This window comes from Hyphomicrobium sp. 2TAF46, assembly GCF_052114865.1.
Lineage (GTDB): Bacteria > Pseudomonadota > Alphaproteobacteria > Rhizobiales > Hyphomicrobiaceae > Hyphomicrobium_B.
Genome location: NZ_JBFRFO010000007.1, coordinates 1 through 53,884, shown reverse-complemented (window position 1 = coordinate 53,884; position 53,884 = coordinate 1). Strand labels below are relative to the sequence as shown.

At 60.4% G+C, this 53,884-nt stretch carries 62 protein-coding genes and 1 tRNA gene (1 of these 63 cut by a window edge); 33 read left to right on the top strand and 30 right to left on the bottom strand.

Going from position 1 to position 53,884, the window contains the following annotated elements:
- Positions 1-245 carry the 5' portion of a SurA N-terminal domain-containing protein gene (locus tag AB4Z24_RS15305; RefSeq protein WP_441709581.1) on the bottom strand. It extends 1,645 nt beyond the left edge of the window, so only the first 245 of its 1,890 coding nucleotides appear in the window; its start codon is at positions 243-245; the stop codon falls past the left edge of the window.
- A 218-nt stretch (positions 246-463) separates the two neighbouring features.
- Here AB4Z24_RS15305 and tpiA point away from each other — a divergent pair, with 218 nt between their 5' ends.
- The 5 genes from tpiA (at position 464) to AB4Z24_RS15280 (ending at position 4,898) form a co-directional block, all read left to right on the top strand.
- A complete protein-coding gene (tpiA, locus tag AB4Z24_RS15300) occupies positions 464-1,240 on the top strand; it encodes a triose-phosphate isomerase (RefSeq protein WP_441709579.1) in 777 nt (258 codons plus the stop codon).
- Positions 1,240-1,911, top strand: coding sequence for a hypothetical protein (locus tag AB4Z24_RS15295; protein WP_441709578.1), 672 nt, complete (start codon positions 1,240-1,242; stop codon positions 1,909-1,911). Before tpiA ends, AB4Z24_RS15295 begins: the two co-directional genes overlap by 1 nt.
- 186 nt (positions 1,912-2,097) lie before the next feature.
- Positions 2,098-2,481, top strand: a complete 384-nt coding sequence (secG, locus tag AB4Z24_RS15290) for a preprotein translocase subunit SecG (protein ID WP_441709576.1) — start codon at positions 2,098-2,100, stop codon at positions 2,479-2,481.
- Positions 2,482-2,583: 102 nt separating this feature from the next.
- Positions 2,584-3,165, top strand: a complete 582-nt coding sequence (locus AB4Z24_RS15285; RefSeq protein ID WP_441709575.1) for a hypothetical protein — start codon at positions 2,584-2,586, stop codon at positions 3,163-3,165.
- 104 nt (positions 3,166-3,269) lie between these two features.
- Entirely contained in the window at positions 3,270-4,898 is a 1,629-nt protein-coding gene (locus AB4Z24_RS15280) for a CTP synthase (protein WP_441709573.1), read from the top strand.
- 22 nt (positions 4,899-4,920) lie between these two features.
- Here AB4Z24_RS15280 and AB4Z24_RS15275 read toward each other — a convergent pair whose 3' ends face one another.
- A complete protein-coding gene (locus AB4Z24_RS15275; protein ID WP_441709571.1) occupies positions 4,921-6,111 on the bottom strand; it encodes a hypothetical protein in 1,191 nt (396 codons plus the stop codon).
- A 126-nt stretch (positions 6,112-6,237) separates the two neighbouring features.
- Here AB4Z24_RS15275 and AB4Z24_RS15270 point away from each other — a divergent pair, with 126 nt between their 5' ends.
- Positions 6,238-6,729: a bactofilin family protein gene (locus tag AB4Z24_RS15270; protein ID WP_441709569.1), complete on the top strand. Its 492-nt coding sequence runs from the start codon at positions 6,238-6,240 to the stop codon at positions 6,727-6,729.
- 100 nt (positions 6,730-6,829) lie between these two features.
- Here AB4Z24_RS15270 and AB4Z24_RS15265 read toward each other — a convergent pair whose 3' ends face one another.
- Positions 6,830-7,093, bottom strand: coding sequence for a hypothetical protein (locus AB4Z24_RS15265; RefSeq protein ID WP_441709567.1), 264 nt, complete (start codon positions 7,091-7,093; stop codon positions 6,830-6,832).
- A 317-nt stretch (positions 7,094-7,410) separates the two neighbouring features.
- Here AB4Z24_RS15265 and pqqA (AB4Z24_RS15260) point away from each other — a divergent pair, with 317 nt between their 5' ends.
- Both pqqA (AB4Z24_RS15260) and kdsA read left to right on the top strand, forming a co-directional pair.
- The gene (gene pqqA, locus AB4Z24_RS15260; protein WP_015597947.1) at positions 7,411-7,500 is read left to right on the top strand and encodes a pyrroloquinoline quinone precursor peptide PqqA; all 90 of its coding nucleotides are present in this window, start codon (positions 7,411-7,413) and stop codon (positions 7,498-7,500) included.
- A gap of 110 nt (positions 7,501-7,610) precedes the next feature.
- Positions 7,611-8,477, top strand: coding sequence for a 3-deoxy-8-phosphooctulonate synthase (gene kdsA / locus AB4Z24_RS15255; RefSeq protein ID WP_290989674.1), 867 nt, complete (start codon positions 7,611-7,613; stop codon positions 8,475-8,477).
- A gap of 291 nt (positions 8,478-8,768) precedes the next feature.
- Here kdsA and AB4Z24_RS15250 read toward each other — a convergent pair whose 3' ends face one another.
- From AB4Z24_RS15250 to AB4Z24_RS15225, 6 genes are all read right to left on the bottom strand, one after another.
- On the bottom strand, positions 8,769-9,005 hold the full coding sequence (locus AB4Z24_RS15250) for a hypothetical protein (RefSeq protein ID WP_441709564.1): 237 nt from the start codon (positions 9,003-9,005) through the stop codon (positions 8,769-8,771).
- A 253-nt stretch (positions 9,006-9,258) separates the two neighbouring features.
- A complete protein-coding gene (locus AB4Z24_RS15245) occupies positions 9,259-9,945 on the bottom strand; it encodes a hypothetical protein (protein WP_441709562.1) in 687 nt (228 codons plus the stop codon).
- An 8-nt stretch (positions 9,946-9,953) separates the two neighbouring features.
- Positions 9,954-10,973 carry an ABC transporter permease gene (locus tag AB4Z24_RS15240; protein WP_441709560.1) on the bottom strand — a complete coding sequence of 340 codons (1,020 nt, stop codon included), beginning with the start codon at positions 10,971-10,973 and terminating at the stop codon, positions 9,954-9,956.
- A complete protein-coding gene (locus AB4Z24_RS15235; protein ID WP_441709559.1) occupies positions 10,973-11,752 on the bottom strand; it encodes an ABC transporter ATP-binding protein in 780 nt (259 codons plus the stop codon). The genes AB4Z24_RS15240 and AB4Z24_RS15235 overlap by 1 nt, the downstream gene beginning before the upstream one ends.
- A 36-nt stretch (positions 11,753-11,788) precedes the next feature.
- The gene (locus tag AB4Z24_RS15230) at positions 11,789-12,772 is read right to left on the bottom strand and encodes a YVTN family beta-propeller repeat protein (RefSeq protein WP_441709557.1); all 984 of its coding nucleotides are present in this window, start codon (positions 12,770-12,772) and stop codon (positions 11,789-11,791) included.
- A 71-nt stretch (positions 12,773-12,843) separates the two neighbouring features.
- Positions 12,844-14,130, bottom strand: coding sequence for an ABC transporter substrate-binding protein (locus AB4Z24_RS15225; RefSeq protein WP_441709555.1), 1,287 nt, complete (start codon positions 14,128-14,130; stop codon positions 12,844-12,846).
- A gap of 261 nt (positions 14,131-14,391) precedes the next feature.
- Here AB4Z24_RS15225 and AB4Z24_RS15220 point away from each other — a divergent pair, with 261 nt between their 5' ends.
- The 10 genes from AB4Z24_RS15220 (at position 14,392) to AB4Z24_RS15175 (ending at position 21,373) form a co-directional block, all read left to right on the top strand.
- Positions 14,392-14,907, top strand: coding sequence for a DUF3280 domain-containing protein (locus tag AB4Z24_RS15220; RefSeq protein ID WP_441709553.1), 516 nt, complete (start codon positions 14,392-14,394; stop codon positions 14,905-14,907).
- On the top strand, positions 14,904-15,884 hold the full coding sequence (locus AB4Z24_RS15215) for an ABC transporter substrate-binding protein (protein ID WP_441709551.1): 981 nt from the start codon (positions 14,904-14,906) through the stop codon (positions 15,882-15,884). The genes AB4Z24_RS15220 and AB4Z24_RS15215 overlap by 4 nt, the downstream gene beginning before the upstream one ends.
- On the top strand, positions 15,847-16,659 hold the full coding sequence (locus tag AB4Z24_RS15210) for an ABC transporter permease (RefSeq protein ID WP_441709549.1): 813 nt from the start codon (positions 15,847-15,849) through the stop codon (positions 16,657-16,659). The genes AB4Z24_RS15215 and AB4Z24_RS15210 overlap by 38 nt, the downstream gene beginning before the upstream one ends.
- A complete protein-coding gene (locus AB4Z24_RS15205) occupies positions 16,647-17,387 on the top strand; it encodes an ABC transporter ATP-binding protein (RefSeq protein WP_441709547.1) in 741 nt (246 codons plus the stop codon). Before AB4Z24_RS15210 ends, AB4Z24_RS15205 begins: the two co-directional genes overlap by 13 nt.
- A gap of 35 nt (positions 17,388-17,422) precedes the next feature.
- The gene (locus tag AB4Z24_RS15200; protein ID WP_441709545.1) at positions 17,423-18,160 is read left to right on the top strand and encodes a (5-formylfuran-3-yl)methyl phosphate synthase; all 738 of its coding nucleotides are present in this window, start codon (positions 17,423-17,425) and stop codon (positions 18,158-18,160) included.
- Positions 18,157-18,591 carry a dihydroneopterin aldolase gene (locus AB4Z24_RS15195; protein WP_441709543.1) on the top strand — a complete coding sequence of 145 codons (435 nt, stop codon included), beginning with the start codon at positions 18,157-18,159 and terminating at the stop codon, positions 18,589-18,591. The genes AB4Z24_RS15200 and AB4Z24_RS15195 overlap by 4 nt, the downstream gene beginning before the upstream one ends.
- Positions 18,584-19,198, top strand: a complete 615-nt coding sequence (locus tag AB4Z24_RS15190; RefSeq protein ID WP_441709541.1) for an amino acid kinase family protein — start codon at positions 18,584-18,586, stop codon at positions 19,196-19,198. Before AB4Z24_RS15195 ends, AB4Z24_RS15190 begins: the two co-directional genes overlap by 8 nt.
- The gene (locus AB4Z24_RS15185; RefSeq protein ID WP_441709539.1) at positions 19,198-19,779 is read left to right on the top strand and encodes a DUF447 domain-containing protein; all 582 of its coding nucleotides are present in this window, start codon (positions 19,198-19,200) and stop codon (positions 19,777-19,779) included. Before AB4Z24_RS15190 ends, AB4Z24_RS15185 begins: the two co-directional genes overlap by 1 nt.
- Positions 19,719-20,957 carry a class I SAM-dependent methyltransferase gene (locus AB4Z24_RS15180; RefSeq protein ID WP_441709537.1) on the top strand — a complete coding sequence of 413 codons (1,239 nt, stop codon included), beginning with the start codon at positions 19,719-19,721 and terminating at the stop codon, positions 20,955-20,957. Before AB4Z24_RS15185 ends, AB4Z24_RS15180 begins: the two co-directional genes overlap by 61 nt.
- Positions 20,958-21,091: 134 nt before the next feature.
- Entirely contained in the window at positions 21,092-21,373 is a 282-nt protein-coding gene (locus AB4Z24_RS15175; protein WP_441709535.1) for a PepSY domain-containing protein, read from the top strand.
- 53 nt (positions 21,374-21,426) lie between these two features.
- On the opposite strand, the gene AB4Z24_RS15170 is transcribed toward AB4Z24_RS15175, so the two are convergent.
- Complete coding sequence (locus AB4Z24_RS15170; RefSeq protein ID WP_441709534.1) at positions 21,427-22,437, bottom strand: hydantoinase/oxoprolinase family protein; 1,011 nt, start codon at positions 22,435-22,437, stop codon at positions 21,427-21,429.
- A 59-nt stretch (positions 22,438-22,496) separates the two neighbouring features.
- On the opposite strand from AB4Z24_RS15170, the gene AB4Z24_RS15165 reads away from it, so the two are divergent.
- A complete protein-coding gene (locus AB4Z24_RS15165) occupies positions 22,497-23,204 on the top strand; it encodes a HisA/HisF-related TIM barrel protein (protein ID WP_441709532.1) in 708 nt (235 codons plus the stop codon).
- 187 nt (positions 23,205-23,391) lie between these two features.
- On the opposite strand, the gene fae is transcribed toward AB4Z24_RS15165, so the two are convergent.
- The 7 genes from fae to AB4Z24_RS15130 form a co-directional block, all read right to left on the bottom strand.
- On the bottom strand, positions 23,392-23,904 hold the full coding sequence (fae, locus tag AB4Z24_RS15160) for a formaldehyde-activating enzyme (protein WP_441709531.1): 513 nt from the start codon (positions 23,902-23,904) through the stop codon (positions 23,392-23,394).
- A 228-nt stretch (positions 23,905-24,132) separates the two neighbouring features.
- The gene (locus AB4Z24_RS15155) at positions 24,133-24,996 is read right to left on the bottom strand and encodes a triphosphoribosyl-dephospho-CoA synthase (RefSeq protein WP_441709529.1); all 864 of its coding nucleotides are present in this window, start codon (positions 24,994-24,996) and stop codon (positions 24,133-24,135) included.
- Complete coding sequence (locus AB4Z24_RS15150; protein WP_441709527.1) at positions 24,993-25,964, bottom strand: ATP-grasp domain-containing protein; 972 nt, start codon at positions 25,962-25,964, stop codon at positions 24,993-24,995. Before AB4Z24_RS15150 ends, AB4Z24_RS15155 begins: the two co-directional genes overlap by 4 nt.
- Complete coding sequence (mch, locus tag AB4Z24_RS15145; RefSeq protein WP_441709525.1) at positions 25,948-26,907, bottom strand: methenyltetrahydromethanopterin cyclohydrolase; 960 nt, start codon at positions 26,905-26,907, stop codon at positions 25,948-25,950. The genes AB4Z24_RS15150 and mch overlap by 17 nt, the downstream gene beginning before the upstream one ends.
- A 13-nt stretch (positions 26,908-26,920) precedes the next feature.
- Positions 26,921-28,051, bottom strand: a complete 1,131-nt coding sequence (locus AB4Z24_RS15140) for an ATP-grasp domain-containing protein (RefSeq protein WP_441709523.1) — start codon at positions 28,049-28,051, stop codon at positions 26,921-26,923.
- 13 nt (positions 28,052-28,064) lie between these two features.
- Complete coding sequence (locus AB4Z24_RS15135; RefSeq protein ID WP_441709521.1) at positions 28,065-28,970, bottom strand: NAD(P)-dependent methylenetetrahydromethanopterin dehydrogenase; 906 nt, start codon at positions 28,968-28,970, stop codon at positions 28,065-28,067.
- A 5-nt stretch (positions 28,971-28,975) separates the two neighbouring features.
- Complete coding sequence (locus AB4Z24_RS15130; protein ID WP_441709519.1) at positions 28,976-29,968, bottom strand: beta-ribofuranosylaminobenzene 5'-phosphate synthase family protein; 993 nt, start codon at positions 29,966-29,968, stop codon at positions 28,976-28,978.
- Positions 29,969-30,081: 113 nt separating this feature from the next.
- Between AB4Z24_RS15130 and AB4Z24_RS15125 the strand changes: the two genes are divergently transcribed.
- Positions 30,082-30,459 carry a 4a-hydroxytetrahydrobiopterin dehydratase gene (locus AB4Z24_RS15125; RefSeq protein WP_290989622.1) on the top strand — a complete coding sequence of 126 codons (378 nt, stop codon included), beginning with the start codon at positions 30,082-30,084 and terminating at the stop codon, positions 30,457-30,459.
- 20 nt (positions 30,460-30,479) lie between these two features.
- On the top strand, positions 30,480-31,001 hold the full coding sequence (gene folK / locus AB4Z24_RS15120; protein WP_441709517.1) for a 2-amino-4-hydroxy-6-hydroxymethyldihydropteridine diphosphokinase: 522 nt from the start codon (positions 30,480-30,482) through the stop codon (positions 30,999-31,001).
- Between the two features lie 86 nt (positions 31,002-31,087).
- Here folK and AB4Z24_RS15115 read toward each other — a convergent pair whose 3' ends face one another.
- From AB4Z24_RS15115 to pqqA (AB4Z24_RS15090), 6 genes are all read right to left on the bottom strand, one after another.
- Positions 31,088-31,444: a c-type cytochrome gene (locus tag AB4Z24_RS15115; RefSeq protein ID WP_441709515.1), complete on the bottom strand. Its 357-nt coding sequence runs from the start codon at positions 31,442-31,444 to the stop codon at positions 31,088-31,090.
- Between the two features lie 211 nt (positions 31,445-31,655).
- Positions 31,656-32,816 (bottom strand): pyrroloquinoline quinone biosynthesis protein PqqE, encoded by a 1,161-nt coding sequence (gene pqqE, locus AB4Z24_RS15110; RefSeq protein ID WP_441709513.1) that lies wholly within the window; start codon positions 32,814-32,816, stop codon positions 31,656-31,658.
- A gap of 30 nt (positions 32,817-32,846) precedes the next feature.
- Positions 32,847-33,149 (bottom strand): pyrroloquinoline quinone biosynthesis peptide chaperone PqqD, encoded by a 303-nt coding sequence (gene pqqD, locus AB4Z24_RS15105; RefSeq protein ID WP_441709511.1) that lies wholly within the window; start codon positions 33,147-33,149, stop codon positions 32,847-32,849.
- A gap of 3 nt (positions 33,150-33,152) precedes the next feature.
- Positions 33,153-33,929 carry a pyrroloquinoline-quinone synthase PqqC gene (gene pqqC / locus AB4Z24_RS15100; RefSeq protein WP_441709510.1) on the bottom strand — a complete coding sequence of 259 codons (777 nt, stop codon included), beginning with the start codon at positions 33,927-33,929 and terminating at the stop codon, positions 33,153-33,155.
- A complete protein-coding gene (gene pqqB / locus AB4Z24_RS15095) occupies positions 33,926-34,858 on the bottom strand; it encodes a pyrroloquinoline quinone biosynthesis protein PqqB (protein WP_441709508.1) in 933 nt (310 codons plus the stop codon). Before pqqB ends, pqqC begins: the two co-directional genes overlap by 4 nt.
- 141 nt (positions 34,859-34,999) lie before the next feature.
- Entirely contained in the window at positions 35,000-35,089 is a 90-nt protein-coding gene (gene pqqA / locus AB4Z24_RS15090) for a pyrroloquinoline quinone precursor peptide PqqA (RefSeq protein ID WP_041921595.1), read from the bottom strand.
- A gap of 285 nt (positions 35,090-35,374) precedes the next feature.
- Here pqqA (AB4Z24_RS15090) and AB4Z24_RS15085 point away from each other — a divergent pair, with 285 nt between their 5' ends.
- From AB4Z24_RS15085 to AB4Z24_RS15075, 3 genes are all read left to right on the top strand, one after another.
- Positions 35,375-35,653 (top strand): hypothetical protein, encoded by a 279-nt coding sequence (locus AB4Z24_RS15085; protein WP_441709506.1) that lies wholly within the window; start codon positions 35,375-35,377, stop codon positions 35,651-35,653.
- On the top strand, positions 35,650-37,431 hold the full coding sequence (locus AB4Z24_RS15080) for a diflavin oxidoreductase (protein WP_441709504.1): 1,782 nt from the start codon (positions 35,650-35,652) through the stop codon (positions 37,429-37,431). Before AB4Z24_RS15085 ends, AB4Z24_RS15080 begins: the two co-directional genes overlap by 4 nt.
- Positions 37,432-37,578: 147 nt before the next feature.
- The gene (locus tag AB4Z24_RS15075) at positions 37,579-39,309 is read left to right on the top strand and encodes an NADPH-dependent assimilatory sulfite reductase hemoprotein subunit (protein ID WP_441709502.1); all 1,731 of its coding nucleotides are present in this window, start codon (positions 37,579-37,581) and stop codon (positions 39,307-39,309) included.
- A 134-nt stretch (positions 39,310-39,443) separates the two neighbouring features.
- On the opposite strand, the gene AB4Z24_RS15070 is transcribed toward AB4Z24_RS15075, so the two are convergent.
- The 6 genes from AB4Z24_RS15070 to AB4Z24_RS15045 form a co-directional block, all read right to left on the bottom strand.
- Positions 39,444-40,244: a sulfite exporter TauE/SafE family protein gene (locus AB4Z24_RS15070; RefSeq protein WP_441709500.1), complete on the bottom strand. Its 801-nt coding sequence runs from the start codon at positions 40,242-40,244 to the stop codon at positions 39,444-39,446.
- A 202-nt stretch (positions 40,245-40,446) separates the two neighbouring features.
- On the bottom strand, positions 40,447-41,982 hold the full coding sequence (locus AB4Z24_RS15065; protein ID WP_441709498.1) for a GTP-binding protein: 1,536 nt from the start codon (positions 41,980-41,982) through the stop codon (positions 40,447-40,449).
- The gene (cysD, locus tag AB4Z24_RS15060) at positions 41,982-42,887 is read right to left on the bottom strand and encodes a sulfate adenylyltransferase subunit CysD (protein WP_441709496.1); all 906 of its coding nucleotides are present in this window, start codon (positions 42,885-42,887) and stop codon (positions 41,982-41,984) included. Before cysD ends, AB4Z24_RS15065 begins: the two co-directional genes overlap by 1 nt.
- Positions 42,884-43,693: a phosphoadenylyl-sulfate reductase gene (locus AB4Z24_RS15055; RefSeq protein ID WP_441709494.1), complete on the bottom strand. Its 810-nt coding sequence runs from the start codon at positions 43,691-43,693 to the stop codon at positions 42,884-42,886. Before AB4Z24_RS15055 ends, cysD begins: the two co-directional genes overlap by 4 nt.
- A 173-nt stretch (positions 43,694-43,866) precedes the next feature.
- Positions 43,867-45,117 (bottom strand): TIGR03862 family flavoprotein, encoded by a 1,251-nt coding sequence (locus tag AB4Z24_RS15050; RefSeq protein ID WP_441709492.1) that lies wholly within the window; start codon positions 45,115-45,117, stop codon positions 43,867-43,869.
- Complete coding sequence (locus AB4Z24_RS15045; protein WP_441709490.1) at positions 45,114-45,554, bottom strand: VOC family protein; 441 nt, start codon at positions 45,552-45,554, stop codon at positions 45,114-45,116. The genes AB4Z24_RS15050 and AB4Z24_RS15045 overlap by 4 nt, the downstream gene beginning before the upstream one ends.
- A 587-nt stretch (positions 45,555-46,141) precedes the next feature.
- Here AB4Z24_RS15045 and AB4Z24_RS15040 point away from each other — a divergent pair.
- From AB4Z24_RS15040 to AB4Z24_RS15020, 5 genes are all read left to right on the top strand, one after another.
- Positions 46,142-46,741, top strand: coding sequence for a cold-shock protein (locus AB4Z24_RS15040; RefSeq protein ID WP_290989590.1), 600 nt, complete (start codon positions 46,142-46,144; stop codon positions 46,739-46,741).
- A 22-nt stretch (positions 46,742-46,763) separates the two neighbouring features.
- Positions 46,764-47,285 carry a DUF192 domain-containing protein gene (locus AB4Z24_RS15035; RefSeq protein WP_441709488.1) on the top strand — a complete coding sequence of 174 codons (522 nt, stop codon included), beginning with the start codon at positions 46,764-46,766 and terminating at the stop codon, positions 47,283-47,285.
- A gap of 93 nt (positions 47,286-47,378) precedes the next feature.
- Positions 47,379-47,756 carry a DUF6632 domain-containing protein gene (locus AB4Z24_RS15030; RefSeq protein ID WP_441709486.1) on the top strand — a complete coding sequence of 126 codons (378 nt, stop codon included), beginning with the start codon at positions 47,379-47,381 and terminating at the stop codon, positions 47,754-47,756.
- Between the two features lie 179 nt (positions 47,757-47,935).
- A tRNA-Pro gene (locus AB4Z24_RS15025) sits at positions 47,936-48,012 on the top strand.
- A 264-nt stretch (positions 48,013-48,276) separates the two neighbouring features.
- Positions 48,277-49,716: a hypothetical protein gene (locus tag AB4Z24_RS15020; RefSeq protein ID WP_441709484.1), complete on the top strand. Its 1,440-nt coding sequence runs from the start codon at positions 48,277-48,279 to the stop codon at positions 49,714-49,716.
- A gap of 228 nt (positions 49,717-49,944) precedes the next feature.
- Here the strand turns inward: AB4Z24_RS15020 and AB4Z24_RS15015 are convergent, their stop codons facing one another.
- Positions 49,945-50,721, bottom strand: coding sequence for a S1 family peptidase (locus tag AB4Z24_RS15015; RefSeq protein ID WP_441709482.1), 777 nt, complete (start codon positions 50,719-50,721; stop codon positions 49,945-49,947).
- Positions 50,722-51,206: 485 nt separating this feature from the next.
- On the opposite strand from AB4Z24_RS15015, the gene AB4Z24_RS15010 reads away from it, so the two are divergent.
- The 4 genes from AB4Z24_RS15010 to AB4Z24_RS14995 all read left to right on the top strand — a co-directional run.
- Positions 51,207-51,776 (top strand): STN domain-containing protein, encoded by a 570-nt coding sequence (locus tag AB4Z24_RS15010; protein WP_441709480.1) that lies wholly within the window; start codon positions 51,207-51,209, stop codon positions 51,774-51,776.
- A complete protein-coding gene (locus tag AB4Z24_RS15005) occupies positions 51,773-52,294 on the top strand; it encodes an RNA polymerase sigma factor (protein WP_441709478.1) in 522 nt (173 codons plus the stop codon). The genes AB4Z24_RS15010 and AB4Z24_RS15005 overlap by 4 nt, the downstream gene beginning before the upstream one ends.
- 87 nt (positions 52,295-52,381) lie before the next feature.
- Entirely contained in the window at positions 52,382-53,356 is a 975-nt protein-coding gene (locus AB4Z24_RS15000) for a FecR family protein (RefSeq protein WP_441709476.1), read from the top strand.
- Between the two features lie 248 nt (positions 53,357-53,604).
- Positions 53,605-53,884 (top strand): hypothetical protein (locus AB4Z24_RS14995; protein ID WP_441709474.1); only part of this gene is annotated, 280 nt, incomplete at its 3' end.

Genomic DNA, 53,884 nt, shown 5'->3' with positions numbered 1-53,884 from the left:
AATGCTCGGCCCTGTTCGGCGGTGATGCGCTGGCGCGCCTGACGGGATACCCGATCGAGTTCGTCCTGATAGGCGCGGCGGAATTCTTCGTCCGAAATGGACGTGTTGCCCACCTTGGCGACGGCGCCCCGACCCCAGCCACGGAACACGTCGTGGACGCCCCAGATGCCGAAGCTCAGAACCAGCAATCCGAACAGCAGCTTGGCTACCCGTGTCTGGGCGCCGCGTCTTAGAGCTTCGAGCATAGATAAAGACGTCCCGTTGATGGAAGCGTGACGCTGCCGCGGGAGGGCGTAAGGTCAGCAAGCTTCAGATGGCTAACCGCTCCGCGAAACGGAGCGATGAGCGTGATATGAAGCGCAGGCCGTTTCGGATTGCAAGCGCGACCGGGATGAGGTTACGGAGTGTTCACCAGGGCGGACGCTCGGAACGCGTGTTTGCGTCGGCGAACAGAAGGGACGGAATGGTGAGCGAACGGCGCGAGATTCGGCCTCTGGTTGCGGGAAATTGGAAGATGAACGGTCTCAAGGCAAGCGCCGGTGAGGTTCTGGCCGTCGGTGACGCCCTTCTCGGTCCCCTGGCATCTATCTCCGCCGAGGTGATGATCGCGCCTCCAGCAACGCTTATCGCGGGATTTGCGGCCGCTCTCGGGGCGCGTCCGGTTCTGCTTGCCGGGCAGGATTGTCATGCCATGCCGAGCGGTGCTCATACGGGCGATATTTCCGCTGAAATGCTCAAGGACGCGGGGGCGGCGGCTGTCATCGTCGGCCATTCCGAGCGGCGGGCAGATCATGGTGAATCGAACGAGGCGGTGCGGTTGAAGGCGGAGGCTGCACATCGCGCCGGGCTCACCGCGATCGTCTGTATCGGGGAGACGAAGGAGGAGCGGGTCGCCGGTGCGACACTTGGTGTGGTGTCGGGGCAACTCAAGGGCTCGCTTCCCAAGGAATCGCGCGCGGCCAATACGGTTGTCGCCTATGAGCCGGTTTGGGCGATCGGCACGGGGCTGACGCCGACGCCCGAGGATGTTCGAATCGTTCACGAGGCCATCCGGCGCGATCTCGTCGATGCATTTGGCCCGGAAGGAGCGGCAATGCGCATCCTCTATGGCGGCTCGGTAAAGCCGGACAACGCGGCGACGCTGATGTCTGTGGAGAACGTCAACGGCGCGCTCGTTGGCGGCGCGAGTCTCAAGGCGAACGATTTTCTCGCCATAGTTCGAGCGTACGAGTCGCAGTGATGCCGCAACTTCTTCGTTACGCCGCCGCCGTCGCAATCGCTGCAAGTTTTTGCGGACTGTCGGCCGCGTGGGCGACACAACCGAAGGTCGATGCCGACACCTGTAGCGCGCTCAGGCTCGAGCAGATCAAGTTCCGCGCCTCCGGCATTCTCGACGACATGGGCAAAGGACCGCAGTGGGCGAAATCCAATTTGCCGGCGGAGAGGCTGCGGGAAATCGAGCATTACATCCAGCTCGACGAGCAAGTGAAATTCGGCTGCCGCGACGCCAAGCTTTCGCCTGAGGCCGAGCGCGCAAGTGAGGCGGCGGCTCGTATCGAGCTCAATTCCGACGCTGACCCGACGGCTCCCGCCGCGCACGATCCGCCGAAGCCGGGTGCGCCTGCGAAACCGGCTACTCCTGAGAAAAAGGTCGCGCCGAAGAAGGCCACCCACAAGAAGGCCAAGCAGTCCGAGCCCAAGGCCGAGAACGATGCGCCTGCCAAGCCGGCAAAAACGAAGGTTTCCCAGGAGCGTGCAGCTCCGGCGCCTCCGGTTGTCATGCAACCAAGCTCCAGGGCCGCGGCGGCGGACGCGTATTCTCCTGCCAGTACTCCGGCCGGCCCGCCGTCCGCCCCCGACCCGTCGTCACCGGCGTTCGGGTTCGGCGAGACGGTGGTTATGCCGCACTAGCGGCAGCGACGACCGTTCCCGGGTCTTGAAGAGCCAAAATAGCTTCCGAAGTAAAACGGGTTAACATTCGCGGCCGCGGGAATGCGCCCAAGGGCTGGTTCATCGCGGCAGGCTAGTGTATAGGCGCACCCTTGCTGGGCCTGGCTTGCTGGGGCTTGGCGCCCGCTCAATCCGGATCAAGATACTATGGCCACCGTACTCCTCGTTATCCATTTGATGATCGCCGCGGCTCTCGTCGCCGTGGTGTTGCTGCAGAAGTCCGAGGGCGGTGCGCTCGGGATCGGCGGCGGCGGTGGTGGTGGTTTCCTGACCGGCCGCGGTACGGCTAACCTTCTGACCCGGACGACGGCAGGCCTCGCTGCGGCTTTCTTCGCGACGAGCATTTTGCTGACGATCCTCGCAAATCATACGGCGCCGCGCGGGTCGGTCTTCGATAGGGCCGGCACTCCCGCTAGCGGAACGCAGGCTCCGGCAGCCGGTGGCAACGCCTCGAAGCCCGAGCCTGGCCGTGGCGGCATCCTGGATAAGCTCGACGCGCCCCGCGCGCCACTCGTCCCACAGAATCAATAGTCGGCGCCTCAGTTTCATGTGCGCGGCCGGGGCCAGAGGTTCCGGTCAGCTGGACCCCCGGCGGTTTCCCTGCGAAAATGGGAGATCGTGGGGGGAATACTCATGGCTAACATCAGGTCGATTCGACTCGGACGTCTGCACTGCCAGGCCTGGCGGGCCGCGGCACTCATTGCAGGCAACGGCATTCTTCTGCACCTCGGCGGCTGCGGCGCGACGCTCGGTGATCTGACGACGGCGTCCGTCACGAACTATCAGGCCGCGAATTTATTCGCGCCGGCCGGGTACAGCATCTCGGCCAATTCGGACGGCAGCACGCATGTGACGGCTGCGGGTTCGCCGGGCACGCCATCGACCCGGCTTGAAAAGATCGCGTTGGCCGCTGCCGCTGACTACGGCGCCTCGCAGCATCAGAAGACGTTTACGGCCACGCCCGCGCAGACCACGTTCAAGTGCGGAAAGACGAAAATGTCCGACAAGGGCAATCAGGTCGCGATCAAGCCGACCGATCTTCGCATCGTCTCGATCGATGTTACCTATGGCCGCGATGGCATCGCCCCGGCGGCGCGCAACACGCGTGAAACAGCCGAAGCCTTGAAGGCGGAGATCGCTGGTGAAGGGGTGCCTCCGGACGTGCAGGCTGCTGCGACGCAAGAGGTTTCTCAGCAGTGCGGCAGGCCTCTTTAACGGTTGTGTTCGACTGAACCCTGAGCCTTGCGACCTTTTCGTTTGGTGAAGGTGCAAAAAAGCCGCTTCCGAATCCGGGGTCGGCTGTGCCAGAACCAAGGCCCATGCAGCGGTATATCTTCATCACCGGCGGCGTGGTCTCCTCCCTCGGCAAAGGCCTCGCGTCCGCCGCCCTTGGCGCGCTTCTACAGGCGCGTGGCTATTCAGTACGGCTCAAGAAGCTCGATCCGTATCTGAATGTCGATCCCGGGACCATGAGCCCCTATCAACACGGCGAAGTGTTCGTCACCGACGACGGTGCGGAGACTGACCTCGACCTTGGCCACTACGAGCGCTTTACGGGCGTGCCGGCGAAACAGTCGGACAACGTCACGACGGGGCGCATCTATCAGGACATCCTCGCAAAGGAACGGCGTGGCGATTACCTCGGCGGGACGGTGCAGGTCATTCCGCACGTGACCGACGCGATCAAGAACTTCGTCTTGTCGGGCAACGAGGATGTCGACTTCGTGCTCGTCGAAATCGGCGGAACGGTTGGCGACATCGAGGGCTTGCCGTTTTTCGAAGCGATCCGTCAGCTCGGCAACGAGCTGCCGCGTGGCGCATCGGTCTTTATCCATCTCACGCTGATGCCGTACATTCCGTCGGCGGGTGAGCTGAAGACCAAGCCGACGCAGCACTCGGTGAAGGAGCTACGCTCCATCGGCATTCAGCCGGACATTCTGCTTTGCCGGTCGGACCGGGAAATTCCCGTCGGCGAGCGCAAGAAGATCGCGCTTTTCTGCAACGTGCGGCCCGAGGCTGTGATCCAGGCGCTCGACGTTGCGTCGATCTACGATGTGCCACTCGCCTATCATCGCGAAGGGCTCGATCGGGAAGTGCTTGCCGCCTTCGGCATTACCGGCGCGCCGAAACCGGATCTCGTCCGCTGGGAAACGATCTCGCGTGGCATCGCGCAGCCCGAGGGGCAGGTGACGATCGCGATCGTCGGCAAATATACGGGCCTCAAGGACGCCTATAAGTCGCTCAACGAAGCGCTGGTTCACGGCGGCCTTGCGAACCGCGTCAAGGTCAAGCTCGAGTGGATCGAAAGCGAAATCTTCGAGCGCGAAGATCCGGCGCCGTATCTCGAAGGCGTCAACGGCATTCTAGTGCCGGGTGGCTTCGGCGAGCGCGGTTCGGAAGGCAAGATCCTGGCCGCGAAGTTCGCGCGCGAGCGGCGCGTTCCTTATTTCGGGATCTGCTTCGGCATGCAGATGGCGTGTCTCGAAGCGGCGCGGAACCTCGCCGGCATCAAGGACGCCAGCTCGACGGAATTCGGCGAAACGGGTGAGCCGGTCGTTGGCATGATGACGGAGTGGATGCGCGGCAACGAGCTGGAGCAGCGCCGGCAAGATGGCCAGCTTGGCGGCACGATGCGGCTCGGCGCGTACCAGGCGGCACTCGCCGAGGGCAGCCATATCGCCAAGATCTATCATTCGACCGAGATCTCGGAGCGTCACCGGCATCGCTACGAGGTGAACATGCGCTACCGCGAAGCCCTTGAACGTGCGGGACTGAAGATCGCCGGATTATCGCCGGACGGACTGCTGCCCGAGACGGTCGAGTATCCGGATCACCCGTGGTTCATCGGCGTGCAGTATCATCCGGAGCTCAAATCGCGGCCCTTCGATCCGCATCCGCTGTTCGCGAGTTTCATCGCGGCGGCCGTGGAGCAGTCGAGACTGGTCTAGCGCCGCGTCAGGCCCCGAAGCGTCAGCGCGTTTCGCTAAAGACCTCGAATGCTGCCGCCAGGGCTCGGGCACCCGGCAGTTGGGCTTCCGATTCCATCTTGGCGTCGGTGGCCGCTATGAGCGTGGCGACCGTGTTGTTCGTGATAGCCACCTGGTTGCGCTCGTAGCCGCGCCGCTGGAAGAAATTAGACGTCGGGATTTTCTTCCTCATCTCGTTCGGCATCGTCACCATGTCGAAGCCAGTGCCATCGCCCGTGAGATTCATCATCTCGAGTTCGGCAGCCGTCAGCGGCTTGGTGTAACCCTGGCGCTTGGCGTAGTTGACCGACGTCAGCAACTTTTCGACCTGCAACAGCGGGCTGATGTCGATGTCGAGAATGACCGCGTGAAGGGCTATGCCCTTCGGCGTTTCAGCAAGGCGGGCGTGCGCGCTCCATTGATCGGGCACGGTCTGGCTGAATGCGATCATCTTTTCGAGCGTCGCGATTTTCTTCTGCAGCTGCGCGTGGCGCGCGCCGTCTGCCGCGTCGGCCTTCGCGCGTAAAGCAGTCACGAATTTATCGCCGACTTCGGCAAGAAGCTCGACGCTGTTCGTTGTCAGCAGCTGGTTATAGCCGAGCGCCGTCGAGATGGCCTTCTCTCCGGGGCGGCCGTATTCCAATCCCGCTTGAATCGCGTAGTTGCCGTCGCCGCCGGATTCAAACGCGTAGACCCTGACGCATTGCGCCGGAGTTAGTCCCGCAGCGAGCGCCGTTTGCGCGTAGGCGTGCCTGTATTGATCATCGTTCGCGGGGCGCTCGGGAACGAAATCGAAGTGCTCGCCGGCATTTTTCAGGAAGTCTTCGACAACCGGCATGTACTCTTCAGCGGCCGGCCGTTTCTCCGGATCTTGGGGCTTCGGCGGTCCCGTATAAATGGGCGGTTGCTCGAGGACATAATCAGCAAGCGTTGTTTTTTCTTTCTTGCGCAGTTTGGCGATCCGACGCGCGCGTTTTTCAGCGATCTCAGCCCAATAGGGGCGCGCCAAGATTTCGTAGTCCGCCCGCGCTTTCGTGTATTCCGCGAGTTTCTCACGGTACTGAGCGATCTTACGAGCGAGATCGGTGGGAGCCGTTTGGGCGATGGCGAGCGCGGGCAGGCCGGCAATGCCGGCGGCCGCGAAGGCGTAGATCGCCACGCCGAGGAGGCGATCTGAAATCGACGAACGTTTCATCAGATGAGTTTTTCCCTCGGTTTTCCTCGCAGTGTGCCCTCTTGCCGCTGCAATCGCATGTCCTTTTTGATCAAGCGGGACCGGCCCTTTCTTATGTTCACAGTGATCAATCTTTAGGGGGTTCTTATGTTCAGTCGTGATTCACGAGCAGAAACGCGTGCGGAAGCTGCAAAACCCAACGCGCCGCCAGTGGCGCCACCGCGCTTTTCCGGACCGATCGGCGTCGTGGCCAATACCGCTACGCCGAGCTATCAGACCGCCGCAGCCGACAGGCCAACATCAATTTTGGGGCCTGACATTTCAATCTATGGCCAGCAGCTTATCCTGAAAACCAAAGGTTCGCTGCTGATACAAGGTCACATCGAGGGCGATGTGCATGGAGAATCCGTAACAGTTGATGACGGCGCGCACGTCAAAGGTATCATCACTGCACGGACAATCGCCATTCAAGGCGGTGTAAAGGGCGAACTCAAGGGCTCGAATGTCATCCTTCACGAACATTCGGTCGTGGAGGCCAACATCGTTCAGGAGCGGCTTACCGTCGCTGACGGCGCTCACTTCGAGGGCAGCGTTAAGAAAGCGAAAGACGCGAGCGAAGTGACGCCCGATTTGTCTTAATTCGCGAAAACAGCACTGAAACAAAAATCCCGGCGTCATGCGCCGGGATTCGATGGTCTTAGGAATCCGTTTGAAGATCACAATGATCCTCACGCGGACCTTATGGCGTCGTGGCTGCCGGCGGCGTGGCCGGTGCGCTCGTTGTCGTCGTCTCGGTTCTCACATCGAGCTTGAGAACGCCCGTGTAGAGCAGTCCACCGAACACGACCGCGAAAACGATCGCGGTTGCGAGCGCGTTCAGGATGCGGTTCGAAAACGAGATGAGATTGCCGATCAAGTCTAGAACGAACACGATTGCGGCGCCGATCAGAACCGGCTCGAGAAAAGGTCGAACCGGCTCAAGCCAAGTAACATTATCGAGCATTTTCGTAGTCTCCACGCGCAATTGTTATGCCGCCTTATGAGTCGCGGCTTAGCAAAGTTGCCTTAGCACGCGGCGCGCCCGTCAAAGTGACAACCGCCTCTCCGGGAAAGCAGGAGCCGCCAACTGAAGCTCCGAGGGCACAGTTCTTCCTCGCGTGGAGGCCTAATCGATTATCATTCTGAAATGATATAACAATTCGCGGTTTCGATCACGAAAAGTTTGAGGCTCGTTAGCAAAAAGAGATTGGTATTTGAGGAGTTGTTTCACTAACTACGTATGTAACAGGAACAACCTGTAAAAATGCTAGGAGGACGCACATGAAAGTCTGGACCAAGCCCGCAGTTCGCGAGCAGGAAGTTGGCCTCGAAGTCACCAGCTATCTGCCGGCTGAAATCGACCTGATCTAACAGAATTCAAACCTTCGGGTTTCTGAACGGCGGCCTCAGGCCGCTGTTTTTGTTTGGGGTAGGCGCCAGAAGGGGTCGCGAGGTGGCGCCCTGCAGGCTATAAACCGCCCATGACTCAACATGAAATTCTGAAGCCTGCCGCCCACGTGCGCGTCCGCGACGTGGTGTTCGGGAACGATCAGCCGATCGCGGTTTTGGCGGGGCCTTGCCAAATGGAGAGCCGCGCTCATGCCCTCGAGATGGCGGCTGCCTTAAGCGAAATCGCGCAGAAGCTCGGCTTCGGTCTCGTCTACAAGTCGTCGTTTGACAAGGCCAATCGCACGTCGCTTTCCGGCCGGCGGGGCATAGGGCTCGATGCGGCTTTGCCGGTTTTTGCTGAAATCCGTGAGACTTACGGCGTCCCCGTCGTCACCGACGTGCACGAGGCCGGGCAGTGTGCTGCTGTCGCCGAGGTTGCCGACGTGCTGCAGATTCCGGCCTTTCTCTGCCGCCAGACTGACCTTCTGATTGCGGCCGCGAACACCGGGCGCGTGGTGAAGATCAAGAAGGGCCAGTTCCTCGCGCCCTGGGACATGAAGAATGTCATTGCCAAGGTGACCGGCTCGGGCAATCCGAATGTGCTCGTGACCGAGCGCGGCTCGAGCTTTGGATACAACACGCTGGTCGTGGATATGCGGGCCCTGCCGCAGATGGCCGAAACGGGCGCGCCGGTCATTTTCGACGCGACCCACGCCGTCCAGCAGCCCGGCGGACAGGGGACGTCGTCGGGCGGGGATCGCCGTTTCGTGCCGGTTCTCGCCCGGGCGGCGGTTGCTGTCGGCGTTGCAGGGCTTTTCATCGAGACGCACCAGGATCCGGACAAGGCGCCGTCGGACGGGCCAAACATGGTCGCGCTCAAGGACTTCGCCGGGCTCATTTCCGAGCTTCAGGCCATCGACAAGGTTGTCAAACAGCGGATGAGCGCGAGCCAAGGCTGACCCGCGCTCATTTCGATCGCTGAATTCGAGTGTGGCTTCGAGAGTAGGCTGGCCGGGCTTCGGTTTCCGGCCTGACTTGCAGCGTAGGCAACGTAATTGGCTTGGCAGTGCAGGCTTCGTGCTTCCGGCCATCCGTGCGCATCGGATGGCTTTTGGGTCGTGGATCGTTCGTAGTGCGTAGATCGTTCGACTTCACTTCGCACTCGTCAAGGCGCGGCTCCGCTACCCGCATAGACGGCAGATCGCTTCGGCGAGCGTATTTTTTGTGATTTCGAGTTTTCTTATTTCAGGTCAGGTCACGGGCCAGAACTTCGCCGCCAACGTGGCGACATGGGCGTTGCTTGTCAGAGCGCCGAATTGGGCTTCCGTTCCAACGCGAATGCCGGCGACGCAGGCATTGGGTTGGCAGAAGGCTGGGTGCGTTCTTCCGACATTGATGGCGGCGATCGCCATCGACGTCATAAGCAGGCTCATTGTCGAGATGCAGGAGGCGTAGGCAAGGGCACGCGAGACAAGTTCGTAGTGCATGGTCAACCTCACAACGCGAGACAGAGATGACAACACTTTCGCTTGCAAACTTGGCTTCGGGCCGGGGGAGAGCTCGGTGCCGAAGCCGATGTGTTGAGAGTACGTCAACCTTGGTTAAGGAGCCGTTAAGGCTAACGAGTCGTGAAGATTTATTTTGCTCGTCGGGAGCGTGAGGAAGTGAGGCAGGCGCGCAGGCACTCGCGTCCCTTCAGCGAAGGGCAGCTTGCGCAGGCCAATCAAAAGGCGGCTTCCGTCAGCTCTTCATCTCGGCACGAATGGCGCGAGCTAGTGCGCCGGCCCGCTCATCGATGAGCTGAGGAATTTCGCACGCGATGGGGATGTTCGCCTGCTTCTCCTGGAAGGTGCGGATCTCCCATTTATATTGCTCTTCCTTGCTGGAGAGCTTGGAAATCTCGCCCGCTGGATTTTGGGAGTCGTCTGTCTGGGCTGCGTCCGGCTGGGCTGCGTCGTTGGATTGCGGTGGAAGAGCGATGCCTTCCTTCTCGATTTCCTTCGCGCGCTCGAGCTGCCGCTTGTGGAAGCGCTCGATGCCCGACATCACGACCTTGCGGTCCTCGTTGGTGCGCGTGAGGACGGCGGCGAACAGCTCCGTCATTTTGGCGTCACGGGTATCGGCGGGGATGCTCGCTGCGTATTTCTTGATTGCCGCTTCTGCTTCGTCTTCCTTGACGCGGCGCGAGACCAGATACTGCGAGAGCTTTCTGACCGCCTCGTCCTTGCGCCAGCTCGACGTGTCGGTGATCGCGGGGCCGTCCCAGATCGTTGCCGCACTCAAGACTGGGACCTTGCGATAGACGCAGGGCCATTCGGCCTTTGCCGGTTCGTCAGCGACGGCGGGAAGGGCCATCCATGCGAAGGGCGCGAGCGCCGTTACGATCTGCAAGCCGGCGCGACGAAGGGTGTATCCAAGCATTTTCATTTCCAACCTCAAGCTGAGCCGCCGGGGCCGCCGCGCCGAGCGATCAACCCTTTCGACGGATTGTAGGCAAAAACCGCGGCCGCAAGGAAGACGGCCGTGCAGCCGACGACGATGGCCAGCGAAACCGTATCAACTTGTCCATAAAGCCCGAAGCGGATCAACTCCACCGCATATGTAAACGGGTTGAGACGGCAGATTTCGTAGAGCGGCGGGCTCGCCTCACGGATCCGCCAGAGCGGGTACAGCGCGGACGAGGCGAAGAACATCGGGAAGATGACGAAGTTCATCACGCCTGCGAAGTTCTCGAGCTGCTTGATGACCGACGACATGAAGAGCGCGAGCGAGCCCAGCATCAAGCCGGCCAGGATGATCGCTGGAATGACGGTGATGTAACCGGCGAACGGCTGAACGAACTCGGGAACAGAGAAGAGCGGGTTCACGATCGGGTCCGTCATCTTGGCGATAGCGTCCCCCGCCCATGTCGGTGGATCGTAGAAGGTGAAGAGCTTCACCTCCGTGATCGGCGGCGGCTGAATTCCCCAGAACCAGGCAACGAGCATGAAAGCGTAGGCTTGCAGCAGCGCAACCGAGACGCCTCCGAGTAGCTTCGACAGCAGCAGGAACGACCGCGGGAAGGGGCTGACAAGTAGAGTCCGCATCGTCCCGGTCTCGCGGTCGTAGACCATCGACAGCGAGGACTGCATTGCGTTGAAGAGCAGGATCATCGCGATCAGGCCGGGCGCGATATATTCCTCATAGAGGACGTAGGTCTCATACGGCGGGATGATCGAGACGCCGAGCGTTTGCCGGAAGCCCGCCGCAAAAATGAAAAGCCAGATCAGTGGCCGGACGAGCGCCGACAGGAACCGTTCGCGCTGATGGAGGTAGCGAAGGATCTCGCGCCAGACGATGCCTTTGAAGCAGGCCCAGTAACCGGATACGCCGAGGCGCCGGCGGGCCGCGTCCTCGCCTTCGCGATAGCCCAGCGGGAGGTTTTCAGAGCCTGTCGTGACAGCTTGCGTTGCCATCAGGCGGCCTCCTCGATCGCGCTTTTCGTGCCGGTGACGCTGCGAAACGCTTCGCGCACGCTCGACGTGCCGGTCAGTGTCAGGAGCTGCGGAACGGGGCCATTGTAGAGAACGACGCCCTTGTGAAGGATGACGACCTGATCGGTCGGTAGAACCTCATCCATCAAATGGGTTGCCCAGAGGACGCCGAGGCGGTCTCGCGCGACGAGATCGCGGACGATCTTCATTACGCTTTCCCGCGAACCGAGATCGAGGCCGACGGTCGCTTCGTCGAGCAAAAGCAAATCGGGATGATGCATCATGGAGCGCGCGATCTCGACGCGGCGAAGCTGGCCGCCTGAGAGCGCGCGAACCTTCTCGTCGGCGCGATCGGCGAGGCCGACGAGCTCCAGCGCCTGGCGGGCGAGGTTCGTTGCGGTGCGGCCCGAAAAGCCATGGAGGGCCGCGTGATATTTGAGGTTCTGCATCAATGTCAGATCGATATCGAGCGTGCGGCTTTGAAAGACGACACCAAGACGCTGCAGCGCCTGGGAGGGCCGCCGGCGCACATCGAAACCGCGAATGGAGATCTCGCCGGAGACGTTGTCGTAGAGCCGCGTAATGAGCGAAAAGAGCGTGGATTTTCCCGCTCCGTTGAGGCCGAGCAGGACGACGAAGGCGCCCTGGCTCACCGTCAAGGAGACCCGGTCGAGAACTTTCCTGTCGCCAAAGCTATGGCTTACGCCGCTGACGACGAGGGCCGGCGTCCCTTCGGCGTCCGTCGGAGCTTTCGATGCCATTGTCGTCAGTGCCTCACGTTCTTTCTTCGCGTTTCGTCAGTTGGGCGAAACCACAACACCCCAGGGATAACGCCCGACCTTGATCGATTTGATTGCCTTTTGGCTCGCAACGTCGATCACGCTTACATCGTTCGACGCGCCATTGGTCGTGAACAAAAGTTTACCGTCCGGCGTGAAGTACATCTGCCAGACGCGTTGGCCAACCAGGATGTATTTCAAGACCTTGAAGGTCGACGTATCGACGACGGCCACGCGATTTGCGGGTCCCAAGGCGATGAAAGCAATCTTGCCGTCCTGCGTGATGCGAATACCGACGGGCTGGATCGCTTCCTTCTCGACGCCTGGAATTTCGAAATTGATTTTCGTGATAATCTTGCGGTCGGCGGGGTTGATCACCGCGACGGTACCGCCGACTTCGGAGGACACCCAGAGCTGGGTCTGCGCCGAGTTGAACATCGCGACCCGCGGACGGCTATCGACAAGGACGTTGTCGAACGTCTTGTGGTTCTGGGTGTCGATGAAGTGCGCCATGTTCGTCGTTTCGGAGGTGTTGACGAGCACCTTGCCATCCGGGCTCATCCCCATGCCTTCCGGTTCGACGCCGACGGGAATTTCGGTCAGGACCTTGGACGTTTCGATGTCGACGACCGTGACAAGGTTATCGTCTTCGTTGGCGATGTAGAGCCTTTTGCCATCGGGGTGTAGCGTCAGTAGCTCGGGGTCGGGACCGGATGGCAGGGTTTTGACCAACTCGAGCGTCTTGGCGTCGTAGACCTTCACGTCATTGTCGTCGCTCGTGCAGACGATGATCCACTTGCCATCCTTGGACATGACGATGCCGCGCGGTCGCTGACCGATCTTCACCGTCTTGATGACCTCGAGCTTGTCCGTATCGATGACGGAAAGGCTGTTGTCCTTCTCGTTCGTGACGTAAGCCGTATATGCGCTCGCAGTCGTTGCGTAGCAGGATGCGAAAAGGGCAGCGGCGACGACAGGCCATGCTTGCGAAATTCGGGGCATTCTCGTCTCCAAGTGAAAGTCTCTCGAGGTGGTGGCGGATCGCCGGCGCGGTAGATCGATCCAGTTCCGGATCATTGCGTGTAGGCTTTGCACTTCGTCTCCGGTTTATCGAGGCCGAGCGTGTCTAGGACGCTGAATTGATGAAGAAAGCCAGCTTGCGGCGAGACGCTGACCAAGTGCTTCGGAGTCGAAACGAGCAGGGGTTCACGTAACTGGCCATTCCACGAGCGGAAGCTGGTCGCGACGCCTTTAAACGCGGCGACCTCGAACTTCGGGGAACGTATGTAATCGCGAAGAACATTGAAGTCGCTCGTCTGCTTTCGCGAGGCGGCTTCGCCGATGGCGCGCGTGGCGACCCAGGCGTCATAATCAATCGGGCGTATGATCCGGCCGGTCAGCTTCTTGAAGCGATTCTGGAACTGGGTTCCTCCCCACAGCTCGAGCGCCGGATGCCAGCTCGACGGTACTAGCCCTGCGGAGCCGACGATTGGACGCGGAACCCAAGTCCGGTAAGGAAAGTAGTCGGCGAAAACTTCGTCATCATCGACGACCAGGACGACGTCGTGGTCTTTGGCGCCTTGCATGAACTGGGGGATCTGCTGCTGAATTTGCTCGTAGCCCCCATCGGCCCGGCGGTTGCCGGTATCGATCTTGAACTGCCGCTCCTCGACGATCTTGGCGCCGAATTTCTTCGCGGCCCGGCGATAGGCGTCAGCGAGTAGCTGATCATTTGGGCTTGGGCCGACAACGAGCAGCCAGTTCGGCCATTTTTTCCAGACCAGATATTGGGCGAGGGCGTCGGCGAGCATCGTGCGGGTTGGTGCCGTGTGCAGGACGTTGGCGCGGCAGTTCTCCTCGCGCACGCTGTCGTCCGGGTTGCCGACGTTGAAAATGAGGGCCGGTTTGTCCTTGAACGCATCGGCGAGCTTCAGAAGCGAATCCGGCGCGACGTCGGCGATGATGAAGTTATCGCCGCTCGCGAGCTTCTCGGTCGCGCCCTTTATCAGTTCGTCAATATTGCCTTCGAGGACGTCCATTTTGAACGTCTGGTTGAGGAAGCGGCCCGTCGTATTGTTGTCGGCGACGCCGAGCTTGGCACCGGCGATGCCGTCGTCCGGGTTCGGCTGGTCGAGCAGTGATAGGGGAAGCTCCTTCGAGACATTCTCCTTAACGTAAAGAATTTGGACGTTTACGCTCGCAGGTTGTGCCGAGGGAATGGGGATCGGGGCTGGCGTGGGGCTCGCTTCTTCGGCGGCAGCAGGCCGCGCGAAGGCCAATGCGAGGAGGAGGACGGCGCAGGCTGTCTGCCAACCGGATTTCCGGGAGAGTTCAGCGGGTCGGGTGCTCGGGAATGCCAATGGTCCAACTCCATTCGGCCCTCACCGCGGGCCGTCGCGCGACGCAAAGTGTTACTGTGTTGCTAAAAGGGGGCGGGCGTCCGCCTTGTCAAGCTGGAGGCTCCGGGCTCGCGCGTTTGTGACCGGGAATGGTCAGCAAGTGAGCCCTGAACCTCTTGCAATGGTTGGGGGGAAGCGGGCACGTACAGAATGGCGCTTCGGCCGGGCGCATCCATCCACCTTGAAGTCTGAGTTCACTCAATAGCTTGGAAACGACCGAACATGCCCTCGTTTAAGCATTTCTTATGCCTGCTCGCACCGTTTCTTATCGTGGTGCCGGCGCACGCTACGACGACCAAGGCTGCGGTATTCCCGTTCGACATTCACGATGCGCAGCAGGATGGCGAGATCGTCCCGCAGCTTAACCCTGAGGACCTGCGGCGGCTGAAGGTCATCGCCGACGAACTCAAAGCGTTAATGGTGAAGGATGGGAAGTACTCGGTCGTCGATCTCGGGCCGCAAGCGCAGGAAATCGAGAAAGCTTCACCGTTTCATCAGTGCAATGGCTGTGAGGTACCGATCGCCAAGGAAGCTGGCGCGGATATTGCCGTTACGGGTTACGTCGATAAGATCTCGGATGCGTTACTCAGTTTGCAAATCATTGCGCGCGATACCAAAACCGGTGAGCTGACAAAGACAATGTCGGCGGCGATCAACGGCAACACTGACGAGCTCTGGCTGCACGGCGTTCGCTATCTTTGGAGAAACAGATTTAACGTCGAGGCTCCTGCGAAATGACCACGCATTCACGCCGCACAATTCTGGCAGCGGGGTCTGCATTCGGGGCATCCATGCTTTTGCCTCGTGTGGCGATGGCCTCCGTGCCGGTACGGCTGACGTCGGTGAAATTCGGTTCGGTCGGCTGGCTGATCGACACGATCCGCCAGGAAGGCATCGACAAGAAGCACGATCTCGATTTGCAGGTCGTCGATGTTGCAAACAATCAGGCGGCTCCGGTCGCGCTCCTCTCTCGCGCCGCGGACGTTATCGTCAGCGATTGGACGTGGGCGCTCCGGCAGCGGGCGAAGGGCGATGATTTGAAGTTCGCCCCTTATTCGTCTGCGCTCGGCAGTCTGATGGTCAGCAAGGATAGCCCGATCAAATCGCTGGCGGATCTCGAAGGCAAGAAGATCGGCGTCGCCGGAACGGGTATCGACAAGAGCTGGATCCTGCTTCGTGCTTACTCGCGCAAGATGCTCGGCAAGGATATTGCCAACATTTCCGAGCCCGTTTTCGGCGCGGCGCCGCTGGTCACGGAAGAATTCCGGAACGGCCGGCTCGATGGGGTCTTGAATTTCTGGACCTATGCCGCGCGGCTGGAGGCTGGCGGTGCGCGCGAGCTTCTCACCATGGCGGAGGTGGTGAAGGGGCTCGACGTCAGCCCGACGCCGCCGCTCGTCGGGTTCATCTGGTCGGAGAAAGAAGTCCGAAATAAAGGCGTTCCGGTCGACAAGCTCTTGGCGGCAGTGGCTGATGCCAACCGCGTCCTCGCCTCGTCCGATGGCGCCTGGCAGCGGTTGCGGCCGTTAATCAAGCCAGCTTCCGAAGCCGAGCTCATCGCGATCCGGAATTACTATAGATCCGGCATCACGGGATCGTGGGGTGAAGCGGAAACTGCGGCTGCTAAGAAGCTGACAAACCTTCTGATTGAACTTGGCGATACGGAACTCGTTGGCGATGGCACCCATTTCGACAAGAACCTTTTCCACACCTAAGCCGATCGCCGCGCCTTTGGGCTTTACGGCCGCCTTGGAGCGGCTCGCATGGATGGCGGGCTCGCTGCTCGTTTTGGCCGTTCTCTGGCAGATCATCGCCGTTTACGCACAAAACCGCTATCTGCCGACGCCGATCGCGGTTTTCGACGTGCTATGGCGCGAGAGCGCCAATGGCGATCTCTGGGTGAATATCTCGGCCACGCTGGTGCGCGTGGCAGCCGCGTTCGTCGTTTCCATGTTCATCGGCACGGCGATCGGGCTGGCGCTCGGCCGCTTCAAGACTGCGGATAAGTTTTTCGACGCTTGGCTGATCCTCTTTCTCAATCTGCCGGCGCTCGTCACGATCACGCTTTGCTACATCTGGTTCGGTCTGACCGACATCGCGGCGATCACCGCCGTCGCGCTCAACAAAATTCCGAATGTCGCCGTGAACATGCGGGAAGGCGCGCGCAGCCTTTCGCGAGATCTCGACGAGATGGCGAAGATCTACAAATTCGGACGCTGGAAAACGCTTCGCCACGTAATCCTTCCGCAGCTCGCGCCGTTCTTCGCGGCGGCGGCGCGTTCCGGCCTTTCGCTCGTTTGGAAGATTGTCCTCGTCGTTGAAGCCTTCGGGCGATCGAGCGGCGTCGGCTATCGCTTGAGCATCGCTTTCCAGGAGTTCGACGTAAGCACGATTTTGGCGTACGCGCTGGCGTTCATCCTCATCGTGCAAGCGATCGAATTTCTGGTGTTGCAACCGTTGCAGGCACGGGTGAATACATGGCGCCGTTAAACGGGGCAAACGGCGCGCGGCCGATCAGCGTTTCGGTTCGCCGCAAGGTCTTTCCGCCTGTCGGTGACCGCGAAGCTCAGCTGGTGCTGAAGGACATTACGTTCGATGTCGCTCCGCGCTCGTTTCTCGTCATTACCGGGCCCTCGGGATGCGGGAAATCGACTTTGCTCAACATCATCGCGGGGCTCGACCCTGATTACGAGGGGAGCGTCGATCTTGGGCCTGCCGCGGACCGCCTGGCTTTCATCTTTCAGACGCCGCGCCTTTTGCCCTGGCGGACGGTCTACGAAAACATTGCTCTCGCGCTTCCGAGCGACGATCCGAAGCAATCGCGGATCGCGGGCATGCTGGAACGCGTGGGGCTCGGCCAGGCGATGAATGCCTATCCGGAGCGGCTGTCGCTCGGCATGCAACGCCGTGCGGCGCTGGCGCGGGGTTTCATACTGGAGCCCGAAATCCTGCTGATGGATGAACCCTTCGTCTCGCTCGATGAGCAGACGGCCGCAAGCCTTCGTGACCTGCTGATGGAGCTTTGGCACAGCCATCCGACGACGGTGATTTTCGTTACCCATGACCGGACCGAGGCAATTCAGCTCGGAACGCGCATCTTGCGCTTGGCGCCCGGAAAGGCGAGTGTCGTCCAGGATGTGAGCATCGACCTGACCGAGGCGCAGCGCCATGACCGTGCGGCCGTGCTTGCGGAACAGAATCGCATTTTCGCCGCTTAAAGCGGCCGACGGCGGATCAATCTCGGAATGATGGCATGATCGAAGGTTTGAGACGAGGCAAGCCCGCCTTTCTCGCCAGCGTTACGAACGCGAACGAGGCGGGGATTGCGCTCGAAGGCGGCGCCGATATCATCGACTGCAAGGACCCGGCAGCCGGCGCGCTCGGCGCGCTGCCGCTCGCGACGGTTCGCAACATCGTCGCCCAAGTCGATGGGCGTGCGTCCGTCAGCGCGACGGTCGGCGATTTGCTGTCCGATCCCGAGGTCATGACGGCGGCGGCGATCGCGATGGCGGAAACGGGCGTGGACGTCGTGAAGATCGGGTTCTTCGGAGAGGAAGATCCGCGCGCGGCAATCTCGGCGCTGGGCAACGCATGTTCGCACTCGACCAAACTCGTCGCCGTTTTGATGGCGGACCGGGCTCCGGATTTCACCGTTCTCGAGGCGCTTCGCGATGCCCGCTTTGCAGGCGTCATGCTGGACACAGCCGACAAGGCGGCAGGCAGCCTGACGACTGTTCTGCCTCTTCGGCAGCTGGGCGAATTTCTCCGCATCGCACGCGCGCATGATTTGTTTGCCGGGCTCGCGGGATCGCTTCGGGAACGCGACATCGCCGTGCTCACACCCCTCGAACCCGATATGCTGGGATTTCGCGGCGCGCTTTGCACTGCTGGCCGCAAAGGCTCCATTGAAGCCGATTGCGTGATTGCGGTACGTCGCGCCATGGATAACGCACGATTCGCAAATGTAGCGCCGGAGACGTCAGTCGCATGAATGACAAGAAGAAGCCTGCAAAGGCCAATGAGAAGCAATCTGAAATGCGTGAACTTGCGGATACGATTTTCGTTCGTGACTTCGTCGTCGATTGCAACGTCGGCGTCTACGCGGAAGAGCAGGGCGTGACGCAGAAGGTGCGCTTCACCGTCGAAGCGCGATTGCAAAAGGATGTGTTCAGCGTCGAGGACGAGATGGCCGAGGTGCCATCCTATGCGGACATCATCGACATCATCGTTGCGCTCGCGCGCGGCGGCCACATCAAGCTTGTGGAGACGTTCGCGGAGAAAATTGCCGCGCAGGTTCTTGCCGACAAGCGCATTGCGGCCGTTCGCGTCGTCCTCGAGAAGCTGGAGCGCGGCCCGCTGCGCGGTGTCGAGATCATTCGTCCGCCTTCAAAGGCCGCGGCGCGCGAGTTCGGTCGTGGCTGAGCGTCGCCTGACAGAGGTAAGCCCGCTCGTCGTCAAGGTCGGCGGAAGCCTCTCCGAGACCGGCCGCCTCGGTAGCGCGCTGAAGATGCTCAGTGCGGCGCAGATACCGATCGTGATCGTACCCGGCGGCGGGCCGTTTGCCGATGCCGTACGCAGCTTGCAGCGCGAGATGAGCTTCGACGATGCGGTGGCGCATCGGCTCGCCATGCTCGCAATGGAGCAGATGGCGGAATGGATGGCCGCCCAATGCCTCGGCTTGAAAGTCGCGCAAACGATCGACGAAATCTCCGATTGCATCATGGATGGACAGATCCCGGTCTGGGCGCCGCTTCATATGATGGGCAACGACGAGTCTCTGCCGGCGGGCTGGTCCGCCACGTCGGACAGTCTGGCGGCACGGCTCGCGGAGCTTCTGGATGCGCGTCTCATTCTTCTGAAGTCGGTTGATGCAGCGGGTCATCTTTCCGCTGAAGAACTGGCGCGGCAAGGTGTGATCGATCCACTCTTTCCTGAGATCGTTGCGCGGGCAGGGGTTTCGTGGTCCATCTTCGGACCGGCGGATGATGCGGCGCTTGCCGCAATTCTGGCCGGCGGAGGAGGCGCGTGATGCCGCTTATCGTCGAAACGATCGTGACGACCTTCAATAGCAAGCGAGAAGCGTACATCGCTCCTCTCGGTCTTATCCATGACGGCACGCATTGGATCATTGCGCCGTTCCGGCCGTCGACGACGCTCGATAACCTGCGCGCCAATCCGGTTGCGGCGGCGAGCCACACTGACGATGTTCGAGTTTTCGCAGGCGGCGTGACAGGGCGGAAAATATGGCCGCTGTTGCCGACGCGAAGCATCGCAGGCGAACGGCTCGCCGATTGCGTTTCGCATTGGGAGCTGAAGGTCGAGAAGGTCGTCGAGGATGAGCAACGGCCGCGTTTTCTTTGCTCCATCGTGCACGAAGAGACGCACAAGCCGTGGCAGGGCTTCAATCGTGCGCAAGCCGCGGTCATCGAGCTTGCGGTTCTGACGACGCGGCTCAACATGCTGCCGCCTGAGAAAGTCGAAAGCGAATTGAAGTATCTCGAAATCGCAATTTCGAAAACCGCCGGCCCGCGCGAAGAAGAGGCATGGGAATGGCTGATGGAAAAAATCACGGCGTGGCGTCAGGCGCGGTTCGATCAGACGACCTCATGACGTCTGACGGCGACGCCAAGCAAGCATTCATGACGGCGTTATCGGCCGCGCTCGATGACGGATCGTTCGCCAAGTTGACGCTCGGAAAGTTTCGCGGCGAAGGCGAAGCTTCGAAAGCGGTGGCGACTCTCGTGATGCTCAAGGACGTGCCGCATCTGAAAGTCGTCACGAGCTTTCCGCGTAAGGACGAGACGAAGACTTACAAAGTCGAAGAAGGCTTAGGTGCGATCGGTTCGTCGATCGGCGTGACCTACATGAGCGCGACGCTCTTTTCGACGGTGCGGGACATTCGCCTCGATTACAGCCGTAAAGGCGTTCCGCATTTGGCGCACGGGAAGGCGACGTTGAAAACGGCGGAGCCCGTCGCGCACGATCGCAAGAAAACATATCTCGTGCCGCTGGACAGACCTTATCTCAAGGCGTTGCAGATTGCGGATGGCGAGGGCCGCATCAAGCCGTCGATGCAAGGCAAATATCGCCAGATCTGCCGCTTCATCGAGATCGCCGACGATTTGATCAAGGACAGCGATCTGAGGAAAGACGCGCCGCTGTCCATTATCGATATCGGTTCGGGCAAAGGGTATCTGACCTTCGCCTTCTACGATCATCTGACGACAGGGCTCGGCCGCCGCTGCCACATGGCCGGGATCGAGATGCGCGCCGATCTCGTCGATTTCTGTAACCGGCTGGCACGAGAGCTCGGATTCGAGGGATTATCTTTCGTTGCCGAAGCCGCGTCGCGGACTTCGCAGCCTCACGTCGACATCGTCATCGCGCTTCACGCCTGCGATACCGCGACCGACGATGCCATGGCGCTCGGCGCGCGTGCTGACGCGGGGATCATTCTATCGGCGCCCTGCTGCCAGCATGAAATCGCGCCGCAGATCAAAGATACGGGCGACGGCCTGCAGGGGCTCATCAAATATCCGCTATTGAAGCAACGCCAGGCGGATCTTGTCACCGATGCGGCCCGCGCGTTGCTGCTCGAGGCTTCCGGCTACAAAGTCAAAATGATCGAGTTCGTTTCGACTGAACATACTTCAAAGAATATTCTGATTGCGGCGGTGAAATCTTCGCACGCGGATCGCGTAACAGCCCGGGAGCAGTATCAAGCGTTGAAAAATACTACCGGCTTTTCGACGCAGCATCTCGAGTCACAACTCAAGGATGCCGAGTAGCTTACCGCATTTCTCTTTATCGCCTCATTTGTTGCCCACTGCCGTGGAATGCGTGTAGAGGGAACTGATCCGGGCCTCATATGTTTGAAGCTCGGCACCCCCAGAGTGAATTCAGCAGAAGAAGGCAGAACTCGATGATTGACGTCTCTCGTATTGTACGGCTCGCTTCGGCCGTCGCCGCTATCGGCGTAGCCATGGCACTCCCTGCAAGCGCAGGACGCGATGGTCCCCGCGAAGATCCGGCTGTCGTTGCAGAGAGACTGCGCCACATGGGCTTCGTCGAATGGCGCGACGTCCGCTGGTCGCACGGATACTGGAAAATCAACAACGCCAAGCGTGCGAACGGTCACGTGTACGATCTGGAAATCGAAAGCGGTTCGTTCGATCTCGTGCGGCTCCGTCGCGAACGCGGCTGAGACTTCGTCTCGTGAATTTTTTTCGGCCGCGACGGTTTCCGTTGCGGCCGATTTCATTTGTGCTGAAGGAGCGCCACGGCGACGGCCGGAGCGCATCGTGTCGCCCAAAGCCGCTGATCAGTCTCGGCATCGATGAGCGCGCCAAATGCGACTGCAGGATTTCCGAGGCGGATTGCAATTTTTTCCGCGTGCGATGCTCCGATACCAGCGAGCACCACGGAGTTTATCGCTTCGCCAGGACGCGACAGAACTTGCAGCGCGCCATCATGGATCGAACGCAGCTGCCGTTCTGAAACATAATTCGCGGAAACCTGCCACGCCGGCAGGTGGCGCATTTCGGCGTCGCGCCCGAAGCCGCGCGCGAAACGGATGAGACTTTCCTCTTGTGATTTTCCGCGGCCGTCCGCAGTTGCATGCTGATCGACGTCCTCGGGGAGATCGCCGAGGACGCGGCGGACGTCGGCCATCGTCGCGAAGCCGTCGCGGGCGAGGCTCTGCCATTGGCCTGCGAGCGGCGCGCGATTTGCAATCGAGGCAACGGGCGTTCGCGTCAAACCCGTATAGACAAGCTCGCCCGTCTGCAGACGTTCGGCGTCGGTAAGCCCGAGAGGACGGTCGCACGCGATGATGTCGGTTGTCGTCGAGCCCATATCGATGAGCAGCGATTTAGGGAGACGCTGGGCGACGAGGAGTGCGGTCGCGATGAAGTTCGCAGATGCGACCGAGAGTGGATCGCCAACGGCGGATTGCGGCGAGGCGAAGCCTTTCAGCCCCATGAAGACGCGAAGCTCACCCTGGAGCCGTTCGCGCAATCGCGCGACGGTCGCGAGCACGCCTGCTTCGCGGCTCTCGAAAATTTCGGTGAGCTCGCCGGTCATCGTAATTGCGCAGACGGTGTGGTTCGCGATCAGCGGATCGGCTGCGTGCAGGGCAGCGTCGAGACGGTCCAGCCCTTCCCACAGCGGACAGGCCAACTGACGAACGGCGACGACGCGGCCATCCTCGACGCGCGCGACCTTGAGGTGGGCACCGCCAACATCCAAGCCGATTGTGACCTTCGTCATTTGCGCCTTCGCTTCGACATCTCCGACCGTGATACACTCAAGGTGCGAGGAGGCAAGTCGTGGACGTAATTCCGGTTATCGATGTCGCGCACGGGCAGGTCGTTCGTGCGGTAAAGGGGGAGCGTTCGGCCTATCGACCGATCGAGACGCCAATCGCGGCGACGGCCGATCCGGCAGACCTGGCGCGGGGCCTCGCAAAGCTTTTTCCGTTTCGGACGCTTTATCTGGCTGATCTCGATGGGATCGAGGGCCGAGGCCGCAACAAGCATCTGGTTCCGGCGCTCAGCCATGTTCTGCCCGGGGTCGAGATCTGGATCGATGCCGGAACGGGCTCGCGTGGGGCTTCGCGCGCCGTGCTGGCTGCGCCCGTTGCCACGCTCGTCGTCGGCTCGGAGAGCATAGAGACGACGAGGGTGTGGACGGATATCGCCGCCGAGGCGCCGGGGCGCACGGTGCTGTCGCTCGACTTCAGGCATGACGAATTCATGGGGCCGGAATCGCTGCTCGGCGATTCTTCGCTCTGGCCGTCACGCGTCATCGTCATGACGCTCGATCGCGTCGGCGCGAACGCCGGGCCAGATTTCCAAAAGCTTGCTGATATCGTGTCGCGCGCGGGAAGCCGGCGCGTTTATGCCGCTGGTGGTGTCCGCAATCGTGCGGATCTCGACGCGCTGCGAAAGATCGGCGTCAAAGGTGCTTTGCTAGCATCGGCATTGCATTCCGGAAAAATTTCGGCCGGCGACCTCAAAGAAGTCGCCGGCCGGTAATGTCCATTCCGGATTTGGCAGCAGCCGCTCCAGCCGAGTTCGAAGCCAAGTTGCGGCCTTAGCTTCGGCTCGGATGTCAACCGCTGTAACGGCCCGAGAGCAGTCTACCCAATCGCTGCAGCAGACCCCCCTTCATAGGAGGGGCAGTTTCATTTTTGTTTTCTACCTGCTGAGGACGGTTTCCGCTTCAAGTCTTCGCACCGAACGGATGCTGAGCCGAGTTGCGCTGTGCGGTTGCTTCAGCAGCCGTCGGCTTGCCGGCAACTGCGCGAGCGATCGATTCCTTGACGGCGCGGTAGTTGTAGTCCTGGATCTTGGCGTCGTCGGCAGCTTCCCAGTGGATGAACACGCCAACGCTGATGAAGAGGTCATCGGCTTCTGCGGCCGGGATAACGCCTTCAGCGACCGAGTCCTGAACGGCCTTTGCGACGCCGTACTGAGCGGGTCCGAACATCTGAACGGCCTGACGGGCGTCCTTGATCGTGACCTTGTTGTAAAGGATCGTGTTCGGCTTGCAGGGGAGGTTCGGCGCAATGACGGCGAGAAGCGTCGTGAAGCCGTCCTTGTTGTTGGTCAGCGCGTTGCAGAAAGCCGTCTCAGCAGCCGAACCGCGGGGTCCGATGATGAGGTCGATGTGTGCGACTTCGTTACCGTCTCCGACGAGCGACTCGCCGACCATGACTTTATTGATTTTGGCCATTAGGGGGGTTCCTCCCACGAAATGAAGATACGAGCACCAACGCTCCCCCGTCAAAAGCCGGGACTTCGCTGTACTGCTCTGGCGATGAATATCCAAGCACGTCGGCGCCCTGGTGTCATGAGTACCAGCGTCGGCACAGGGATAGGTCCGCAGAGAAAGCGGACACGGCGCCTGTATTGCCTCAGGTCATCGAGCGAGACAAGCCCTTAAAGTGGACTGCGACGGCATTCATAAATGTTTCCGCTCGATCAGCGCGTCGGCAAAAAGGGTGGTGACCACAAAATCGGCAGTGGTGCCTGGATTGAGACGGCTCTGTTTCAACTTTGCGTCAAAATCCTGGAGGACGGCGATGGATTTCGCAGTTGCAACAGGAAACCAGTACGACCGTAGGGCGCGGGCTTCGTGCTGAACCTCCGACGCTATTTCCGCATTGTATTTCCGGGCGATATGGGTGTCGGGATACTCTGAAAGCAGAGCCATGTGCAGCGTCGTGATCGCGAGATTCGGGGCGGCGCCCGGTGCTACTCGCGCGGCATGAAGTGTCTGCAACCCAAAATCGAAAACATCCGAAAAAACGTTGACGTAGGCATTGGCGATGCGATCCCGCTCAGTCGCAAGATGCATTGCAGCAATCAGCGTTAGGTGGCTCGAGGAGGCGCGGACATCGCCGTCGCCAACGGCGCCGAGGCCAGCGGGGTTGGCAATGCGGATCGCCTCGAACGCGTCTTCCGCATCCTGCTCGTCGAGTGCGGAAAGTATGTTGCCGAGGCGCCGGCGCAGGCCGACGTCGAACGTCGTTTCGCTCGCGGCTTTCGCAAGAGGCGCGCAGAGCAGCACGATGCCGAGGTTGGTATTCATGCCCGTCGCGGCAACGCTTGCCTCGGTTGCACGAAGGATGCGTTTGCCGACGCTCAGCGATGGATCGGCGATCGGACCTGCTGCAGCCTTCGCGGCCTGCTCGAAATGAAGAACCTCCATTCCGTGGCCGGCGGAATAGCGATGGACATTGCCGGGCTTCAACGCATTGAGCTCGGCGTTGCAGGCATCGAGAAACGCCGCGCTTATTTCAGCGGGGTGCCGCGGTCCCTTCATGACACCGCGGCGACGGTGATGCCGGACGCTTCGCGATGCGCCAGGACCGTCTTCAAGAAATCTTCGGCAATCGCCCAGGCGATGTTGACGTCGGCGACGCCCTGAAGCCCGCGCCATGCCGGATTGGAATTCACTTCCAGGACCTGTAGCTCGCCCGTGGCAGTGCGAATGAGATCTATGCCGGCGTAATCGGCATCGACGGCGCGCATCGCGGCCATCGAAATGCGAGTCATTTCGTCATCGGGGAGATGGGCCCGGGCTTTGCCGCCCTGGTGAATGTTCGTCACCCAATTCGTGCCTCGCCGCGTCATGGCGGCCACGACGCGATGACGGGTTGCGAGCACGCGCCAATCCTCGAAGAGGCCATCCCGCGGCGCGACGTAATCCTGCATGTAATACATCTGATCGACGGTCTCGGGCGCCGGCAGCTCGCTCTGCTGCGCGATCATGCCGATGCCTTTGCCCTGGCTGCCGAAGAGCGGTTTCACCACGAGCGGGCGATCAAGCCCTTCGGTGTATTCGAGCGCGTGCGGAAGTGTTTCGCAGACGCGCGTTCGCGGTGTTGGGATGCCGTTCTTGTGCAGAAGAAACGTCGTTTGAGATTTGTCTACGCACCGTTCGATGGCGCGCGCGTCGTTCCAGACTCGCACGCCGCTTTCGCGCAACGCATGCAGCAGGCCGAGTCGAAAGGTGATCTGCTCGAGTGTTCCTGCGGAGATCGAGCGCACGAAAACGCCGTCGGGCAAGCGGCCTTTGAAGCCCGGAATATCGATGCCGCTTTCGAGGCCGGTATCGAATGCGCAATGTGGAAGCGACGAAACCGTGACGCGCGCGCCCATGGCTTCGAGCGAGCGGACGATACGGCGCGCGTGCCATTCGCCTCGCCCTTCTTCGATCAGAAGGGCGAGGTGCAGACCATCGCCGGGACCCGGCAAAGGATCAGGCGTTATCTCAGCGGAAGCTCGCATCGACGATCTCCGGCGCGAGCTCGCCTGCGCGGAAGGAATTGCCCGTCTCGACGTTCGAGACGATCACCTGAGCCGGTGAGAAGAGCATCGGATCGATCTTATAGAAGTCGCCGTTAACGTCGGCGAAGATCTCGGCGAACGGCTTACCGTAGGCGTTGCACGTGCTCGACGGCAGATTTTCTGCAAGCCGCTTCGCGTCGGTATCCGGACCTTTGACGAAGAGATGGATGCGGCCACCATAGATGATGGCATCGTTGGTCCGGCCCATCGCCTTGACGAAATCGGGGAACGGCGGAGCGATCGGTGTCGTGCCGGTGCCGTCGAGGATATTTTCGAGAGGGAAATGGAGAGCGTGCGCTTTGTGGATCGCGACCTCGAGAACGCGAGCCGCAATCTGCACGGTACCTGCGAGGCTCCAGGTCGTCGCGTACAAGATCGTGAGACCGGTTGGATCGATGCCGCAGCCGGTCGACAGCTTCGCGATGACTGCGGCAGGCGGAGCCTTATCGCCTTCGATGACGAGCGTCGCCTTCGGGTAATGGTCGACGTAGCCGAGATCTTTGTACAAATCCTCGACGCGCGAAAGGGCGCGCGCCGGTCCGGAGCCGAGCGCGAAGAAGCCGGATGCTTCGTCACTGATCGTCCAGCCTGCGTACTGGCTGGCGAGGCAGGCGATGACTGGATTGTTCGAGGAGACGACAACGCCAAGCGGCCAATTCGGAAGGCCGGACGATTGCGTGAATGCTACGGTGCCGAGGCCGCCCATGCAGACTTCGCCGAGACGGCGGCCAGCTTCAAGCCCGCCGACAACGGAGGCGCCCATGTCGATGAGGCGTTCGCCGAGGCTGCCTTTCGTGACGGAGATGCGAAGCGCATCAGCATTGGCCACGATGTCGTCGACGATCTTTGCGGCGCCTGCCGAAACGCTAGGCTGCTTTACCATTAGAAACTCCGGGTCAGGATTTGGCGTGTCCGTATATCAGGTCTTCAAGTTCCGCCAAGCGTTTGCGAGCGAGGGCTTCTGCCGCATCTGCCGTTGGAGCGTCAGCGAAGACCGTGGCGAGAGGGGCGCCGAGCGGGACGAACGTTCCAGGTGAGCCGCGGTCGGCGCTCCAGTCGGGCCAGGGGACTTCGTTAAGGATGATCGGACCACGGTCGGCGTGCAGGATCGCCATCGCTTTTGCGTGCTCGGGAATTTTGCGATCGCCCACGGAGGCGGCACCCGTCCAGGCCGCCATATGGTCTGCGAACAGCTGGCCTTTAGCGTCGTCGAGCACATCGAGTGATGCCCCGGGACGCGGATTGACTTCAAGCAGGTGGGGCCCATGCGCGGGATCGATGATGAAATCGAAGGAGGCCATGCCGCGCAGTCCAAGGTCGCTCGCAACGGTATGCACGATGTTCAATATCGTTTCGCGGAGGCGTTCGCCGATCGCTGGGTTCGATACGCAGCCGCCGAATCGAAATGGATGCTCTGAGGATGGCGAGATCCATTGGCGGCTGAGCAAGATCGTATTGCCTTGGGCCGAAAATATGCCGCCGGCGGAAATGCGTTCGCCCGCGAGTTCCTTCTGGAAATAGCGGCGGGGTTTGGCGCGCTGGGGGCCGTGGCACGCCCGTATGTGGCGGCCGCCGCTGCCGCCGATGCGCTTCGATATCCAGCCTGCTGAGTCAGCCGGCGGATCGGTTTCGGTTTTCGGGTGCGTGATGCCGAGCCTGTCGAGGACGCCGAAAAAGTTGCGGGGATCCTTGCAGGCTTTGTAGGTCGCGGCATCAGAGCCGAGCAGCTTGAACCGGCTTCCTAGCGCCGCGACGAGACGCGGCTTATCTTCGAAGCCGGAGCCCAAGACGAGCCCGACCGGCTTTGTTGCCGATGTCCGGGCCAGGTCTTCGAGCGCTGCAATTAGAGGCTTCGTGCGGAAGCCCGTTTGCATGGCGCCGTCGAGAACGCGAACGTCCCCGGCGGCTGCTTGTGTATCGAGATCGCCGAAGGCATCGGCGACGAGGGGCTCAAATCCGGCGCGCCGGGCGGACTGCGCAAGGCTCCGCCCGGAGAACGCGGCGATGAGGACCGTCTCGCCGTTCATTAAGCCTTTGGCCTCAACCCAGTCCGACGAGCTTCTTCGCGAGCGTGTAGGCGTCGCGGAAGTCGAGCACCAGCGGCTTGTCGGAATCGATCATCTGCTTGAAGAGGCCCGATTCACATTTGTACTTGATGTCGCCGATCGCGAGCGGGCCGACGCCGAGCGCGTCGCAACCCGGAAGCTTTTCGCCGTTCATGAAAAGCTCCATGCCTTCGACGCCTGCAGGCGGTACCGCGTTGACGTCGGCGATGACCTTCAGGTTCTTGGCGAGGGCCTTGTGTTCCTTCGAGACGACCTGAACGCCAGCTGCGGCGGCTGCGAAGATAACCTCAGCGTTGGCGATGATTTCCTGCTTCTGCGCATCGGTTTCGCCGGGCACGGCTTTGAGATCGACGCCGAAGCGGGCCTTCGAGATATCGGCATTCTTGATGACGCGCTCAACACCGCGGTGGGCGACGAGTTGGACTTCGGCGCCTTCGAGGGCCGCGATGATGGACGATGCGAAGCCGACGACGCCCGTGGCGCCGAAGACTGCGACCTTCACGCCCTTCCAGTTCTTATTGAACTTGTCTTTCAGAAGCTTCTCGACGCACGCGACCATGGCGGCGGCGGTCGTGAACGAGCCTGCCGGATCGGCGAAGACGGAGCATTCGAACGGCGGAACCATCGCCTTTTTTGCGGCATCGAGCATATCGAGCGCGAGGATCGCATCCTTGCCGCCCATGAAAAATCCGGTGCGTACGCCGTAATTCGGGGGACGCGAGAAGATCGCGTCCTGAATGAGGCCCGTGACCTCGCCCAGTTCGACGTTGATATAGGGAACGATCACCTTGTAGCCGGCATCAGCCGCCATGTTCACGTCGAACGGGCTCATGTGCTTCTGCGGCGCGAGCATATGCAGAATAGGGGTTGCGTCGCTCATTTCGTTTATTGCTCCATTCGTTTTGTATTTCGCAGCGTTTCGATACGGGCGCCAGAGTTGCGGCCATGTGCGATGAGGATTTCGAGCCCGACGCCTTTAGCGTCTTCGTTTAAAGAATGATAGAGGCGTTCTGCCGCTTTTTGGCTTTCGACAAAGGCGAAACCGGTCGGGCCCCAGGAGCTTTGTCCGATGCCCGTCGCGCCCAGTTCTCGCATTCGCGATGCGAGATGTCCGACGGCTTTGCTGGTCCATGCGCTGCCACCCTGCTTGGTAGCAAAATGGGCACCCACGATCTCCTGAATTTCGGTCAAGGCTGAACCGAACGCGCCAATGTCTTCTTCCTTCAGGCCCGGCATGAGCTTCATCAGGACCAGATGGCATATGTGCGCTGCACTCGTCTCGGGGAATGGCGGGAGGCCTGCAAATGCGGTCAGCTCGGCTTCGCCGGAGACGCCGGCATTGCGGGGATCAAGGATGAGCATGACCCGCCAATCCGGCGGGAAGTCGGATCGCAGTGTCACAGGCGGCGGCCTGTCCGTTTTGCCTTTGCCGCCATCGATGATGAAGCCGCCGGATGTGAAGGCCTCGACCCCGATGCCGGAACGTGCCCCGCGGTCGCCTAGGGAGGCGATATCCGCCGCCGAAAGCGTCCGCCCTTCAATTGCGGCAACCGCGGCGCCGATCGCAAGCGCAAGTTGCGTTCCCGAGCCGAGGCCGGCGTGTGCGGGGATAGCTTCGGAGATGTTTATGGCGTAGCCGTTACCCGGCTGTTCGCCGGCGAACTTGCGGACGAGCGCAACAGCGCGCTGGTTTTCCTTTCCGGAGGCGGAATGCTGATCTGCCTTCGCGACGGTGAGTTCGGTACTCGGGCGGTCGATGCTCAAGCCAATGCTTCCGTAGCGTCGCCCCAGGTCCCCGTTCAAATCGAGGAAGCCCAGGTGCAAGCGTGCCGGAGCCGTGACGCGGATCGCGGCAGAGGTTGCCGGAAAAGGCCTCACGTTAAGACGGTCCTTTCTCGAAAACCGCTGCAGGCATCCGTTTGCTTTACGGGATGCGGCGGCGGTAGGATTTAAAGAAACGAGTTGTCCGATAATTGGAGGTCGAGGGCAAGATGAGTGCAGAACGCGAAAAACCGATGGCCGATGCCGATGTTGAGGCTTGGCTGGCCGCCAATCTTCCGACCTGGAAGCTTGAGAACGGCTGGATCCGCCGCACATACAAGACGGCGAGCTGGAAGGGCACGCTGATGGTCGTCAACACTGTTGGCCATCTCGCCGAAGCGGCGTGGCACCACCCCGATATGACGCTCTCCTATGCGTGGGTCGAGGTTCGGCTGATGAACCATGCGGCTAAGGGCATCACCTCCAAGGATCTCGAACTAGCGAAGAAGATCGAGGAAGTGGTGCATTGGCAGCCTGGCAAAGAGGGTAAGGGTCTCGAAGGTACACCGCACGGCGATATGCGGTTCGCCTACATCAAGTACGACTAAGGCCGATGAAGGCAAATCCGATGGCGAAGGTCGAGCGCGTGGAAGCGCACCTGCAAAGGCCGGCTCACGCGTTCGACGCCATTTTGGGTCTCGGAACGAATCTTGGCGACCGGACGCACAATATCGAGGAGGCGATCCGGCGGCTGACGGCCGATGGCTCGATTCGGGTCGTGGCGCGCTCGAAGCTTTATCGATCTGCGCCGTGGGGCGTCACGGATCAGGATTGGTTCGTCAATGCGTGTGTGGCGGTTCAAACCGGGCTTTCGCCGCACGAATTGCTGAAAGAGTGCCAAGCCGTTGAAAACGACATGGGGCGCGTTCGTACCCTCCGATGGGGACCGCGCATCATCGATGTCGATATTCTGACGTTCCGGGATCTCGAGATTGCCGACCCGGATCTCACCGTTCCGCATCCGCTCATTGCCGAGCGTGCATTCGTGCTGGTGCCGCTCAAGGATATCGCGCCGGAGCTCAGGCTCAACGGCCGAACCATCGATGCGATGCTGGAAAAGCTCGACAGTCGCGAGGTTCAGCCAATCTAAGGATCGGGCCCGACCAAAACGAAAAGCGCCACGCGGACTCTCGTCTACGCGGCGCTTCTATGAAAAAGAAAATCAGACGGTGCGATTTACTTCAGCGTCTTGAGATATTCGATGAGGTTGGCGCGGTCGCCTTCGTCCTTGACGCCAGCGAAGATCATCTTGGTGCCGGGAACGTCCTTGGCCGGGCCCTGCAGCCACTTGTCGAGCGCCGCTTCATCCCAGGTGATGCCGGATTTCTTCAGTGCATCCGAATAGTTGTAATCTGCGAGGCTTGCAGCCTTACGGCCAACAACGCTACCGAGGTGCGGACCGACGCCGTTCTTATCGACCTGATGGCAGGCTTTGCACTTATTGAAGACCGTCTTGCCGGCTTCCGCATCGGCGGACATAGCAGCGGTCGGTACTGCTGCGACCATTGCAATCGCCAGAACCCACTTGCGCATTCTTGTTTTCCTTCCCGTTTCGCCTGAGCGACAATTTAGAAACGCTCAAACTCATAGCTCAGTCACAGGAAGTTGCCATTTTTTTTCTGAACCTCGGCCGAACAGAATGCCGCACCGGGTAGAAAAATTCTCCTGCGATTACGCTGCACTGCGCGCGCGGGCTCAGGCTCGGTTAAGTGAACATTGCTCGCCGCTCGTTACTGACCGACCGTTACTCGGCAGCCGTGGCTTTGACGGGGCTCATCCGGCGGTAGACGAACGGGGGAGGCGTGGTGACGCCGCTTTCGGCCTCGGCGGCGGCGACGAAGGCCTGATGATAGGGTGACAACTTGCAGGCCGGGTCGGTGTTCGCCGGATCGCCGGTGAAGGCCATGGCCTGGCAACGGCAGCCGCCGAAGTCGATCTCGGCACGGGGGCAGCCCCGGCACGGTTCCTTCATCCAACTGGTGCCGCGGTATTTCTGGAACGCCTGACCGTTGAGCCAGATTTCCGCCAAACGCCGGTCTTTGACATTGTCGAATTCGAGGCCCGGAACCGACTCCGACGCATGGCAGGGGAGCACCCGGCCTTGCGGGGTTACGTTCATCACGCCGCGGCCCCACCCGCCCATGCAGGGCTTCGGCGTCTTCGCGTAGTAGTCGGGCACGACGAAATCGAAGACCATGATGCCCTTAAGGCGCTCTTTCGCTTCCTCGACGATCTCGGCGCTCTTCAAAACCTGAGCGCGGGTCGGCATGAGGCTGGCCCGGTTCTTGAGCGCCCAGGCGTAATACTGGATGTTCGCGACCTCGATGCGGCCGGCGCCCATTTCGACGGCGAAATTGATGATGTTCGGCAGGTTCTCGATGTTGTGGCGATGGATCGGGGCATTGATGGTGAGAGGCATATCGAATTCGCGCACCCACTTGCCGACTTCGCGCTTCTTCGCGAGGCCGTTCTTGTAAGCCGAGATCTTTTCAGCGTTGACTTCGTCGACGTCCTGGATCGAGAGCTGGACGTGGTCGAGACCCAGTTCTTTCAAACGCTTCAGGCGATCGCGGGTCAGCGTCACGCCGGCGGTGATAAGGTTGGTGTAAAGGCCGGCTTTCGCCGCGACCTCGACGATGTCCTCGAGATCCTTGCGGACCGTCGGCTCGCCACCCGAGAGATGGATTTGCAGGATGCCGAGGTCAGCCGCCTGCCGCATCACGTCCTGCCACTGCTCGGTCGTCAACTCGGTGTTGACGCGATCAAGCTCGAGCGGATTCGAGCAATAGGGACACTGGAGCGGACAGCGATGTGTCAGCTCGGCCAGAAGGCCGACGGGCGCGCGGGCGCAAGCCTCGACTAAGGGCTTTTCGGAGAACTGCTCCATCGGTGCTACTTCGTTCATTGACGTAAGCTCCGTGTTTTACCCAGTCTTCTAGGCCTTGATGACGCCCTTATCCGAAAGCTCCTGCAGCATCGATATCGTATCTGCCAGGATTTCTTGCAGCGGCGCGTTGTAGTCCTTCGCGAGTTCCGACGCGATTTCCTCAACCGAGTTCACGCCGTCACAACGCTTCAAAATTTCGATCGCGATCGGGTCCGGCTCGAACACGCGCTCAGGTGCGAGTACGTGCCACCGGCCCCGACCAGGGTCGTGTCTCAACTTAATATGGGGTGGCAAAGCCGGTTTTGACGCCGGTACGATGATCACACGTGTGCGATTGGCTTCGGCGTTCATCGATTAGGCCTCGGGGCGGAACGCGCCGGGTGGAATGTGACCGGCGACATAGGCGTGATAGAGCGCATCGAGCTGGACCCAGAGGACGTTGCATTTGAAGCGGACCGCATCCACGCACGCTTCCTGTTCCTCACGCGTTTTGGCGTTCTTCAAGACATACTGAAGTGCGAAGTCAGCGTCCCGCGGCGCTTGGGTCAGGCGGCGCTTGAAGTAGGCCATCACCTTGTCGTCGATGAAGTCGTAGTTCTCGAGCATGCCGGCGATGCGCTCTTTGTGAATCTTCGGCGCAAAGAGCTCGGTCAGCGACGAGGCGACGGCAATCGTCAGAGGCTGCTCGCGGACGAACGTGACATAGGATTCGACGGCGAAAACGGTGGCCGGCAGCGCGCCGCGCCGGGAGATCACGTAGTCGCGATCGAGGCCGAGGCCGTCCGTCAGGATCAGCCAACGCTCGATGCCGCCCGGCTCGTCCGGCGGAAGACCGTCATGGTCAAGAATTCTATGCAGCCATTCCCGGCGCAGCTCTCGATCGTAGGCTCGGCTGATCAGAGCGGCATCCTTCCGCGGAACGGCGGACTGGTAGCAGAAGCGGTTGAGTGCCCAGGCCTGGACCTGACCCTTGTTCAGTTTGCCGCCGTGCAGCATGTGATGGAAGGGATGGAGATCGTGATAGCGCTCGGGCCCGACGGCGCGAAGCTCGGCTTCGAACTCGGCAGGCGACATCGGCGGCTCGTTACCGCGACGTTCGGCGTTTTTCTTCTCGAGACTGACTGGGTTCATAGGCGGACCTCCATGCCGTCGAAGCCGACTTCCCATCCTGATGCGTCGACAACTTTACGGGCTTCTGAATTCTCGTCCAGGATCGGGTTGGAATTGTTGATGTGAACGTAGATCCGGCGCTTCACATTGAGCTGGCTCAATGCGGAAATAGAACCATCGGGTCCGGAAACCGAGATATGGCCCATTCGTTTGCCGGTTTTGTTCAGAAGGCCCTGGGTCAGCATTTCGTCATCCTCGAACAGTGTAGCGTCGAGGAATAGCAGCTCGGCGTTGCGGATTTTGCCGGCGAGCGGCTCATCGATTTCGGCAACGCCCGGGATGTAAAAGAACGATTTGCCGGTTTTGGCATCGGTGATCTTGAGGCCGATGGTGTCACCCTCGCGACTGCCGAAATTGCCGCTCGCATCGCCCTTTTCGAGAAATAGCGCGACTTTGCCCGGCACGGCGAAGGCTTCGACGACGAGACCCAGATCAACGCCGGCGCCCTCGAGACGCGTCGTCTCATTCAGTTCGAATGGGATGCGGCGGACTTTGTCTCTGGCGAGTACATCGAAAACGCTGTTCGCTTCGAGGGTCGCGAGAACGCGGTCGGCGGCGTAGATCGAAAAGGGCTGGCCTTCGCGGAGGCTCAAGAGTCCGGTGATATGATCGACGTCGGCGTTGGTCAGAACAACAGCCTTGATCGGCGAATCGCGGAGCTTTCCGTTTTTGACGGGCTGCAGTTCCGGCGTTTCGTTGATCTGCTGGCGAATGTCCGGGGAGGCGTTGAGCAATACCCAGTTTGCGCCGTCACTACTGACGGCGAGGGAGGATTGCAGTCTTGGCCTGTATCCCGCCACACCGGCTCTCACCTTTGCCGAGTGAAAGCCATTGCAATTCCATTGCGGAAATCCACCCCCAGCGGCGGATCCGAGCACTTTGATGATCATGTGAGCTTATATGGTTGCGCCGACGGGTCGCCGAAGCCGGCAGCGCTCTCATTTTTCGAGAGCAAACAGCAGCGGCGGCCGATGATCATCGACCGCCGCGCCGGTGTCTCACAAACCTTGCGAGACTGAAGACTTCATCGATTAGATGAGGTCGATCTCGGCCGGCAGGTAGCTCGTGACCTCAAGGCCAACTTCCTGCTCGCGCACTGCGGGTTTGGTCCAAATCTTCATTGTGTTTCCTCCAAAAGCGGTAAACTGCTTACGTTCCTCGCAGACCCCGCCGAGGGCCCACTAGACCGGTGCAGACACTTGTTGTGCCGGCCCAATCTGCGGATCAGCCCACCAAAGTCAAGGCTGGTTGCCGCTGTCATGACGTAGAGATCATGTTCGGGGTCTGCTTTTCAAATCAATGCGCTTCACGTCTGCGTGTGATCGAATTGACTGCCGATCGGGATACCTCGGCAGCTACGCAAGCGGTTTCCGGTAGTGCGGGCTTCCCGCTTGGAGCCGCGGCCTATGATTTTTGCAGGGCGTGGCTCTGATATATTGGAAAATTATTCTTATGTTCGGGTCAAGTGCCGCAGTTGTGTGGAAAATTGTTCTATTTTAGCGTATGAAGCTGGCCTCAGCGGCGTGAAGCTCGGCATTGTCGGGCGGCTATTAAGATTTGACCGTTTATATGCCGCGTCGGACGCATGCCCGATCGGCATGTTTGGGCTTTTCCCGGGATCAGAGGCGCGCTACGCCCGCGCCTCGAACGCTGGGCGTCGCCCTGACGAGGAGAACTTTGAGTGACCGCAGCCCCTCTACTTCCGCGCAACGCGCCCTTTCTGCCGGAAGACATTGAACTGTTGAATAAAGTGGTTGCGCGGACAACTCCGCAGCAGCGTTCGTGGCTCGCCGGCTTTTTCGCCGGTTTCGAGGCCGCGCAGAGCGGGGGCATGGTCCAGCCGGTTCCGGCTGCGAAGCCGCGGGCACCGCTGACCATTCTCTACGCGAGCGAAAGCGGTAACTCGGAAGCCCTCGCGGCCAAGGCGAAGAAGGCTGCGCAGAAGCACGGTCTCGATGCGAAAGTCTTCGATATGGCGGACGCCGACATGGCGCTCCTCGCCAAATCCAAGAACATCGTCGTGTTCGCGGCGACGTGGGGCGAGGGTGATCCGCCGGCACGCGCCGTAGACTTCTATCAAGCGTTGATGAGCGATGGGGCGCCGCGGATCGATGGTGCCAAGTTCGCGGTCCTGGCGCTGGGCGATACGGCCTATGCGCAGTTCTGCGCCATCGGCAAGGCCATCGATCAGCGCCTTGAAGAACTCGGCGGTGTGCGGAGCTTCGATCGCGTCGATCTCGATCTCGATTATGCGAAGAAGGCTGCGGAATGGACGGAAGGTGCGCTTGCCAAGCTTGCACCCGAAGACGCGGCGGCGGGCGGCACGGTCGTGCATGTCGATTTCGGCGGTGCCCTTCCGCATGCCGAGGATGACGAACCGAAGTACACCGCCGAACAGCCGCTCGAAGCTGAGATTTCGGCGCTCGTCAATTTGAACGGCAGTGGCTCGACGCGCGAAACGTGGCACACGGAATTTGCGTTTGACGATCCGGCATTCAAGTATCAGCCGGGAGATGCGATCGGCCTGTTGCCGGAAAACGATCCGGCTCTCGTCGATGACCTTCTGCAGGTGGTCGGTCTCGGCTCGGAGGCGGCTCTGCTTTTGAAGCTGCAGAAATCCTACGACGTCACGACGCTGTCGCGCGCTCTTGTCGACAATTACGCGAAGCTGACCGGCCGCGCCGACGTCAAGGCGCTGCTCGAAGGCGAGGCTTATCCGAAGTTCGCATCCGACCGGCAGTTGATCGATCTTTTCCTCGCCTATCCGGAAAAGCTCACGCAGGAACAGTTGATCGGGCTTTTGCGGCCGTTGCCCGGCAGGCTCTATTCCGTCGCGTCGAGCCTGAAGGCGCATCCGGGAGAGGCGCATCTTCTCGTCGGTGCGGTGCGCTGGAAATCGCATGGCCGGGAGCGCAAGGGCGTTTCATCGACGTTCCTCGGCGAGCGCCGCAAGACAGGGCAGAACGCGCGGATCTACGTCAAGCCGAACCGGCATTTCCGTTTGCCGGCCGACGGGCATACGCCGATCATCATGATCGGCGCCGGCACCGGCGTTGCGCCCTATCGCGGCTTCGTTGAGGAGCGTGTCGCCGACGGCGCCAAGGGCAAGAGCTGGCTCTTCTTCGGCGAGCGGAACTTCACCAACGATTTTCTGTATCAGCTCGAGTGGCAGGAGTATCTGGAGTCGGGCCACCTGACGCGCATCGACGTTGCATTCTCGCGTGATCAGCCGGAAAAGATCTATGTCCAGCATCGAATCTGGGAGAAGCGCGCGGAGATCAACGCGTGGCTACAGGAAGGTGCCCACATCTACGTCTGCGGCGACGAGAAGGGTATGGCGAAAGATGTCGACGCCACGCTCGTCAAAGTTTTAGCCGAGCCGTTGAAGGGCGACGAAGAAGCAGGCCGGGCGAAGCTCAAGGAGCTGACGAAAGCCGGCCGCTACCAACGCGACATCTATTAAGGATTGAATTCCCTCGCCCCGTCCTTCACGGGGAGAGGGTTAGGGTGAGGGGCCACGATTTGCTCCGGCGCGGTTGCCGCCCATCACCCCGACCCTCTCCCCATCGCAAGGGCGATGAGGAGAGGGAGGAAGCCGGGAACAATCGAAATGACCGACAAGCGTTCGAAAAACGAGTTCATCAAGGAACAAAGCCATCAGCTGCGCGGTACGCTGGCTGAGGGGCTGCTCAAAGTCGAAACCGGCGCCATCGCCGAAGACGATCAGCAGCTGATCAAGTTCCACGGCTCCTACATTCAGGACGATCGCGACGTTCGTGGCGAGCGTGGCAAGAAAAAGCTCGAGAAGGCTTACTCATTCATGATCCGCCTGCGCATTCCGGGCGGTGTCGTGACGCCGAAGCAGTGGATCGGGCTCGATACGATTGCCAGCACCTATGCGAACGGCACGATGCGGCTGACGACGCGTGAGACATTCCAGTATCACGGCGTCATCAAGTCGAACCTGAAGCGGACGATGCAGGCGTTCAACGCCATCTGTCTCGATACGCTGGCCGCTTGCGGCGACGTCAATCGTAACGTCATGACCGCTGCGAACCCGTACCTCTCGAAGGCGCACCGGCAGGCCTACGATCTCGGCAAGGCCGTCAGCGAACATCTGTTGCCGCGGACGGGCGCTTATCACGAGATCTGGCTCGACGGCGAAAAGGTCGAGGATGTGTCGCGGCCTGCGAAGAAGGACGAGGAGCCGATCTACGGCGTCCATTACCTGCCGCGCAAGTTCAAGGTCGTCGTGGCCGTGCCCCCGGATAACGACGTCGATATTTACGCGCACGATCTCGGCTATATCGCCGTCATCGAGAAGGGCGAGATCGTCGGCTGGAACGTCACCATCGGTGGCGGCATGGGCATGACGCATGGCGACGTCAATACGTTTCCGCGTGCAGCCGATCTCATCGGCTTCTGCAAGCCCGAGCAGGCTATCGCTGTCGCTGAAAGCGTCGTCACCGTACAGCGCGATTGGGGCAATCGCGAAAACCGTGCCCGGGCGCGGCTCAAATATACGATCGAGGATCGAGGTCTCGACAATTTCCGCGAAGAAGTCGAGAAGCGCCTGGGCTTCAAATTCGAGAAGCCGCGGCCTTTCAAGTTCGCCGGCACCGGCGACAAGATCGGCTGGCGGCAGACGCTCGATGCGAAGAAGGCCTCGGATAAGGCCTGGCATCTGACGCTGTTCGTCGAAAACGGGCGCATTAAGGACAAGCCCGGCTATGCGCTGAGGTCGGCGCTGCGCGAGATCGCAGAGCTCGGCATTTGCGATTTCGTCTGCAGCGCGAACCAGAACGTCATTCTCGCGAACATCAGCGCTAAGGCGAAGCCCAAGATCGAAGCGATCTTCAAGGCGCATGGCGTTTCGCTCGATGTATCGTCGGGACTTCGGCGCAATGCGATGTCGTGCGTCGCGCTGCCGACGTGCGGTCTTGCGCTGGCGGAAGCGGAGCGTTTTCTGCCGGATCTCGTTACCGCGCTCGAGGAGAGCCTCGACCGCGCCGGTCTCAAGGACGACGACATTGTCATCCGTATGACCGGGTGCCCGAACGGCTGCGCGCGTCCATACCTTGCGGAGGTCGGTCTCGTTGGGCGTAACCCGGGGCTCTACAACCTCTACCTTGGCGCGGCCTTCAATGGTTCGCGGCTCTCGAAGCTTTATGCGCAGGACGTCGACAAGCAGCGCATCGTTTCGCTGCTCGAGCCGCTCTTCATCGCGTATTCGAAAGAGCGCGAAGACGGCGAGCACTTCGGCGACTTCGCGATCAGGTCGGGCGCCGTGAAGGCGACGACGGCCGGCAATCAATTCCACGCCGACGTGAAGTTGGTTTAGGAGCCCTAAACCGTTTCATTCGTCATCCCGGCGAAGGCCGGGATACATCCAAGCCTGCCCATCACGAAGAACAGAAGCCTGGACGGATCCCCGCCTGCGCGGGGATGACGTTCTGCGGGTGGCTTTTCGGCCAACTATAGTTTCAGCGACAGCTGGTAGGCGGCGAAGCAGAGGATCAGCGCGAGGAAGATGCGCAGCAGCCAGTCGGGCAGCAAGCCCGTCAGGCGCGACCCGATGGCGATGCCGGGGATCGAGCCGACAAGCAGCAATCCCAAAAGCTCGAAGCTCGTATTGCCGATCGACATGTGACCGAGGCCGGAGATGAGCGTCAGCGGCACGGCGTGCACGATGTCGGTGCCGATCAGGCGGCGCGTCCGAAGCATCGGATAGAGCAGCGTCAGGATAACGACGCCAATCGCGCCTGCGCCGACCGACGTCAGCGTAACGATAGATCCGAGCGTGAGCCCGAGGAGTAATGTCGGCAGACGGCGGACCTTGATTTCCGCCGGTTCGCCGACAAGTGCGTGGCCGCGAACGACGAACGGATAGATCAGGATTGCGAGGGAGCTTAGCACGAGCGCGGCGACAAGGGCCCTCTTGATGAATAGGGCAAGCGCTGCGGTGTCGGGGTTGAGTGTGTGCAAGACCGCGAGCATCGCCAGCGAGCCCGGTACGCTTCCCATCGCGAGCCAGCCGACAAGGCGCCAATTGACGTTACCGAAATTATGGTGAGGCCAGGCGGCGGACGCTTTGGTGATCGATGCGAATAGCAAGTCGGTGCCGACAGCCAATGCGGGTGGCACGCCGATGTTGGTGATCAGGAATGGCGTCATCAGAGAGCCGGCGCCGACGCCTGTCATGCCGACGAGGAAGCCGACGACAAAGCCGCCCGTAATCACCATGGGCCAGAGCGTATTGAGATCGAAGTCGGGCATGGGATTCCGTGGCGCAGTTGACGAACTGACCTACGCGAGATCACGCAGCTCCGCAATTGTGGATTTGCCGCTTCGATAACGGAGTTTTTTCGCGTCAGATAGAATTGCGCGCGGCGATCCCCCTTTGGAGAAGGGATGCCGCGCGCAAAGAGCGCGGAATGTGTTGCGGGCGGTGCAACGTGCCTAGTGCCGGAACTCGCTCTTAAAGCCCCGGATCCATGCCGTCATCGATTGGCGGCGGCGGTTCGATGGCTACGGCTACGCCGGCTGCGCGGAGAATGATTGCGACCTCGTTCGCGCGGCGCATGAACTCTTCGCGATCGCTTGAACTCATCGAGAGGTCGCGATTGAGACCGTTGGCGAGCATGTCGCGCTTCAGCACGAAATGACCCTCGGCCGGTTTTTCAGCCTTGGAATTGACCGCCGTCGCAATGCCGCCCGCCATCGTTGCGCCGGAGACGGAGTCGACGAGCAAGAGCGTTCCGGTTTCCGGCGTTTCGGCGAAGACATCGATGGCGGCGGCGCGACCCAGCGAGATTTTCGCGATTGCGATATCGTTCGCGGCGCAGCCCCTTGCCGGACGCGATGCCATCGTTTCGAGATCGAGAAGCGCCTTGATCTCGATGTTGGAGATGGGAATGAGATCGGTCGAGGTTCGCAAGAGGTAGCCGGCGGTCGGGCTGAATTCATCCTCCGACAGCCAAACGAAACGGGCTTCGACGGTCTGAGCTGCGACGGGGCGCATCTCGGGAGCAGACAGCACGGCACCGCGCGATACGTCGATATCGACGTCGAGCTGCAGCGCGACGGCTTGACCGGCAGACGCACTTTCAAGGTCGCCGCCCATCGTCGCGATGCGGATCACCTTGCCACTGGCGTTGCTCAAGGTATCGACGAGGACGTCGCCGACCTTGACCGATCCGGACGTGACGGTGCCTGCGAGGCCGCGGAAATCCTGGCCATCTCGCAGCACGGTCTGCACCGGAAAACGGAAGACTGCACCGGATTCGCTGACACGGCTCGGCGTCTTTTCCAGATGCTGGATGAGCGTCGGGCCGCTGTACCAGGACATGTTGTCGGATTTCGCCGAAACGTTATCGCCGAAGACGGCCGACAGCGGGATGGCGGTTGCGTCCCAGAAATTGAACTTCCAGCAGAGCGTGCGGAAATCGGCTTCGATCTTGCGGAACACGTCTTCGGACCAGCCGACGAGGTCCATCTTATTCACGGCGAGCACGACGTGCTTGACGCCGACGAGATCGAGGATCGCGGTGTGGCGTTTCGTTTGTTTCTTCACGCCCGAGCGCGCGTCGACGAGGACGATGGCGACGTCGGCGTGCGACGCGCCGGAGGCCATGTTGCGCGTGTACTGCTCGTGGCCGGGAGAATCGATGATGACGAAGCGGCGCGTGTCGGTATCGAAATACTTCCAGGCGATATCAATCGTGATGCCTTGCTCGCGCTCGGCGACGAGACCGTCGAGCAGCATCGAGAAGTCGGGAAGATCGGTGCCTGCAGCCTTGCGACCCGAGCGGCGCACGTTCTCGCGCTGGTCCTCGTACAGATCCGAGGCGTCCCAGAGCAGGCGGCCGATCAACGTCGATTTCCCGTCGTCGACCGAACCGCAGGTCAAAAGATGCGTGATGCCGCTCAACTCGCGCACGAGATTCGGCACGACTTCGAGATGCGGCTGAGGCTTATGTGAGGGCTCGTGTTTATGCAGCGCGTGCACCGACATCAGAAATAGCCTTCCTGCTTCTTCTTTTCCATTGCGCCGGCCTGATCGTGATCGATGAGGCGGCCCTGACGTTCCGAAGTCTGCGCGTTGATCGTTTCATCAACGACGGCTTCAATCGTATCGGCATCGGATTCGACGGCGGCGGTCAGCGGATAATCGCCGAGCGTCCGGAAGCGGATTTTCCGCAGCTCGACTTTTTCGCCATCCCGCGGCTGCAGACGCTCGTCGTCCTGCATCAGGATTTGACCGTTGCGAACGATGGTTGGCCGTTCGGCGGCGAAATACAGCGGCACGACTTCCAGCTTCTCGCGCAGGATGTAGCGCCAGACGTCTTTTTCGGTCCAATTCGACATCGGGAAGACGCGCACCGTCTCGCCGGTTCCAAGGCGGCCATTCAACAGATGCCACATCTCGGGGCGCTGCTTGCGCGGATCCCAGCGGTGGCCGGAAGCACGGAAGGAAAAGACGCGCTCTTTCGCGCGGCTTGCTTCCTCGTCGCGGCGGGCGCCACCGAAAGCGGAATCGAAGCCATACTTATCGAGGGCCTGCTTCAGTGCCTGTGTTTTCAAAACGTCGGTATGGATCGAGGGGGCATGATCGATCGGATTGATGCCGCGCTTGATGCCGTCCTCGTTCGTATGGACGATCAAATCCAATCCGAGCTCGCGGGCCGTGCGATCGCGAAATGCGATCATGTCCCGGAACTTCCACGTCGTATCGACATGAAGAAGTGGGAAGGGCAGGGGCTGCGGATAGAAGGCCTTGCGCGCGAGGTGCAGAAGGACAGTCGAATCCTTGCCGATCGAATACATCAGCACGGGCTTGCGGAACTGCGCCGCCGCCTCGCGGAAGATGTGAATGCTTTCAGATTCAAGGAGGTCAAGATGCGAAGGCGAAGCCGTCATGCGGCGCGGTCCTTTGGTTCGAAGCCTGGATCTTCGGACTGCGTGTGAAGTCCGCATTCCTTGCCGTTCTCGTTTTCCCACCACCAGCGGCCGGCGCGGATGTCCTCGCCCGGTGCAATGGCGCGCGTGCACGGCTGGCAGCCGATCGATGGAAAGCCTTTGGCGTGCAGCGCGTTGATGGGAATTTGGTTGGCGGCAACGTAGTCTTCGAGCTGCGCCAGCGTCCAGTCGGCGATGGGGTTCAGCTTGATGAGGTTCTGCGCCGCGTCGTAGCTCGCGAACGGAACATGCGAGCGGCCTTGCGATTGCTCGCGGCGAAGGCCGGTCAACCAGGCGGCTGCGCCCTTCAGCGCGCGATTGAGCGGACGCACTTTGCGAATTTCGCAGCAGGCTTTGCGCGCGTCGACAGAGTAGCGAAAACCGTAGACGCCGTCGTTCGCGACAAGGTCTTCGACTTCGGCCGAGTCCGGGAACATCACGCGGATCTTGATGCCGTACTTGCCTTCGGTATCGAACAGGGTGTCAAGCGTCTCGGGAAAGTGGCGACCGGTATCGAGCGTGAAAATATCGATGTCTGTCCCGGTCGATGCGATGGCGTGCGTGATCGCCTGATCCTCGATGCCGAGGCTGGTCGAGAATGCAATCGTGCCCTCGATCGCCGAACGGATGGCGGCAAGACGCTCATCGAGCGTGGTCAACCCGGCCAGCTTACGATCAAGCTCCGCGGCGAGTGCATGTTGCGGTGCGGAATGATCGGCCGCTGCCGAGCCGCTGGCAGCGGATCCGGGTGCTTCGAACAACGTCATGGAGACCTCCAGAACACGCTTCATAAGGGTAAATCATTCTCCTGAGAAGCGATATCTCTAAATAAGAATAGGATATTATTCCTAGTTCTAAGACCGGAACGGGTTTTTATCACTGCTGCGGTGCGTAGAACTCTTGTGCGGGCCGGGTTGCGACAGGTTGGCTTCAGGCTCGTTTAAAGACGCTGGCTCGTTTGGCTCTCGGCGCTCGCCAGCCACGCCAGCATGCCGGTTGCGGCACGGGTCGCGGTTGCGAAGGTGGCTTGCAAGAGATAGCCGCCGGTCGGGCCTTCCCAGTCGAGCATCTCGCCAGCTGCAAACATGCCCGGACGTTCCCTGATCATCAGGTCGCCGGTCAGGGCCGCCCAGTCGATCCCGCCTGCGGTCGAGATCGCGCGGTCGATGCCCGAAACGCCATTGACCGTGAGCGGAACCGACTTGATGCGGGCTGCCAACGCATCAGCTTCGGCGGGAAGGCTTGCGCCCGCTTCGCGCAGTAGTGCGAGTGCGGGCGGGTCGAGGTGTGCCGCCTTCCGCAGAAAGTTGGTCAGCGTTTCCTTGCCGCGCGGCTTTGCCAGGCGCTCGGTCAAAACGGAATGTTCGACGTCCGATTTCAGATCGATCGCAAGTGTCACGCTCTCTTGCGCGCGAAGAGCAGAGCGGAGTTGCGGAATGAGGGCGTAGACGGCTCCGCCTTCGAGGCCGGTCTTCGTCACCATGACTTCGCCTCGCGTCGTCGCGCCGGCGCAGTTGAGCGCGATGCGCTTCAAGGCGGCGCCTTCAAAGCGTGATCTGAAGATCTCGGACCAGGATATGAGCACGCCGCAGTTGGCAGGCCCGAGAGGCGTTATCGGAATACCGGAGACCTTGAACGCTTCCGCCCAAAGCGCATCGGAACCGAGCTTCGGCCAGCTCGCGCCGCCAAGTGCGAAGAGCGATGCATCCGGCCTGATCACGATTGGGCCTTCGGGCGTTTCGAAGGAGTGGCCGCCTTCCGCGGTAAATCCGCTCCAGCGGCGACGTGTTTTGATGACGACGCCGAGTTCGTTCAACCGGCGCAGCCACGCGCGTAAAAGCGGCGAAGCTTTCATGGCGCGCGGGAAGACTCGCCCGCTCGAGCCGATGAATGTTTCCGCGCCGAGACCGTTTGCCCACTCGATGAGTGCGGACGGCGGAAAGGCTTCGACGATGGATCGAACCTTTTCGGCGTTGGGACCGTATCGTAGCAGGAAGCTCTCGATCGGCTCGCTGTGCGTGAGGTTCAGCCCGCCGCGGCCGGCAAGGAGAAACTTTCGCGCGGGAGACGGCATGCGCTCGTAAATCGTCGCGCGATGTCCGGCGGTCGCGATGATCTCGGCCGCGAACAGGCCTGCGGGGCCAGCGCCGATGATTGCGACGTTCCGTGGCGCCATCGGCGTGCTGCTCACCACGTTCCCGAGTTCGGCATCGAGGTCCAGGGTTCTTGCGGGGGCAACGGGCCGCCCTTCTGCAAAAGCTCAATCGATACAAGATCGGGCGAGCGGACGAAGGCCATGTATCCATCGCGGGGCGGCCGGTTGATCGTGATACCGGCGGCCTGGAGCCGCTGGCAGGTGACGTAGATGTCATCCACAGCGAATGCGAGGTGGCCGAAGTTGCGGCTCGAGCCGTAATCTTCCGGGTCCCAGTTATAGGTGAGTTCGAGCATCGGAGCTTTTTCGCTCGTGGCGCGCGTTTCATCCTCGGGAGCGGCGAGAAAGATGAGGGTGAAGCGGCCCTTCTCACTTTCCGTGCGGCGGATTTCCCTCATGCCGAGCGCGTCACAGTAGAATTTCAGACTCGCTGCAATGTCCGTGATGCGAACCATAGTGTGTAAGTAGCGCATCGCTCACCTTTCATCGAAATTCCGAGGTCGCAGCAGGACTTCAGCTGTCCGGAATCCTCGCTGTGACTGCATGCGCTGCAGCTCTGCCACAGTGGGACGTGAAACGTCTCGCGGCACCGGGTCGCCATATCTCGCATTTTCGTCCTGCTGTGGATGAACACTGAAAAATCCTGCTTGGGCATTTCATCCTCGCGGCGTGGAAACGCATGAGAGTCAAGCCCGAACGAGCGAATCACTAGACGCGTGATTCGCGCCCCAAATCTTATCAACGCATGTGGAGGAATTCCTTGCGGAAGGGCACGCCCAATCGAAACTGGGGATGAATCATGACTACGTTTTTTTGCGCGATTTCATTGGTTTAATATGCACTATGCGATGTGGATTGAGGCACCACAACTCATGGTCAAGGGGGCGGTGCCAAAATATTGCCCCTAGTTCCGGGCAGAGCCAGTGTTATGGTTTACGTCGTTGCGCAGTTGCGTCTCAGCGTTTGGTTCTGAAGAGGGCTCTTCCAGAACGAGATGCCAAGACGGCAACGCGGAACGACGATTATCGTTTGACGCACAGTACACGCGGGGTAAGCAAGTATGGGGGATATTAAACGTCCCGGGCTATCGGAATATTTTGAGGCGGGCCCAGTCGGTCCCGAAGCGCTCGACGACGCGGCAGCAGAAGTTTTCGAGGTTGCCGGAACTATCAAGTGGTTCGATGCTTCGAAGGGCTACGGCTTCATCGTTCCTGACAACGGCCTGCCGGACATACTTCTTCACGTCACCTGCCTCAGAGCCGGTGGGTTTCAAACCGCTTATGAAGGCGCGCGCCTGCACTGCGAAGTTCTCAAGCGGCCGAAAGGCATGCAGGCATTTCGCATTCTCAGCATGGACGAAAGCTCGGCCATTCACCCGTCGCAGCTTCCGCAACGTACTCACGTTGTCGTGCAGCCAGAAAGTGACTGGTGCCGCGCGTATGTTAAGTGGTTCAATCGGGTTCGTGGCTTCGGGTTCCTGACCCGCGGCGAGGGCACGCCCGATATCTTCTGCCACATGGAAACGCTGCGCCGCTTCGGGTTCACTGAGCTTCGGCCGGGCCAGATCGTTCAAGTCCGCTGGGGCTATGGATCGAAGGGCTGCATGGCTGCGGAACTCAGGCCGGATGGTGTGCCGACGGGGCTGCCATCCCGTAACTGACACGGGGCAGATGGCGACAATCATGTCGAGTTCAACGAAGGGGGCCGCGATTTGCGTGGCCCTTTTTATTTTGGCGCCGATGCTCGCAGCCGGCTGGCCACTGATGAATTCCCTGATCGATCTCGTCCCGGCCGCATACGCCAAGATGCGTCAGGACAAGTTGACGATCGTTTCGGCTCAGGGCGGGTCCGAGCACACGTTTTCGATCGAGGTCGCGACGACCGAGCAAGAGAAAGCGCTGGGCCTGATGTTCCGCACGGAGCTTGCCGATGGCGAGGGAATGCTCTTTCCCTATTCGGCCGAGCGCAGCTTGCAGATGTGGATGCACAACACGTACATCCCACTCGACATGCTGTTCATTCGTGCCGATGGTACGATCGCGCGGATCGAGGAGCGCGCCGAGCCGCTGTCGGACCGGGTGATCTCGTCGGATTTGCCGGTGCTCGCCGTGCTCGAAATTCCGGGGGGCGCATCATCGCGGCTCGGAATCAAAGCCGGTGACAAGGTGCGCTATCCGATATTCTCAGGCGCGAGCGGGCACTGAACTCTTGATTCCGCACCGGGCAGAGCATCTGCTTTGGAGCCGGAAACATCGTTGAGCGAAGTTTGGCCCAATTCATTCCGGGAGGCGTCCAACATGTCTCGCGAAAACCTGCTACGTCTTGCTCTCATTGCATTTGGCACTGCCTTTTGTCTGCTCTACCCGTTGGCGATGGTATGGCCGTCAGGTTGGGCCTGGCACGAAGGCTCACCGGGCAGTTCTCAGTATTTTGTGATGATCGTCGGAATTTATGCGACGCTCGGCGTCTACCTGATCCGTGCTTCGTCAAATCCGGCAGCGAACCGATCATTGATCTCGTTCACGGTGGCGTCGAGCGTCGTGCACGCGGCAATCATGGCGGTTCAGTCGTTCGATCATGAGATGCATCGCGGGCATTTGCTAGGAGACGTCCCAGCACTTTTACTGGTCGCCATCGTGCTCGGATTGTTAATGCCGAGGGGCGCTACAAATTGAAAATCGCTTGGCGCTAATCCTAGCGGTGGCCTGAGCGGCATATCCCGGGTCCGCGACCTTTCGCTCTCCCGCTCTCCGCGACTATTCCGGGATCGCTGTGTTGGCGTTGTCCGGTTGTTCCCAAATTGTCCAATTGCTAGAACACGCAGATCTGCTACTAAGCCCGTGTTTCCTAGTGTCGGGGCGTAGCTCAGCCTGGTAGAGCATCTGCTTTGGGAGCAGAGGGTCGCGTGTTCGAATCATGTCGCCCCGACCAATGATTTTAATGACTTAGCGCATGATTCCCTTCACGGATGATTGAGTGTGAAATCTGCAAAATTTCACACTTTCGTTCTCGGCGTGTTCTTAATCATCTTGATTTGATTAATTAATTCGTTTTGGCTTAATCGCGAGCATCTGCTTTTTTGCCCGCGTACCAGTGCCACCGGACAAGAAATGGGGTGGTGATCGCGTCGCTCGGGGCAGCGAAGTCCATTTTGAACCGCCATTTGACGACAATCAGAAATTGAATTGATCCCGCATGAAGAAAATTTTGACGGTGGGGCTCGAGCTAGCCTCTGATGACGTCGAGAATGAAAGTATTCGCTCGAAGGTTTCACTTCTCGATTGGGATATCATTCTTTTTCGAGCAGACATCTCAGACTTTCTGGGCTCGAGTGACACCTACCAAGGGAAGCCGAGCCTGGATGATGAAGACTCATTTTCTCTGAAGGAATGCTGCGAGCATTGGCGGCGTGAGATCAGGCAGGCCGTCGAAGGGGGAAAGACAGTTTTCGTGTTCCTCTGCGAGATGACAGAGGTTTTCGTTGATAGCGGTCAGCGAAAGTATTCGGGCACTGGGCGAAATCGACAAACCACCAAAGTTGTTGAGATATTTAGCAACTATCGGGCACTTCCGGTTTCTCTATCGTTATTCAACGCCACGGGAAGCGCGATGAAGCTCACTCCTCGTGGTGCCGAGATTCTCGCGCCATATTGGGCGGCGTTTGGCTCGGATTCGACGTACAAGGTTGTTCTAACCTTGGGAAACGATGCAACGGTATGTGTTAGTACAAAATCGGGCGACAAACCCGTTGGCGCGATCTTCAAGTCTAAAGCTACTTCGGGCTCGCTAATTCTTCTACCGGATATCGAATTCGATAGAGACAGCTTCTCTGCGTTCGAAAACGGCGAGCCTATTTGGACAGATGAGGCCATTCAATTTTCGGATCGGATGACGTCAGCTTTGTTGGCGATCGACAAGGCGCTTCATTTAACTTCTGAAGCCACTCCGGAACCGATCTGGGTCGCCGACCCGACACATTTGCTCGCCGTAGAACGCGCTTTAAGAGTTCAACTTCTGGCGGCCGAAACGCAGGTCGAAGCTGCACAGCGAGAAAAGGAAAGAATTCTTGAGCAATTGAAGAACGCCGGTCGATTGCGCGCTTTATTGTTCGAGAAGGGGAAGCCCCTCGAATACGCGATAATAGAAGCACTCAAGCTTATGGGTTTTCAAGCAGGACAATACAAGCAAGCTGACTCAGAATTTGATGTCGTTTTCGAATGTTCCGAAGGTCGCTTGATTGGCGAAGCGGAAGGAAAGGATACAAAGGCGGTAAACATTGACAAGCTTAGGCAGCTTTCAATGAACATCCACGAGGACCTCCAAAGAGAAGAGATATCCTCGCCTGCAAAGGCTGTTCTTTTTGGTAATGGCTTTCGCCTTTCTCCGCCTGGCGATCGAGAGGTTCAATTCACCGAAAAATGCATCTCAGCTTCGCGAACGTCGAACACAGCCCTTGTTGCGACGTCGGATCTTTATCGGGCGGCTCAGTACCTGTCCGATCGTTCTGATGAGGAATATGCGAAGAGGTGCCGGCAGGCCCTTTTATCGAATGTTGGCCCTGTAGTTCTGCCGGCGCCGCCAGCGATCGAAGGCGACGCAAGTGTGGTCACATCAGTAGAGTCGGTCAAAGGATAAAACTTCAAAGACATTTAACACTCAGAGTTGAGTTCTTTTGCGTGTCAATGCGTTAGCATTCGGCATTTCTTTGGCCGATAGTGTGAAACAGCATTGACTTTAAAGGAAATCTACCAGATTTGGGAGCAGAGGGTCGCGTGTTCGAATCATGTCGCCCCGACCAATATTTTCATCGGCCGTAGCAATCCTGCGCAACCTCCGACGCGATCGCGAATGCGTCCGGTGGCTTCAGTTTTGCTGGCAGACGACACGCGCGGACAGCGACGCAGCACGGTGGGCGCGGGAGGCCGATCCTGCGATCTGGGGACGATCGTCCTCGGCAATGCGAACACCATTGGCGATCAAGAAAGCCTTGGCGTCGGTTGCGGCCACAGCTAGCACGCGGTTTATCGATGTGCGGCGGCTGACAACGCCTTGCACAAGACCCAGTCGATCGAGCACCGGCGCGCCGCTGGCGCCGAATGTGACGGGAGCATCGATTGCGAGGGCGCCGCTCTCGCCGTAACCCGTGACACGGGAGTTTGCGATGACGCCGCCACCGATCTTGAGGCCCGCCAGCTGGTCATAGGCGCTGGCGAAGACCATGTCCGATGCCACGGCCGCATTTGCTTTGGGAAACACGGCGGCGATGCCCATAGTCTTCGGCACCTTCAAAAGCGCCAAGTCCCGATGTGTCGAGAGGGCGATAACCTTGGCAAGGGTGCGGTTATCCTCCTTTCCGACCAGAACTCGAACGCAGCCTTGGATTACGTGGGCAGCCGTCAGAAGGTGTCCGTCATCGTCGACGAAGAAGCCGGTGCCTGTGAGTAGGCGAGAGACGGTGGGCGTTGGCGGAGATAAGGCCAGTGCCTTGGGCGCCTCCAGAGACTTGGGGGCGGGCCGGGTCACGGATTGCGCCAGGACCGGCAGCACCGTACACGCCATGGCAAGGATAAAGGCTGCCGCGGCGCCGACACGCATGGCCGGACCCAGCCAGTGCTGCAAGGTCGCGCCTCGGAATGTCATTTGCTTGTCTCGAACCGCTTCATTGAGCCATCAGAATGATAGACGATCGCCATACATCCCTTGCGCAAGGGTGAATAGCCTCTATCGGCTGCATAGAATGAACAGCGGGTTTCCCTCGAAGGCCGGTTGAGCCCTCCACGAACGCGGTGCTGCTCGGGACGGGGGAGTTAGGCGTGCTTGCATGCTGTCGTCAAACTGTAGCGTTCGGGCGATAGCGTGGGAGGAGATGGCGGCCTGAACAGCGGCAGGCCGTGACGTCACTGCCTGCCGGGGTTTATCTTCTTTGACACAAGTCGTCGTGATGGCCCGCAGGTGCCGAGCGGGCGAGGGGCATGGTCGAGTGCGTCGTTGATCAGTCCGCACCAGCGCGGCTTGGGCCGCGGGCATGGTTCCGCCGTTCGTGGTTTGCCTGCTTGATGTTGTCGTCTGCTCTCATGCTGCCCGTATTCTTGCTTGCTGGGCGTTCGGCGTCGGCGCAGCCTGCTGTGAACGAGCGCATAGAGTTCGAAATATCCGAGCAGCCGCTCGAAACGGCGCTCGATGCTTTCGTCTCCATAAGTCGCCTGCAGGTCCTTTACGAGACGTGGATGACTGACGGTTTGCGCTCGGCCGAGGTGAAGGGTGTCCTCACGCGCGAAGCTGCGCTACGCCAGCTTTTGTCGGGCACAGGCCTCGATTTCGTCTATACCGAACAACAGGCCTTCACGCTCGTCTTTGCGCGCCAGACGACGACACGGCCCATCAGTGATTTCGATACGTTTCTCGGGCTCGTGCAGGCGCGCGTCGTGACCGCCCTGTGCCGCTACTTGGAGACGCGGCCGGGTGCGTTCCGATTGGCGCTGCAATTGCGGGTCAGGCCGGATGGTCGCGTGCTGCGGCCGGTGCTCCTTGGTTCGACCGGGGATGATCGGCGCGATGCCGCGATCAACCGCGTTTTGACCAACCTGATTGTGGACATGGGGCCTCCGCCCAATATGCCCCAGCCCATCACGCTTGTGTTGCTGCCCGGCGCGCCGAACGGGACCGACGCGTGTCCGTCGGAGCCGCAACGATGAGCGAGGGGTATGGTCCGACAACTTGGGCGGCGTTGCGAGAACTCCTCGTCGATAGCTACCAGGACCTTCGCCGTGCCCTCACGCGCCGTCTTGGGTCGGCGGATGCGGCCGACGAGACGTTGCATGAACTCTATCTGCGCATGGACCGCAAGGATCGAGTGGGTATCCTGGGCAACCCCGTTGCCTATCTGCTGGCAAGCGCGGTCAATCTTGCGCGAGACCGCTGGCGAACCGAGCAGCGCCGGTCGCAGCGTCATGTTGTCGAGGCGTTTTTCGATATTGTCGACGAAAGCCCCGGACCTGACAGAATCGCCGAAGGTCAGCAAATGCTTGATTTGCTACGAGAGGCCCTTCAGCATTTGACGCCGCGCCAGCGGGCTATTCTCGTCGCGGTGCATTTCGAGCATCAGTCACAGGCCGAGATCGCCGAGCGTTTCGATATTTCGTCACGGCTGGTTCGATTGGAGCTGCAACGCGCTCTAGAGTTTTGCGAGGCCTATCGTGGCAAAAACTCGTGAGAGAGCATGTTTGCCGCTTGATCGCGGCTCATATCGTCCTGCTCATAGTGACGTGTCTTCTTGTGCCATGAACGCGGCCTCCGGAACATGACGGTGTTGAACGACGAGCACGAGGCCGAATTGACGCGGGAGGCGTTGGCTTGGCTCGCGCGTTTCAGTTTGGGTCAGGCCGATGCTGAGGACAGCGCCGCATTGCGTCGCTGGCGGGACACCAGTCCAGCCCATGGCGCAGCGCTTGCTGAAGCCGCGCGGCTGTGGCGGAGCCTCGGAAAGCCAGTTGAGGAACTCGCGCGTGCTCTCCCGGAACCGGCGTTCCGGTTGAGCCCACAAGGGGCTCGGGTAAGCCGCCGTACGCTGTTCGCAGGTGGTGCAGCGGCCGCAGCGGCGGGTGTGCTCGCCATTCGTCCCCCGCTTTCCTTGTGGCCGTCCCTTGCCGAATTGTCCGCCGATCATCGGACAGCAATCGGCGAGACGCGAAATCTTGCCTTGGCTGGCGCTGCCGTATCGGTGGACCTGAATACGAGGACGAGCATTTCCGTTCACAACAGCGAGCAAGAGGTGGCGATCGAGCTCATATCGGGAGAGGCGGCTGTCACTGTTGGTAAGGCGGATAGGCGGATTGTCGTCGTGGCCGGCAATGGCCGGACGACGGCATCGGCAGCAACCTTCACCGTCCGCCATACCCGTTCCGGCGCCCGGCTGACATGTGTTTCCGGTGTCGTCGGGGTGGCATGCGGGGGCCGCGATCTTGTCATCAAGGCCGCAGAGCAAGTGTCCTACGATGAGGACGGCCTCGGGGAGATCACAAGGATCGATCCCGTGATCGAAACGGCGTGGCGCGACGGTCTGCTGATATTTCGCAACACGCCACTCAGCGCGGTGATTGACGAGGTCAACCGCTACCGGCCGGGCCGGATCATCCTTATGGATTCGATGCTCGGGGCTCGGTTGGTGACGGCTCGGTTTGAGATTGCTCGGATCGAGACAGTCATGGGGCAGATAGCCAATACATTCCAGGTGCCGGTAACAACCCTTCCGGGCGGTGTCGTACTGGTCGGTTGAACCTCCTCGATCGCTAGCGAATGGACTGCATCCCGGGAACCGGAATTGCGCGCAGCGAAGCATCTCCGCGTGAGCAGCTCCTCTCGAGGCCGAGACGAAGCAAAAAAAGATTCCGCTTATGGAGGCCTCATCTCGTCCAAGGGAAAGGGAGTGCGTTGTGGAGGCTGGCCCGGTGATCGCTAATCTTTAGCGCGACCGGTTCGCATCGACAGTGCTTAGCCCCAGTACCAATGCTCGAGTACCAACGCTTGCCAAAAGGTCTTTCGATGCCCGCTCCCGCCGTCATGATCCTCGAACGCTGCGCAAGGTCTGGGGGCGCCCGTCACGCTGCATTGCTCGCGACCGTCAGCGCCGCCGCATTGGCGCTGGCGTCGCCGGGGGCTGGCGCCAATCCGCTGGCGAGCGGGAACAACCTGCCGACGCCGTCGGCGGCGGCGATTGCGGCGGCGCAGTCCGGTCAGCAGGAGGCGGCGCGGGCGGCGCGGGCGGCGCAGAACGTGCTGCGGCGGGCGACGCTCGCCGTGCAGG

Coding starts and splice junctions, on each gene's coding strand:
- tpiA (WP_441709579.1), top strand. CDS start 464: ATGGTGAGCGAACGGCGCGAGATTCGGCCTCTGGTTGCGGGAAATTGG.
- AB4Z24_RS15295 (WP_441709578.1), top strand. CDS start 1,240: ATGCCGCAACTTCTTCGTTACGCCGCCGCCGTCGCAATCGCTGCAAGT.
- secG (WP_441709576.1), top strand. CDS start 2,098: ATGGCCACCGTACTCCTCGTTATCCATTTGATGATCGCCGCGGCTCTC.
- AB4Z24_RS15285 (WP_441709575.1), top strand. CDS start 2,584: ATGGCTAACATCAGGTCGATTCGACTCGGACGTCTGCACTGCCAGGCC.
- AB4Z24_RS15280 (WP_441709573.1), top strand. CDS start 3,270: ATGCAGCGGTATATCTTCATCACCGGCGGCGTGGTCTCCTCCCTCGGC.
- AB4Z24_RS15275 (WP_441709571.1), bottom strand. CDS start 6,111: ATGAAACGTTCGTCGATTTCAGATCGCCTCCTCGGCGTGGCGATCTAC.
- AB4Z24_RS15270 (WP_441709569.1), top strand. CDS start 6,238: ATGTTCAGTCGTGATTCACGAGCAGAAACGCGTGCGGAAGCTGCAAAA.
- AB4Z24_RS15265 (WP_441709567.1), bottom strand. CDS start 7,093: ATGCTCGATAATGTTACTTGGCTTGAGCCGGTTCGACCTTTTCTCGAG.
- pqqA (WP_015597947.1), top strand. CDS start 7,411: ATGAAAGTCTGGACCAAGCCCGCAGTTCGCGAGCAGGAAGTTGGCCTC.
- kdsA (WP_290989674.1), top strand. CDS start 7,611: ATGACTCAACATGAAATTCTGAAGCCTGCCGCCCACGTGCGCGTCCGC.
- AB4Z24_RS15250 (WP_441709564.1), bottom strand. CDS start 9,005: ATGCACTACGAACTTGTCTCGCGTGCCCTTGCCTACGCCTCCTGCATC.
- AB4Z24_RS15245 (WP_441709562.1), bottom strand. CDS start 9,945: ATGAAAATGCTTGGATACACCCTTCGTCGCGCCGGCTTGCAGATCGTA.
- AB4Z24_RS15240 (WP_441709560.1), bottom strand. CDS start 10,973: ATGGCAACGCAAGCTGTCACGACAGGCTCTGAAAACCTCCCGCTGGGC.
- AB4Z24_RS15235 (WP_441709559.1), bottom strand. CDS start 11,752: ATGGCATCGAAAGCTCCGACGGACGCCGAAGGGACGCCGGCCCTCGTC.
- AB4Z24_RS15230 (WP_441709557.1), bottom strand. CDS start 12,772: ATGCCCCGAATTTCGCAAGCATGGCCTGTCGTCGCCGCTGCCCTTTTC.
- AB4Z24_RS15220 (WP_441709553.1), top strand. CDS start 14,392: ATGCCCTCGTTTAAGCATTTCTTATGCCTGCTCGCACCGTTTCTTATC.
- AB4Z24_RS15215 (WP_441709551.1), top strand. CDS start 14,904: ATGACCACGCATTCACGCCGCACAATTCTGGCAGCGGGGTCTGCATTC.
- AB4Z24_RS15210 (WP_441709549.1), top strand. CDS start 15,847: ATGGCACCCATTTCGACAAGAACCTTTTCCACACCTAAGCCGATCGCC.
- AB4Z24_RS15205 (WP_441709547.1), top strand. CDS start 16,647: ATGGCGCCGTTAAACGGGGCAAACGGCGCGCGGCCGATCAGCGTTTCG.
- AB4Z24_RS15200 (WP_441709545.1), top strand. CDS start 17,423: ATGATCGAAGGTTTGAGACGAGGCAAGCCCGCCTTTCTCGCCAGCGTT.
- AB4Z24_RS15195 (WP_441709543.1), top strand. CDS start 18,157: ATGAATGACAAGAAGAAGCCTGCAAAGGCCAATGAGAAGCAATCTGAA.
- AB4Z24_RS15185 (WP_441709539.1), top strand. CDS start 19,198: ATGCCGCTTATCGTCGAAACGATCGTGACGACCTTCAATAGCAAGCGA.
- AB4Z24_RS15180 (WP_441709537.1), top strand. CDS start 19,719: ATGGCTGATGGAAAAAATCACGGCGTGGCGTCAGGCGCGGTTCGATCA.
- AB4Z24_RS15175 (WP_441709535.1), top strand. CDS start 21,092: ATGATTGACGTCTCTCGTATTGTACGGCTCGCTTCGGCCGTCGCCGCT.
- AB4Z24_RS15170 (WP_441709534.1), bottom strand. CDS start 22,437: ATGACGAAGGTCACAATCGGCTTGGATGTTGGCGGTGCCCACCTCAAG.
- fae (WP_441709531.1), bottom strand. CDS start 23,904: ATGGCCAAAATCAATAAAGTCATGGTCGGCGAGTCGCTCGTCGGAGAC.
- AB4Z24_RS15155 (WP_441709529.1), bottom strand. CDS start 24,996: ATGAAGGGACCGCGGCACCCCGCTGAAATAAGCGCGGCGTTTCTCGAT.
- AB4Z24_RS15150 (WP_441709527.1), bottom strand. CDS start 25,964: ATGCGAGCTTCCGCTGAGATAACGCCTGATCCTTTGCCGGGTCCCGGC.
- mch (WP_441709525.1), bottom strand. CDS start 26,907: ATGGTAAAGCAGCCTAGCGTTTCGGCAGGCGCCGCAAAGATCGTCGAC.
- AB4Z24_RS15140 (WP_441709523.1), bottom strand. CDS start 28,051: ATGAACGGCGAGACGGTCCTCATCGCCGCGTTCTCCGGGCGGAGCCTT.
- AB4Z24_RS15135 (WP_441709521.1), bottom strand. CDS start 28,970: ATGAGCGACGCAACCCCTATTCTGCATATGCTCGCGCCGCAGAAGCAC.
- AB4Z24_RS15125 (WP_290989622.1), top strand. CDS start 30,082: ATGAGTGCAGAACGCGAAAAACCGATGGCCGATGCCGATGTTGAGGCT.
- folK (WP_441709517.1), top strand. CDS start 30,480: ATGGCGAAGGTCGAGCGCGTGGAAGCGCACCTGCAAAGGCCGGCTCAC.
- AB4Z24_RS15115 (WP_441709515.1), bottom strand. CDS start 31,444: ATGCGCAAGTGGGTTCTGGCGATTGCAATGGTCGCAGCAGTACCGACC.
- pqqE (WP_441709513.1), bottom strand. CDS start 32,816: ATGAACGAAGTAGCACCGATGGAGCAGTTCTCCGAAAAGCCCTTAGTC.
- pqqD (WP_441709511.1), bottom strand. CDS start 33,149: ATGAACGCCGAAGCCAATCGCACACGTGTGATCATCGTACCGGCGTCA.
- pqqC (WP_441709510.1), bottom strand. CDS start 33,929: ATGAACCCAGTCAGTCTCGAGAAGAAAAACGCCGAACGTCGCGGTAAC.
- pqqB (WP_441709508.1), bottom strand. CDS start 34,858: ATGATCATCAAAGTGCTCGGATCCGCCGCTGGGGGTGGATTTCCGCAA.
- pqqA (WP_041921595.1), bottom strand. CDS start 35,089: ATGAAGATTTGGACCAAACCCGCAGTGCGCGAGCAGGAAGTTGGCCTT.
- AB4Z24_RS15085 (WP_441709506.1), top strand. CDS start 35,375: ATGATTTTTGCAGGGCGTGGCTCTGATATATTGGAAAATTATTCTTAT.
- AB4Z24_RS15075 (WP_441709502.1), top strand. CDS start 37,579: ATGACCGACAAGCGTTCGAAAAACGAGTTCATCAAGGAACAAAGCCAT.
- AB4Z24_RS15070 (WP_441709500.1), bottom strand. CDS start 40,244: ATGCCCGACTTCGATCTCAATACGCTCTGGCCCATGGTGATTACGGGC.
- AB4Z24_RS15065 (WP_441709498.1), bottom strand. CDS start 41,982: ATGTCGGTGCACGCGCTGCATAAACACGAGCCCTCACATAAGCCTCAG.
- cysD (WP_441709496.1), bottom strand. CDS start 42,887: ATGACGGCTTCGCCTTCGCATCTTGACCTCCTTGAATCTGAAAGCATT.
- AB4Z24_RS15055 (WP_441709494.1), bottom strand. CDS start 43,693: ATGACGTTGTTCGAAGCACCCGGATCCGCTGCCAGCGGCTCGGCAGCG.
- AB4Z24_RS15045 (WP_441709490.1), bottom strand. CDS start 45,554: ATGCGCTACTTACACACTATGGTTCGCATCACGGACATTGCAGCGAGT.
- AB4Z24_RS15040 (WP_290989590.1), top strand. CDS start 46,142: ATGGGGGATATTAAACGTCCCGGGCTATCGGAATATTTTGAGGCGGGC.
- AB4Z24_RS15035 (WP_441709488.1), top strand. CDS start 46,764: ATGTCGAGTTCAACGAAGGGGGCCGCGATTTGCGTGGCCCTTTTTATT.
- AB4Z24_RS15030 (WP_441709486.1), top strand. CDS start 47,379: ATGTCTCGCGAAAACCTGCTACGTCTTGCTCTCATTGCATTTGGCACT.
- AB4Z24_RS15020 (WP_441709484.1), top strand. CDS start 48,277: ATGAAGAAAATTTTGACGGTGGGGCTCGAGCTAGCCTCTGATGACGTC.
- AB4Z24_RS15015 (WP_441709482.1), bottom strand. CDS start 50,721: ATGACATTCCGAGGCGCGACCTTGCAGCACTGGCTGGGTCCGGCCATG.
- AB4Z24_RS15005 (WP_441709478.1), top strand. CDS start 51,773: ATGAGCGAGGGGTATGGTCCGACAACTTGGGCGGCGTTGCGAGAACTC.
- AB4Z24_RS15000 (WP_441709476.1), top strand. CDS start 52,382: ATGACGGTGTTGAACGACGAGCACGAGGCCGAATTGACGCGGGAGGCG.